The organism is Pseudoduganella aquatica, assembly GCF_009857595.1.
GTDB classification, from domain to species: domain Bacteria; phylum Pseudomonadota; class Gammaproteobacteria; order Burkholderiales; family Burkholderiaceae_D; genus Rugamonas; species Rugamonas aquatica_A.
In genome coordinates, this window is sequence record NZ_WWCU01000008.1 from 112,609 (window position 1) to 169,475 (window position 56,867).

The following is a 56,867-nucleotide window of genomic DNA, read 5'->3' on the forward strand; positions in this document are numbered from 1 at the left end:
AGCCGCCATTGTGTCACCCGGATTATTCTAATTTTGCAAAACTAATTTGCATTATCACCTCTTTCGCGATGATTGTTGCAGGTATAAGCTGCCCGCATTCGTTTTTTATTGCGCTCATCATGAATATCTTGCATATCGACTCAGCTTGCCTGGGCGACAACTCCGCTTCCAGGCAGCTGAGCGCCGCCGCCGTGGAAGCGCTACGCGCCGGCAACGAGCAGGCCTGCGTTATCTACCGCGACCTGTCGGCTTCGCCACTGTCGCATGTTAACGGTCCGCTGATGCAAGTAATGCGGTCCGAATGGAACACCGCCCTGCCGATGAACGCGGAGCTGAGCGCCGAGGCACTGCTGTCCGAGTCCCTGCTGTCCGAATTCCTGGCGGCCGACGTGCTGGTGCTGGGCGCGCCGATGTTCAACCTGTCGGTGCCGTCCACGCTGAAAGCCTGGCTGGACCGCGTGCTGCAGCAGGGCCGCACCTATGACGTGGGCGCGGACGGCCGCACCGTGGGCCTGGCGGCGGGCAAGCGCGTGGTGCTGGTGTCGACGCGCGGCGGCCAGCCGCACGAAATGCTGGCCGACCACCAGGAGTCCTACCTCAAGGCGGTGTTCTCCATCATGGGCATTGCGCAGGTGGACGTGGTGCGCGCCGAAGGCATCGCGCTGGGCGCCGAGCTGCGCGCGCAGGCCATCCAGGGCGCACTGCGGCAGGCTGCCGAACTGCGCCCGGCCTGATAGCGCTACAGCGCTGGGCAGTACGGCGCGGTTCGCTATAATTCAGCCATGTCAGCCAACACGATCGCGATCAACCAGCAGATGGACTTCACCGGTCACGCCAGCGTGTGGGTGTTCGGCTACGGTTCGCTGATCTACAAGGCGGACTTCCCCTACCTGCAGCGGCGCCCGGCCCATATCGAAGGCTGGTCGCGCCGTTTCTGGCAGGGTTCGCACGACCATCGCGGCACGCCGGCCGCGCCGGGGCGGGTGGTCACCATCATCCCCGAGGCCGGCGCGGTCTGCCACGGCATGGCCTACCTGATTACACCGGAAGTGTTCGGCCACCTGGACTACCGGGAGAAAAACGGCTACCTGCGGGTGGCCGTGGAGATGGCGTTCGACGACGTGGAAGGCGACGCGGCCGAAGGCGTGGTCTATGTGGCGCGGGAAGACAACGAAGCCTTCCTGGGCGAAGCGAGCGAAGAAGAAATCGCCCGCCACATCGCGCGCTCCGCCGGCCCCAGCGGCCCCAACAGCGACTACCTCACCCACCTGGCCCTGGCCCTGCGCGAGTTGGGCAAGCACGACGCCCACGTCTTCGCCATCGAACAATACCTGGTGGAGCTGATCGCCTCGCGCACCTGAGTGGCGTGCTCACAGCAGCGGCAACAGCCCTGTCGCCTCAGAACAGATCCATCTGCCCCGCCGCGGCGGCGGCTTTGGCTTTGGCGCCGGCCGGGGGCACTACCTGGGGACGCTTGAACTGGCTGGCGTCGAGCTGGCGGAAGCGGCTGCCGCGCTTTTCCATGCCGAAGCGGCGGATCGCTTTTTCGGCGCGCTGGCGTATCAAATCGGCCCACACGCCCTCGCCTTTCATGCGCTTGCCGAAGTCGCTTTCGTAGTCCTTGCCGCCGCGCATGTCGCGCACGCGGTTCATCACGCGCTGGGCGCGGTCGGGGAAATGCGCCTCCAGCCATTGCTGGAACAGCGGGTTCACCTCCCACGGCAGCCTGAGCACGATGTAGTTGGCGTGCATGGCCCCCGCCTTGAACGCCGCCTCCATCACCCGTTCCAGGTCCGGCTCGGTCACGAAGGGGATGACCGGCGCAATGCTCACGCCGACCGGAATGCCCGCGTCGGCCAGCATGCGGATGGTGCGCAGGCGCCGCGCCGGGGCGGCCGCGCGCGGCTCCAGCGTGCGCGCGATGGCCGGGTCCAGCGTGGTGATGGTGATGGCGGCCGAAGCCTGCCCTTTGGCCGCCATGGCGGACAGCAGGTCGATGTCGCGCTCGATCAGCGCGGACTTGGTGATCAGCCCCACCGGATGCCCGCACTCGTGCAGCACCTCCAGCACGCGCCGCGTGATGCGCAGGCCGCGCTCGCAGGGCTGGTAGGCGTCCGTATTGACGCCCAGCGCGATCGGCTCGGGCACATAGGACGGCCGCGCCAGCTCCTGCCGCAGCAGTTCGGGCGCGTTCACCTTGGCGAAGATCTTGCTCTCGAAATCCATGCCCGGCGACAGGCCCAGGTAGCTGTGCGTGGGCCGCGCAAAGCAGTAAATGCAGCCGTGCTCGCAGCCCCGGTAGGGATTGAGCGACACGTCGAAGGGCACGTCCGGCGAACTGTTGCGGGTGAGGATGGATTTGGCGATCTCGTCCGTGACGTGCGTCTTCCACACGCGCGGCTCGCCGTCCTCCTCCTGCTCCCAGCCATCATCGAACTGCTCGCGGCCGTGCATTTCGTAGCGGCCCTGCAGATTGCTGACCGCGCCGCGCCCTTTCTGCGCCCGCAGCGGCGCCGGCGGCAGCATGGCTTGCCCTTCAAGCTGTTCGTCGTCCATGGTGCCCTCGATGGTGGTTGAATACTGTGTTTATATACAGTATTCTATGCCTGATGGCGCGTCGGCGCAATGGTGGATATTGGTGATAATTGGAGAGAATGTGTCGCAAGGCGGCAGCGCATAATTAACGAGGTCACCCGATAAAACCGACAGGGAATTCCCATGCTGAAAAACCTGAAGATCGCCACCCGCCTCGGCTTAGGCTTTGGCAGCGTTGTTGTGCTGCTATTGATTTTGTCCGTCATCAGTGTCCAGCGCCTGGGCACGGTCAACGAAAGCAGCCGCGTCATGTACGAGGAGCACTATGCCAAGGTCGTCCTGATCAACGAGGTATTGAAAGACAGCATGGACAACGCGCGCCAGATGCGCAATATGCTGCTCTCCAGCAGCGACGCCGAGGTCGACAAGTACCGCCGCCTGGTGGACACCAATCGCGGCGAGATGAACGAAGGCCTGGCCAAAGTGCAAAAGCTGCTCAGCACGGAAGCGGGCAAGCAGATGTACAAGACCATCCTCGACAAGCGCGAGCTGGTGGCGGCCAAGTACGAGCCCTTCTACGCGCTGGTGAAGTCGGACCGCAAGGGCGCGATCGACTACCTGAAAACCGAGTTCGCCCCCACCAACGACCAGTTCTGGCAGGCGCTCGAGGCCTTGGCCAAATCGCAAGGCGAGCTGATGGACAAGGCCGCCGACGATGCCACCGCCACCTATGAATCCACCCGCACGCTGGTAATCGCACTGGCAGCCGGGGCCATACTGCTGGCGGTGGGGATCGCGGCCTGGATCACCCTCAGCATCGTGCGGCCGATCCGGCAGGCGGTGCAGGTGGCCGAGCGGCTGGAGGCCGGCGACCTGTCGATCGACATCAAGGACGAGTCCAGGGACGAAACCGGCCAGCTGCTGCGCGCCATGCGCAACCTGGTGGCCAAGCTGAACCAGGTGATCTCCGGCCAGAAACGCGCGGTGGAAGCGGCCAACCGGGGCAATTTCGAGGTCCGCATCGACTTGACCGGCCTGCAGGGCTTCCAGCAGGAGCTGGGCGCGGGCCTGAACCAGCTGATGGAGACCACCGGCGCCAGCATCGCCGACGTGGTGCGCGTGATGGGGGCGCTGTCGGAAGGCGACCTGAGCAAGACCATCACCAAGCCCTACGAGGGCGAATTCGACGAGCTGAAGCGCTTTGCCAACAACACGGTGAACAAGCTGAGCCAGGTGATCGAGGGCCAGCAGCGCGTGGTGGGCGCGGCCAACCAGGGCAACTTCGAAGCGCGCGTGGAGCTGACCGGGCTGCAGGGCTTCCAGAAGGAGCTGGGCGAAGGCCTGAACCGGCTGATGGCCACCACCGGCGCCAGCATTGCGGACGTGGTGCGCGTGATGGGCGCGCTGGCGGATGGCGACCTGAGCAAGACCATAGACAAACAGTACGAGGGGAGTTTCGCCGAACTGAAGGAATACGCCAACAACACCATGGCCAAGCTGCTGCAGGTGGTCACCGAGGTCAACTCGGGCGCTCAGTCGCTGGCCAGCGCGTCCGAGCAGGTCAGCGCGACGGCGCAGGCGCTGTCGCAGGCGTCCAGCGAACAGGCGGCCAGCGTGGAGGAAACCAGCGCGTCCATCGAGCAGATGACCTCCTCCATCGCCCAGAACACCGACAACGCCAAGGCCACCGACGGCATGGCGGCCAAGGCCTCGCAGGAGGCCACCGAGGGCGGCGAGGCGGTCGACGCCACCGTGGCGGCGATGAAGCAGATCGCGCGCAAGATCGGCATCATCGACGACATCGCCTACCAGACCAATCTGCTGGCGCTGAACGCGGCCATCGAGGCGGCGCGGGCCGGCGAGCACGGCAAGGGCTTCGCCGTGGTGGCGGCCGAGGTGCGCAAGCTGGCCGAGCGCAGCCAGGTGGCGGCGCAGGAGATCGGCGAGGTGGCCACCAATAGCGTGGAGCTGGCCGAACGGGCCGGCATCCTGCTGGAGCAGATGGTGCCGAACATCAAGAAAACGTCGGGGCTGGTGCAGGAGATTGCCGCCGCGTCCGAGGAGCAGTCGGCCGGCGTGGCGCAGATCAATTCTGCCGTGAACCAGCTCAGCCAGACCACGCAGCAGAACGCCAGCAGTTCGGAGGAGCTGGCCGCCACCGCCGAGGAGATGAGCGGCCAGGCCGAACAGCTGCAGCAGACCATGGGCTTCTTCAAGGTGAACGCCGCGCCGCAGCGCCGGCAGGCCCCCGCCCCGGCCGCGCGCAGGCCGGCCCCCGTCAAAATGTTGCGCAGCAAGGAAGTCTATCCATCCCTGGCCCAGCAGGGCGAGGACATGGACGAGGCGGAGTTCGTGCGCTTCTGAGCGGCCCCGGCACCCAGCCCGCCCTGCATCCCCGCAGGGCGGGGATTTCGCCGCCAGCCCGCTAGCTGGTATCATGCGCATTGTCCCAGGCGCACGTGCGCCCGGCGCCCCGCGCCGCGCACGCTCTCCGATGTCACCAACACCGCCAGCCCATGGCCGCGCTCCCTGCTGCGGCGGGCTGATTTTTGACCCGAATTGACCACAACATGACCAATACCAACACCAACCTGCCCTCGCTGGGAAGCCGCATCGCGCTCGCCTTCGGCACTTTCTTCCGCACCCTGTCGGACCCGCAGTTCGCCGCCCGCCTGCAGCGCATCAACCAGCGCGTGGCCGGCGCCACGGCCGCAGCACCGGCTGCCGCACCGACCGCAGCACCAACGGCTGCACCGACTGCTGCACCAACGGCAGCCCCTACCGCAGCTCCCACCGCGCCGCCGGCCCCGGTGATCCTACGCGAAGCCACGCCGGACGCCGCGCTGCAGCTGCTTAGCCTGCTGCAGCGCGAAGCGCGCCTGATCGACTTCACCCAGGAAAACCTGAGCGCCTACGCAGACGCCGACATCGGCGCCGCCGCGCGCGTGGTGCACGAAGGCTGCGCCAAGGTGCTGCGCGAACACTTCACCATCGAGCCTGTGCGCGCGGAAGCCGAAGGCTCGCGCGTCACGCTGGAGGAAGGCTTCGACGCCGCCGCCGTGCGCTTGACCGGCAACGTGGTCGGCAAAGCCCCGTTCAAGGGCAGCCTGAGCCATCGCGGCTGGCGCGCCACCAGCGTGCGCCTGCCGAAACTGGCCGAAGCGCATGACGCCAAGGTACTGGCCCCGGCGGAGGTGGAACTGTGAACGGCGATATGAACAACAACGCGAACAGCCCGCGCTACGCCATCGGCATCGACCTGGGCACCACGCACAGCGCGCTGTCCTATGTGGACCTGCAGGCCAGCGAAGGCGAGAAAACCGCGCAGTCCGTGCTGGGCGTGCCGCAGCTGACCGCGCCGGGCACGGTGGAAGAACTGCCGCTGCTGCCGTCCTTCCTCTACCTGCCGCATCCGGACGAAATGGCGCCGGGCCAGCTGGCGCTGCCCTGGCAGGCCGACGGACAGGGCGCATCGCCATCCGCCGTGGCCGGCGAAATGGCGCGCAGCCGTGGCGCCACCACGCCGATCCGCCTGGTCTCGAGCGCCAAGAGCTGGCTGTGCCACCCCGGCGTGGACCGCCGTGCCGCCATCCTGCCGAACGACGCGCCGGAAGAAGTGACGCGCGTGTCGCCGCTGGAGGCGTCCACCCGCTACCTGTCGCACCTGCGCCAGGCCTGGGACGCGGCGCATCCGGACGCGCCATTCACCGAGCAGGCAGTCACCGTCACCATACCGGCCTCCTTCGACCCGGCCGCGCGCGAGCTGACCGCCGACGCGGCCAAGGCCGCCGGCTATCAGGCACTGACGCTGCTGGAAGAGCCGCAGGCGGCGCTGTACAGCTGGATCCAGGGCAGCGAAGGCCGCTGGCGCAAGGAAGTCAAGCCGGGCGACATCATCCTGGTGGTGGACGTGGGCGGCGGCACCAGCGACTTCTCGCTGATCGCCGTGCTGGAACGCGACGGCGTGCTGGAACCGCACCGCGTGGCGGTGGGCGACCATATCCTGCTGGGCGGCGACAATATGGACCTGGCGCTGGCCCACCTGGTGGCGCGCAAGCTGGCCGCCAACGGCACGCAGCTGGACGCGTGGCAGCTGCGCGCCCTCACCTACGGCTGCCGCGCCGCCAAGGAAGCCCTGCTGGCCGACGCCAGCGTGGAGAGCTGGCCCATCGTGGTGCCGAGCCGCGGCTCGAGACTGATCGGCGGTTCCATCCGCACCGAGCTGACCCGCACCGAAGTGACGACCTTCATCCTGGACGGCTTCTTCCCGCAAGTGGAAGCGTCCGCCCGTCCCGCCGTGCGCACCCGCGCCGGCCTGACGCAGCTTGGCCTGCCGTACGCGCAGGACGCGGGCGTCACGCGCCACCTGGCCTCCTTCCTGGCGCGCCAGCTGGGCGCCACCAGCGAGCTGCAAGGCTACGAAGGCAAGCAGAATCCGGACGCGACCTTCCTGCATCCCACCGCCGTGCTGTTCAACGGCGGCGTGTTCAAGTCCGAGCTGCTGGCCAAGCGCGTGATGGACACCATCAACGACTGGCTCTACCTGGAAGGCGCGGAACCTGCGCGCATGCTGGGCGGCGCGGACCTGGACCTGGCCGTGGCGCGCGGCGCGGCCTACTACAGCTACGTGCGCCGTGGCAGCGGCGTGCGCATCCGTGGTGGCACTGCGCGTTCCTACTACGTGGCGGTGGAGTCGTCCATGCCTGCCATCCCGGGCATGGACCCGCCTATCCAGGCGCTGTGCGTGGCGCCGTTCGGCATGGAGGAAGGCAGCGAGATGGAACTGCCAGGCCAGGAATTCGGCCTGGTGGTCGGCGAACCGGTGGACTTCCGCTTCTTCGGCTCGTCCACCCGCCGCCAGGACCAGATCGGCGAGCTGCTGGACTTCTGGGGTCCGGAAGAACTGGTGGAGCTGAACGCGATCCAGATGACGCTGTCGCCGGAAGGGCGCCAGCCGGGCGACGTGGTGCAGGTGCGCCTGCACGCGCAGGCTACCGAATCGGGCACGCTGGAGCTGCTGGCCGTCTCCAACGATAATGGCCAGCGCTGGAAGGTGGAGTTCGACGTCCGCGCAGCCACTGCGGAGTAACGCCAGCGCATGAAGCAATACCTCGTCAGCATCGACCTCGGCACCACAAACACGGTGCTGGCCTATTCCGAGCCCGGCTCGGAGGCAGTGCAGCTGTTCGCCATTGAGCAGCTGGTGGCGCCGGGTGAAGTGGGCACGGCGGCGCTGCTGCCGTCGCTGCGCTACCATCCGGCCGAGGGCGAGCTGGCGGCGGGCGAATTGCAGCTGCCGTGGCGCCTGCCCGACGTGGCGGGCGTGGCCGAAGTGGCGGGCGGGCAGCTGGCGCGCAAGCTGGGCGCGCAAGTGCCGGGCCGCCTCGTGGCCAGCGCCAAGAGCTGGCTGTCGCATCCCGGCGTGGACCGCATGGCAGCCATCCTGCCGTGGGGCGCCGAGGATGATGTGGCCAAGGTGTCCCCAGTGGCCGCCAGTGCCAGCTACCTGGCGCACGTGCGGGCGGCGTGGAACCAGCGTTTTCCCAAACACGCTTTCGAACAGCAGCAGATCGTGCTCACCATCCCCGCGTCCTTCGACGAGGGTGCTCGCGCGCTCACGCTGGAGGCGGCGCGCATGGCGGGCCTGCCCAAGCTGCGGCTGCTGGAAGAGCCGCAGGCCGCCTTCTACGACTGGCTGTACCGGCACCGCGCCACGCTGGAGCAGGAACTGGCGCACACGCGCCTGGTGCTGGTGTGCGACGTGGGCGGCGGCACCACGGACTTCAGTTTGATCAAGGTGGAGCTGCCGGCCGGTGGCGGCGATCCCGTACTGACCCGCATCGGTGTGGGCAACCACCTGATACTGGGCGGAGACAATATGGACCTGGCGCTGGCGCGGCTGGTGGAAGCGCGGCTGGCCGGAGACGGCGAGCAGGCGGCGCAAGCCACCCGGCTGTCGGCGGCGCGCATGGCGCAGCTTACGGAGCGCTGCCGCGCGGCCAAGGAACAACTGCTGGCGGCGGACGCGCCGGAGCGCGTGTCCGTCACGCTGCTGGGCACGGGCTCCAAGCTGATAGGCGGCACGCGCTCGGCCGACCTTGCGCGCGAGGACGTGGAACGCATGGTGGTAGACGGTTTCTTCCCCATGGGCGAGCCGCACGAGGAGGCCCGGCGCACGCGCGGCGGCATCGTCGAATTCGGCCTGCCCTACGCGACCGACGCCGCCATCACGCGCCACCTGGCCAGCTTCCTGCGCCAGCACGCGGCGGCCGCGCGCGAAGCACTGGGCATGGCTGTTGATGATGGCAGCGGCGATGCCAGCCTGCCGGTTCCGGACACGCTGCTGCTGAACGGCGGCGTGTTCCGCGCTGACGCGCTGGCCAGGCGCCTGGAAGCCACCTTGTCCGCCTGGCGCGGCCAGCCGATCCAGGTGCTGCACAACGAGAACCCGGATGTGGCGGTGGCGCGCGGCGGTGTGGCCTACGCCATCGGCAAGCAGGGCCGCGCGCCGACCATCGGCGGCGGCTCACCGCGCTCCTACTTCCTGCTGCTGGACGGTGAAGCGGGCGATAACAAGCAGGACAGCCGCCGCGCCGTCTGCATCCTGCCGCGCGGCGCCGAAACCGGCGTCGAACTGCGCCTGGCGGACCGCAGCTTCGCGCTGCGCCTGGGCCGCCCGGTACGCTTCCACATTGTGTCCCTGACCGCTGACGCAGGCACGCCGCCGCGCGCAGGCGACCTGGCCGATCTAGATGCATCCTCCTTCGTGCGCCTGCCGCCCATTGCCACCGTGCTGCGCGACAGCGGCGACGCGGCCGCCCTCAAGGAGATCCCGGTGCAGCTGGCTGCTTCGCTGAGCGAAGTGGGCACGCTGGAAGTGCATTGCGTGGCGAACGAAGGCGGCAAGCCGCAGCGCTGGCTGCTGGAGTTCCAGCTGCGCGGCCACGGCGCGGCCGGCGGCGCAGAAGGCGCGGAAGAAATCGCGCTGCCGCCCCGCTACAAGGACGCGCTGGAAAAAATCGACCGCATCTTCGGCAGCCGCGCGCAGCAGGTGGACAGCAAGGAAGTGCGCCAGCTGGGCCGCCAGCTGGACCACCTGCTGGGCGCGCGCGAAAGCTGGCCCACGCCGTTGCTGCGCCACCTGTTCGACGCGCTGCTGCAGCGCGCCAAGGGCCGCCGCCGCTCGGCCGAACACGAACGCGCCTGGCTCAACCTGGCCGGCTACTGCCTGCGCCCGGGCTTCGGCCATGCGCTGGACGCGTGGCGCATCGAACAGCTGTGGGCCATGTTTGAGACCGGCCTGCAGTACCACAAGGACAGCCAGGCCTGCTCGGAATGGTGGACCTTGTGGCGCCGCGTGTCGGGCGGCCTGGACGCGACGCAGCAACTGCGCCTGCTGGACGATTTCGCCTTCAACCTGCAAGCGGACGAGCAGGAACGCGGCCGCCGCCCCGTCACGCTGGTGAACGGCAGCGAGGAAGACATGCTGCGCCTGGGTGCGTCGCTGGAGCGCATTCCATCCGCCTACAAGGGCGAGATCGGCGAATGGCTGCTGGGCCAGGTGCAGGAATTGGCCACCGCGTCCGCCGCCAAGGCGGACAAGGCGGAAGCCGCGCTGGGCCGCTTCCTGTGGGCGCTGGGCCGTGTGGGTTCGCGCCAGCCCTTCCACGGCAGCGCGCACGACGTGGCGCCAGTGGCGGCGGTGGAACAGTGGCTGGCGGTGCTGCTCACGCTGGACTGGAAGAAGGTGGAGCCGGCCGGCTTCGCCGCAGCGCATCTGGCGCGCATGACCGGCGACCGCACGCGCGACATCAGCGAGGAATTGCGCGCGCAGATATTGCAGCGCATGGAAGCATCCCGCGCGCCCGCCACGTGGAGCGCCATGGTGCGCGAGGTGGTGCAGCTGGACCAGGCGATGGAGAAGCGCATGCTGGGCGAGGCGCTGCCGCCGGGATTGAAGCTGCTAAGCTGAATAACTTGGCTAAGCCGCACCCGCCGGCGCATAGCCCTGCCGCTGCGTCACAAAGCCATCGAATGCCGTGATCAGCGGCGCATACTTATCCTCATTCCCTTCCAGCTGCGCCAGCGCATACGCCGTGGCCTCCAGCGTGGACAGCTGGTCCGGCGCATGCGCCTTGCGTATCAGGTAGTGCGACGCCGGCGTATCGCGCAGCGGCAAGCGGGGCAAGCGCTGCAAGGCGGGATTCAGATACAGCATCTTGCGGCTCTTGCGCCAGGTGGCGTCCAGCACCACCAGCAGCAGGCCGGAGGGCTCGTCCGCCCAGGCCGCATCGAACGGCGGCGCGGGCGCGATGCCCATCGACGCGTCGCCCGGCGTATCGGGATACAACAGCACCGGCCGCAGCGCAGACGGCCCGGCCAGCAATGCCTCCAACCGCGCCGGATCGAACGCTTCGCCCACTTCCAGGCGGCTGTTCGGCAAGCACATATGCAGCAGCAGCCCGCTGTTCTTGGCGTTCGCCACTTCCATGGGATGCTGCAGTATCAGTACTTGCGCCGCGCTGGATACAGGCATGGCCCAGCGGCAGATGCACGCCGCCTGCGCCCGCAGGCAGGCCGCGCACATGGGGCGTTTATTGGAGGGAGTCTTGGCGGAAGGCTGGTCGGGAGGCATGGCGCGATTGTAGCCGTAGCGGCAGGCCGCGCGCCAGCCCGTGCACCCTAAGTCAGCCTCGCCACTTCGCGCCCGGACACCGCGCGCCGCGCAGTACGGCCGGGCAGCGCCGCACCGCCCCGCTCATGCATTTGCATATCCGTCAGCTTGAACACGCTGACCGACTGTGCCAGCTGCGCCGCCTGGTCCTGCATGGCTGCTGCTGCGGCGGCGGCCTGCTCCACCAGCGCCGCGTTCTGCTGCGTCACCTGGTCCATCTGCGTAATGGCGAAGTTCACTTGCTCGATGCCCGTGCGCTGTTCCTCGCTGGCGTTCGCGATCTCGCTCATGATGCCGGACACCTTGGCAATGCTGGCCACGATGTCGTCCATGGTGCGTCCCGCCTTGTCCACCAGGCCGGTGCCGGCTTCCACCTGGTGCACCGAGGTGTTGATCAGCTCCTTGATCTCCTTGGCGGCCGAGGCCGAGCGCTGCGCCAGGTTGCGCACTTCGGACGCCACCACGGCAAAGCCCCGGCCCTGCTCCCCTGCGCGCGCCGCTTCCACCGCCGCGTTCAGCGCCAGGATATTGGTCTGGAAGGCGATGCCGTCGATCACGCTGATGATATCGACAATGCGGCGCGAGGAATCGTTGATCGATCCCATCGTGGCCACCACTTCCGACACCACCGCGCCGCCGTGGCTGGCGATTTCGGAAGCGTCCACCGCCAGCTGGCAGGCCTGGCGCGCGTTCTCGGCGTTGATCTTCACCGTCGCCGTCAGCTGCTCCATCGACGAGGCGGTTTCCTCCAGCGCACTGGCCTGCTCCTCGGTGCGCGAGGACAAGTCCATATTGCCCGCCGCGATTTCGCTGGAGGCGTTGGACATGGTGTCCGTCCCGCCGCGCACCTGGCCGACGATGTTGACCAGGTTGCTGTTCATATTCTTCAGCGCGTGCATCAGCTGCCCGGTCTCGTCCTTGCTCGCCACGACGATGTCGCTGGTGAGGTCGCCGGCGGAGACCGACTCGGCCACCTTGACGGCCTCGCTGAGCGGGCTGGTGATGGTGTGCGTGATGTACCAGGCGAAGCCCACGCCCAGCGCCACGGCGGCCACACCCAGCAGGATGAGCATATTGCGGCCGCTCGCGTTGCCGCTCTGGATCTGGTCCGCCTTGGCGTCGAGCTGCGCGCGCTGCGTGTCGACCAGCTTTTGCAGCGCCGCCAGGTAGACCACGCGGTTGCGTTCCATGTCCTGCTCGAAGAGGCGCTTGCCCAGTTCCAGGTCGCCGTCGGCCTTGGCCTTGAACACGGCTTTGCGGGCGTCCACGTAGGCTTTGCGGGAGGCGAGGATGGCGGCGTGCTGCTCTTTGCCGACAGGGTCCTGCAGGATGGTGCCGAGGGCGTCCTGCAGCTCGGTGGCGCGGCTGGAGGCCTGCGCCATCTGCTGTTCAAAGCCTTTCTGGTCGGCCGGATCCTGCACCTTCCAGGCGGCCGTGGTGCGGGCGGCGTTCACTTCCACCACCTTCTGCCACTCGGTTGCCATGCGCTCGACGCGCAGATGGTCCTGCAGCAGCGATTCGGTCATGGCGCTGGCTTGCTGCATGCGGGCGATGCCTACCAGCGTTAGCGCCGTCAACAATAACAGCACCACGGTAAAAGCCAGACCCAGCCTGACGCCGATCCTCAAATTCTTCATACCAGTCTCCTCGTGCCGAATTTATCGTGCTTTTGGGGCAGTCTGAGCGCATTTCCATTGGATTGCAACAATTACCATAAGGAAATTTTTTGAGACTGGGATTCGATCAGCATGATGATCAAAGCGCGGGCGGCGCCGCAACACCTAGCAATTCATCCATTTGGGCGATGGCGCCGGGCTCCTTCAGCACGTCGCGCAGCCACAAGTGCAGCGGCAGTTCGCCCCAGCCGGCGGCCTTGTCGGCCAGGTAGGCGACCGGGCTGTGCGGCTCGGTGCGGCGGAAAAATTCCGCCACCAGCCGAAGCTGGGCCAGCGCCTGCGCGCGGTTCAGCGGCGGGCCGGAAGGCATACGCCCCGGGCCTTCCGCGCCGCCGGGCGTGTTCCCGGCGCCTTGCCCGGCGCCGGAATCGGCGCCGCCCTCCTCGCCGGACGGCGTGGCCAGCGGCTCGATAAAATCGATGGCGTTCAGCAGCGCCTCGCGGGCGGCGCCGAAGCCCGGCCCGTCCACGCCCAGCCGCTCATCCACAGCGCGCTCCAGCTCCTGCAGAGACGCCAGGCAGTAGCGCGCATCCGCCAGCAAAGCGTTGTTGAATTGAGACGAATTGCGGCGCCGCTCGGCATCCAGCTCGGCCAATCCCGGCCCTTCAGGCGCCGCCACGGCGGGCGTGGGCCAGCCGCCGCTGCCTGCCGCAGCGCTGGCGCTGCTGGCCATGGCCACGCGCTGGCGCGCCGCATCGAAGCTGGCCATGGATACGCCGCCGCTCTCCGTTACCGGCATCTCCTTCACCAGCTGCGGCGTGCGCGCCAGCAGCCAGTACAGATTGCCCACGCGCTGCTCGGCGTCGCCGTCGTCGATGGCCGGGTGCAGGCAATCCCAATAGCGGGCGCACAGGCCGGCCAGCAGCGCGTAGCCGTCGCCCAGGCCACGGAATCCGCGCGTCTTGGCCTGCGCTTCCGCCAGCCAGACCGCCAGCCGCAAGTCCTTGCTGCGGCCTTCTATCAGCGCTGCGCAGCGCGCGGAGACGAAAGGCCAGTCGGCCTCCTTCAGCGTGGTCACCCAGGCGCCCTGGTCCAGCGTGGGGTCGTCCGCCAGCCGCGCCTTGACGATTTCATCCACCTCGCTGCCGAAGGAAATATCCTCTCCGCAGGCTTGCTGTACGCTGATGGGCTGGAGCAGTTGCGCAATATTGAACATGTGCCGCCTCCTCTATTTAACGGTGTATTTGAACTGTCCCTGGCGGCTGGCGCCGGCCTTGATGCTGGCGATCGCCACGCCATCCGCCATGCGCGCCAGCACCGCCTCCGCTATCGCCGGCAGCAGGCTGCCGTTCAGGATGTGGTCCACATTGCGCGCGCCGGAATCGACTTCGGTGCAGCGCGCCAGCACGGCGTCCACCACGGCACTGTCATAGCTGAATTCAGCGTGGTGGCTGGCGCGGATGCGCTGCCCGATGCGGTCCAGCTTGAGCGCGATGATGCGCGCCAGTACCTCGTCGGCTATCGGATAAAACGGCACCAGCTGCATGCGGCCCAGGAAGGCGGGCTTGAAATGCTTCATCAGCTGCGGCCTGGCCAGCTCCTCCAGCTCCGCAGGCGCGGGCCGTCCGGACACGGGCTTGTTCAGGCAGGCCTGCATGATGGCGGACGAGGCCACATTGGATGTGGCGATAATGATGGTGTTGCGGAAGTCGATCTCGCGTCCCTCCGCGTCGTCCAGCACGCCCTTGTCGAACACTTGGAAGAACAGCTCGGCCACGTCCGGGTGGGCCTTTTCTATTTCGTCGAGCAGCACCACGCTGTAGGGCGCGCGCCGCACCGCCTCGGTCAGCACGCCGCCCTCGCCGTAGCCCACGTAGCCGGGCGGCGAGCCTTTCAGGCCCGAGACGCTGTGCGCCTCCTGGTATTCGCTCATATTGATGGTGATGAGTTTGCGCTCGCCGCCGTAGAGCAGTTCCGCCAGCGCCAGCGCCATCTCGGTTTTTCCCACGCCGGAAGGACCGGTGAACAGGAACACGCCCTGCGGCTTGTTGGGGTCGTCCAGGCCGGCGCGCGCGGTGCGCACCCGCTGCGCCACGGCGGCCACGGCGTGCGGCTGGCCGAGGACGCGCGCCTGCAGCGCGGCTTCCAGCTTCTGCACGGCGCGGATCTCGTCGCGCACCATCTTCCCGAGCGGGATGCCGGTCCAGCCGGACACGATGGCGGCGACCGTGTGCGCGTCCACACGCTGCGGCGCCATCGGCTCGCTGCCCTGCAGCGCCGCCAGTTCCTCCTCCAGCGCCGCCATGGAAACCCCGCCGCCCACCGGCGGATAGCTGTCGCGCTGCACCGCCATGGCGGCATGCAGCGCCTTTTCGCGCTCCCAGCGTTCCAGGTGCTTCTGGTGCTCCTGCATCAGCGTTTCGCGCGCTACGCGCAGCTCGCGCAGGCGCGCGGCGGTGCGTCCGTCCTGGGGGCCACTCCCCTGTTCGCGCTCCAGCGCGGCGATTTCAAAGCCGATGCGCTCCACGTGCTTCTGCGCCTGCTCCACTTGCTGCGGCGCGGCGCTGCGGGCCAGGGCCACGCGGGCGCAGGCGGTATCGAGCACACTGACCGCCTTGTCCGGCAACTGGCGCCCGCTGATGTAGCGGTGCGACAGGCTGACCGCCGCCACCACCGCCTCGTCGCTGATGCGGATGCCGAAGTGCTTCTCCATCAACGGCGCCATCGCGCGCAGCATGGCGCAGGCGATTTCCTCGCTGGGCTCCTCCACCTTCACCACCTGGAAGCGGCGCGCCAGCGCGGCGTCCTTCTCGAAGTACTTCTTGTATTCGCTCCAGGTGGTGGCGGCAATGGTGCGCAGCTCGCCGCGCGCCAGCGCCGGCTTGAGCAGGTTGGCCGCGTCGTTCTGTCCGGCCTGGCCGCCAGCGCCTATCATGGTGTGGGCCTCGTCGATGAACAGCACGATGGCGTGCGCGCTCTTGCGCACTTCGTCGATCACGGCCTTGAGGCGGTTTTCGAACTCGCCCTTCACGCTGGCGCCGGCCTGCAGCAGGCCCATGTCCAGCGCGCGTATCTCCACGCCCCGCAGGACTTCCGGCACGTCGCCCGCCACGATACGCTGCGCCAGGCCTTCCACCACGGCGGTCTTGCCCACGCCGGCCTCGCCGGTCAGGATCGGATTGTTCTGGCGCCGCCGCATCAGGATGTCCATCGCCTGGCGGATCTCGGCATCGCGGCCTATCACCGGATCGAGCTTGCCGTCGCGCGCCTGCTGCGTGAGGCTGGTGGTGTACTGGTCCAGCGCTGGGGTCTTCGCGTCCAGCTGCCGGAGCGGATCGGCGGCCAGCAGCGCGGCTTCCTTGTCTGTTTCCGGCGCGGCGCTGCGTTCCTCCTGCGAGCCGCGCGTGTACTTTTCCATATTGTGCTTGAGCTCATCGACCGGGAAGCGCGCGAACAGCCTCGATCCGCGCGCGGCCAGCTGGGCCAGGCCAGGCTCGGTCAGGAGGGCCAGCAGCAGATGGCCGCTGCGTATCAGGTCCGGCTGCGGCAGCGACAGCGAGGAGATCAGCCACGCATGCTCCAGCAGCACGGGCAAATGCGCGGAGAATACCGGCGTGCGCGCGCTGCCGCTCTTGAAGCGTGCAATCTCCTTGCGTAGGTCGGCGTCCAGCGCCTCCAGGCTGATGCCGCATTTGCGCGCGATCAGCACGAAGTCGCTCTGTTCCTGCTCCAGCAAGGCCAGGAACAGATGCTCGACGTCGACCTCGTACTGGCCCAGGCCAACGCAGATGCTGGCGGCGCGGGTGGCGGCCAGGCGGGTGGTGTCGTTCAGTTTTGCGATCAGGGTTTTCAGATTGATGCTCATGCCTGTGCTCCGCTGTGGTGGATGGCGTAGTGCAGCGTGGACGGCTGCAGCACGGCGTCGAAATTGACGGGTTCAAACACGGGAAAGACCGCCAGCACGCCGCTGATGACGAAGTTGACGCGGTTGATGCTGCCGGGCTGCTGTTCGATGCGGGCCTGCACCTGCCGCAGGCGCGGCTCGTGGCGTTCGATGGCCGCCTTCAGGCTGGCACAGATGCGGCTCCGGTCGTCGCTGCTGCTCAGGCACATGCCCGCGAAGTCGACCAGGCCGTAATTGAGGATGGAGGCGGCGCATTCCGGGTAGTCGGCCAGCAGCGCTTCGGGCAGTGCGGCGCGGGTGTTCAGCAGGTCTTCCAGGTCGCGCGCGACTGCGTCCTTCAGCTGCGCGGCCGTGAAACCGGCGGCCGCGTTGCCGCGCGCGCCCAGCAGGCGGTCCATCAGGCCGGGGGCGAAACCGCTCATGGCTGCTCCTTTCAAAAAAAAATACCGCAGTGGCTGGCACTGCGGCATGCGGCGCACCAGCCGGTCAGGCGATGCGGTTGGCGGACAGGTCCCATCCGCCGGAGGTGTTGCCGCCGGCGCCGCCGCTGATCTTCTGCTGCGTGTATTTCCAGCGCACCTTGGAGAACTTGAAGCCGACTTCTTCGGTCAGGATGTCGCCCTCCTCCACCGCCGGCGCCACCGCGCCGATCAGCACGTTTTCGATTTCGATCTCGAAGTACTTCACGCGCTCGCCCTGCGCGTCCGCGCGCATGAACTCGAACTTGGCCTTGGGGATGGTGCGTCCGGCCGCGCAGGTTTGCAGCAGGATGGGCGAGGCCAGGTCGGCCAGCTTGGAGATCACGATGTCGCGGTGTTCGCAGCGTTCCGCCGTGTGGCCGCCGCCGGTGGAGGCGGTGGCGGACTTGGGCTGCTCCACGCCGAAGTTGACCGATTTGCACTCGATCCAGTCCTTGTGGCGGTCATCCGCCGATTCGCCCTTGATGCCATCAATGTACAGATAGACGTCGATTGCCATTGCATGCTCCTAGGTTGTGGTTGATGGTGCTTAGCATTTGGTCGGTTGAGGCAACTCCGCGACCAGTCGGAGGGAAACGGACAGCTCGTCGAGCTGGAAATGCGGCCGCAGGAAGGACACCGCGCGGTACACGCCGGGCCGCCCCGGCACTTCGTGCACCTGCACCGAGGCCTCGCGCAGCGGGAAGCGGGCCTTCTGGTCCTGGCTGGCGTTATCGTCCAGCAGCACGTACTTCATCAGCCAGCGGTTGAGGAAGTCCTCCACGCCGGAGGCGGCGGCGAAGCTGCCCACCTTGTCGCGCATCATGGCCTTCATGTAGTGGGCGATGCGCGACACGGCGAAGATGTATTGCAGCTGGGACGACAGCACGGCGTTGGCGTTGGCCGCCTCCGAACTGTACTTGCGCGCCTTCTGCGCCGACTGCGCGCCGAAGAAGGCTGCGTAGGCGGTGTTCTTGCAGTGCACCAGCGAGATGAAACCGAGGTCGCTCAGTTCCTTCTCGCGGCGGTCGGTGATCGCCACTTCGGTGGGGCACTTGAGCGCCACTTCACCCTCGTCGGTCTTGAAGGTATGGGTGGGCAGGTCGTCCACCAGGCCGCCGCCCTCCACGCCGCGGATGGCGGCGCACCAGCCAAACTCGCCGAAGGCCTTGGTGAGCTTGGCGCCGAAGGCGTAGGCCGCGTTGCACCACAGGTATTTGTGGTGGTCGGTGCCATCCACTTCCTCGACGAAATTGAAGCCCTCCACGCTGTTGCCGTCCACCGGGTTGAACGGCAGGCGGCCCAGGAAACGCGGCAGCGTCAGTCCCACGTAGCGCGCGTCTTCGGATTCGCGGAAGGCTTTCCACTTGGCGTATTCCACCGTGTCGAACACCTTGGCCAGGTCGCGCGGCTTGCCCAGCTCGCCATAGCTCTCCAGCCCGAACAGCTCGGGCGAGCCGGCGCTGATAAAGGGGGCGTGCGACGCCGCCGCCACGTGCGACATCTGCTCGATGAAGTACATGTCCTCGGGCTGGCGTGAAATCTCGAAGTCGCCCAACAGCGCGGCGTAGGGCGCGCCGCCGAAGGTGCCGAACTCCTCCTCGTAGACCTTCTTGAACATGGTGCTCTGGTCGAACTCCAGCGCGCTCTGGAAGTCCTTCACCAGTTCGCGCTTGGTGGCGTTGAGCATGCGGATCTTCAGGTTCTGGCCGGTGGCGGAGTTCTTCACCAGGTAGTGCAAGCCGGTCCAGCTGCGCTCCAGCTTCTGGAATTCCGGCGCATGCATGATGGCGCTGAGCTGCCTGGAAATCAGGCTGTCCAGTTCCGCCACGCGCGCGTCCAGCGTGCCGCTCAGGTTGTGCGACACCGGCATGCTGCCTTCCAGCACCTGGCTCACCAGCTCGCCGATGATGTCCTTGGCGCGCTCGTGCTCCACGCTGGACTTTGCCACCTTGCTTTGCTCGACGATCTCGTCGAGCAGGGAAACCTCGGCCACGGCGCTTCCGTGCGCGGCTTGCGGCTGCGCCGCCTGCATTTGTGCCGACATATCAGTCCCCCTTCTTTTCAGCGTGCGGCGCCAGGCGGTTAAGCTGGTCCGTGTTGTGCAGCACATTGGTCAGGATGTCTTCCAGCCTGTCGTTGCCGGCCAGCTTGTTGCGCAGGTCGGCCAGCTTGCTGCGCGCATCGAGCAGGCGGCTGAGCGGCTCCACCTGGCGCACAACGGACTCGGGACGGAAGTCGGCCATGGTGCGGAACTGCAGTTCAACCGGGAACTCGCCGCCACCGGCCAGCTCGTTGGCAACCTGGAAGCGCGCCGACGGCGCCACGCCGGCCAGCACTTCGTCGAAATTGTCGCTGTCGATGTTGACGAACTTGCGGTCCTTCAAGCGCTTCTGCGCCGCGTGCGGATTGCCGCCGAAGTCGCCCACCACACCAACCACGAAGGGCAGCTCCTTGTTCTCCATGGCGTCGCCGATCTCGACGTCATAACTCATTTGCACGCGCGGAGCGCGCACCTTGCCCAGCCGTTTCTGTACGCTTTCGCCACTGGCCATCTTGGTTCTCCTTCAGGTTAACGAATGGCGCCGAATGGATCGGCGGAGGATGCCGCGCCCGGCTTCACCGGCGCCATGCGCTTGGCGGGCGCTAGCGGCGCTTTGCGCGCCACTGCCGGCGGCGGCACCAGCACGTCCTCGCCCAGGCTGGTGCGCAGCACGCGCGCCAGGTCCTGCGCTTCGGTGCGCAGCGAGCCGCTCAGATTGTTCTGCTGGCTCAGGTCCGCCAGCGCCCTGGTGGACAGGCGCAAGCCGCTCACGGCGATGATGCTGTTGCCCACCTGGTCGGACGGATCGCGCTGCAAGGCTTCCTGCGCATGCAATATGGCCTCGCCGTAGCTGGCGCGGTCGAACTTCATCTGCGCCATCGCCAGCCACGGCGCCTTGTCGGCGGGGTAGCTCCCGGCCGCGCTGCGCAGCAGGGTCACCGCCTTGTCCTGCTGGCCGCCGGCGGCCAAGCGGTTCGCTTCGGCCAGCGCGCTGTCCAGCGTGACAACACTGGATTTTTCAGGCCGCAGCAGCGGCGCATCGGTAGCGCAGGCCGACAGCAGCAGCGCGCAGGCCAGGCCGGGGATGGATGTTCCAAGTTTCATCATGGTCTCCTTCGGTACGGGTGGAGGCCATTATTGAGGCTGGAAATGCAACAGCGATTGCGTTTGCGCAAAGCTTGCGCTTGCCCGCGCAGCAAGGCGGTCCACGGCTTGCGCCGCCTCAAACCCGCGTGCGCCGCGCTTGGATTTAATGATTGAACCGCCTCCCGCGAAAGGACGTCCTGATGAAAGCCGCAGCCTTGCCCGCGCCATTTACGATGGCGCCTCTTTTTGCCGTTGCATTCACGCTCACCGGCTGCGCAGCAGGCTCGATCGCGGGCGCCGCCATGGAACTGGCCGGGATACGCAAACCGCCCGAACTGCCGGAACTCCAGAAGCCGCCAAGACAGATCGCCATTCATCTGCACGCCGGGGGCAATCTGAACGCGGGCGCCGGCGGCCAGCCGCTGGCGCTGGCGGCGCGCATCTACAAGCTGCGCCAAAGCGCGGCCTTCGAGCGCGCCAGCTACAGCGGCTTTCTCAACGCGCAGACCGAGCGCGAGCTGCTGGGCGCAGACTTGGTGGAAGTGAAGGAAGTACAGCTGATACCCGGCCAGCGCTATGACGTGATAGAAAGCGTGAGCCGTGAAGCGGCCCACATCGGCGTTGTAGCGCTGTTCCGCAAACCGGCGCCGCAGCACTGGCGCGCCGCGTTCTCCGCCAGCGAAGCGGAAAAATCCGGCATCACCATAGGCCTGCACGCGTGCGCGCTCACCGTGCAGGGCCAGTCCCTGGTTGGCACCCGCTGCCAGCCCTGACATCACCTTGGGAGCATCCATGAGCACAGCAGCAAAAGTACTCTGGGGCGAGGGCCTGTTCCTGCGCCCCCAGCATTTCCAGCAGCAGGACCGCTATCACGAAGCGCGCTTGCGGCAAACCGCGCAAGCGCTGCAGCCCTATTTGTGGGGCGTGCTGGCGGTGGAGTGGGACACGGCGGCACTGCAGGCCGGCATACTGCGCCTGCACGCGCTGTCCGCCATGTTCCGCGACGGCGAATTGAGCGATGCACCCGCCAGCGATCCGCTGCCGCCTGCGGTGGACCTGGGCGCGCTGCCTCCCAATGTGCAAGAAGTGACCTACTATGCCGCCCTGCCCTCGCTGGCGCCGGACAATAGCAACTGCGCTCCGGCAGGCACTCAGCACCACGGCGCGCGCTACGCGCAGGCCGAGCGCACCACGGCGGACATCTACACCGAGGCCGCGCCGGCAGAGCTGAGCTATCTGCGCAAGGCCGTGCGCCTGGTGTCCGACCGGGAACCGCGCGGCGGCTACGAGTGCTTTCCGCTGATACGGCTGCGCCGCATCGTGTCGGGCGGATTCGAGGCCGATCCCGCTTTCATTCCTCCCAGCCTCTCCGTGGCCGGCGCGCCGCGCCTGAAGATCCAGCTGGAGCAGTTGATGGACGCGCTGCAGGCCAAGGTCAACGCGCTGCAAGGACATATGCGGGAACCCAGCCGCAACGTGATCGAATTCCGTTCCGGCGACGTTTCCGCCTTCTGGCTGCTGCATACCGTGAGCACGGCCAGCGCCACGCTGATGCACTACCTGCGCCACCCGGCGCTGCACCCCGAGCGCCTGTTCGAAGCCATGCTGGGCCTGGCCGGCGCGCTGATGACCTATTCCAAAGCCTACACGTTGACCAGCCTTCCCGCCTACCAGCACGAACAGCCCGGCGCCTGCTTCGCGCAACTGGACGCCATCGTGCGCGATCTTCTCGATACGGTCATCTCCGCGCGCTACTTCTCGATTGCACTGAGCGAGGAGAAGCCCTGCTACCACAAGGGCAAGCTGGACTCGGGCAAGATCGACCAGAAGACCACGCTCTATCTGGCTATCGGCGCGGCCATGCCCGCCATGGAGCTGGTGGAGGTGGCGCCGCTGCGCATCAAGGCCGGCGCGCCGGACGACGTGGACCAGTGCGTGCTGTCCGCCATGCCCGGCGTGAAGCTGTCGCACGCGCCGCAGGTGCCGGCCGCCATCCCGGTGCGGCCAGACACCTGCTACTTCGTGCTGGAGAACAAAGGCGTGCTGTATGAGCAGATGCTGAAGGCGCAGTCGATCTCGATCTATGTGCCGGCCGGCATCCGCGACCTGCGCCTCGAACTGATCGCGGTGACGGCATGAGCGCCCAGATCGAACGCCGCGCCGCGCCTACCCTGTTCGGCGGCCGCGCGGCGCCGGGCGCCACAGCCGGCCCGCGCATCGAGTCCTTGCTGGACCTCATGCACGAGGGCTTCTACGTCTTGTTCATGCTGAAGAACGGTTCCGCGCCGCCGGGCGAGCATGAATTTGCGGACAAGGTGGCGCAGTTCCTGTCCGGCTTCGAGAACGAGGCGCGGCGCCTGCGCGCCAGCGCCGAGGACATCGAGGCGGCCAAGTACGCCTACTGCGCCGCGCTGGACGAAATTATCCTGGCGTCCGGCTTCCCCATCCGCGCCCCCTGGGAGCGGCGGCCCTTGCAGCTCACCGTGTTCGGCGACCAGCTGGCGGGCGAGCACTTCTTCGACCGGCTGGAGGCGCTGCGCAGCCAGGGCGGCGCGCGCCTGCAGGCGCTGCAGGTCTTCCATCTGTGCCTGCTGCTGGGCTTCAAGGGCAAGTTCGCGCTCGACAGCAGCGACAAGCTGGCCTGCCTGACCGCGCGCCTGGGCGACGAGATCGCCCACATCAAGGGTAAAAGCCGCGGCTTCGCACCCCGCGCCGAGCGGCCGGACCAGGTGGCGCACAAGCTGCGCAGCGATGTGCCGCTGTGGACCTTGTCCGCCTTGTTCGCGCTGGCGGCGCTGGGCGTCTACATCGGCATGAAATCGTCGCTGGACCAGGCCACGCAGCAAAGCATGGCGGGCTACGGCAACCTGGTGAAGCTGGCGCCACGCCCCGCAAACCTGACCGTCACGCTGCCCTGACACGCTGACGCCGGGGCGCAGGCCCGGCGTTGGCCTGCATCCCAGGCCGTTACTGCGCGATGCGGAATTCAATGCGGCGGTTGCGCGCGCGGCCTTCGCTGGCGGAGTTGTCCGCCACCGGGCGATCCGGTCCCTGGCCGGACACTGTGATCATCTCCGGGCTGATGCCCTTCTGCGCCAGGTAGCCGCGCACCGCTTCCGCGCGGGCCAGGCTAAGAGCCACGTTGCTGTCCCGCAGGCCGACATTGTCGGTGTGGCCTATCACCTCCACCTTCTTCCCCCTCACCTTTTGCAGCGCGCCGGCCATCTCGTCCAGGATGTCCTTGCCGGACGGGCGTATCGCCGCCTGTCCGCTTTCGAATTCGATAATGCGCCTGGCCAGCGTGGCGTCCAGCAGCTCCTGCTCGGCCGCGCTCACGCGCAAGCCGTTGTTGATGGTGTAGCTGGGATTCAGGCTGGTCGCCGCGTCGCTGGCAATCTGCTGCCGCTGCGCCTCGTTGGCGACCTCGCCGCGCAAGGTGACATTATTACCCTCCACTTTCAGCTCGCCCTTGCTGATCAGCTTGAGATTGGGGCCGATCAGCTTCTGCACATAGCCGCTCCAGTTTGGCGGCAGCGCCACGTTGCCGATGCCGATCTGGTCCACCACGCGCTCGGCGCCGTACAGCTCGCGCAAGCGCTGCAGCATGGCGGCCTTGCTGGCCTCATCCGGCACGGTGCCCGTCACAACAACCTGCCCGGGCCGGGGCGTGGCGGGCAAAGGATACTGGGCATAAGCATGGACGGCGGCGCTGCACAGCAATGCGGCTGCAAGGTAACGCATGGTTCGCTCCTCAGGCAAAGGTTTCGTGAAACAGCGCGCAGGCCGATTTGAGCGACAAGCGCTCCTGCTCCAGGCACGCCGACAGGCGCAGCACCTTGCGATCGCTGGCGATCATGTCGTCCACCCAGCCGGTGCTGTCGAAAGTGATCTGCTGCGCCTGGGCGAACTGCGGGTCGATCGCGCCGCGCAGCGTGGCGGGCGACGCGCCGCTGAAGCCCAGCACCAGCATGGGCCGCCCGGCCTGCTCGCACACCAGCAGCGCCAGTTCCACGTCCGCCTGGCGCAGAAAGGGCTCGGCCAGCGACAGCCACAGTGCGGCTGCTGCGGGACGGTGCAGGGAATTGCGCGGCAGCGGCAGCGCCAGACTGCGGTCCAGCCGCGTGCTGCCTGTCCAGCCGAATGGCTGCAGCAGCAGGCCCACGGCCAGCATCATGCGCCGCGCCGAATAGCTTGCGCCATCCTGGGCCAGCATTGCCTCCAGCCCGCCCAGCGAGGTATGCTCGATGAAGTCGTCCAGCGCGGCGGCATGGCCCGCGTCGTGCGGCCCGACCTCCAGCACGGAGCTGGACAGGGCGTATAAATGCGGCGCCGGATGCAGCGCCATTGCCGCCGCCGCCGCGCCATCCGCCAGCGCGGCCCAGAACGGGGCCAGGGCGATGGGGCTGTGGCGCAGGAAGTCGCCCGGTTCATCCACCTCCAGGGCGCTCATGGCCAGGAAGGGAAAACGCCGCTGCGACTGGTCGCTGCTGGCCACCAGGTGGCCTGCAATGGCGCGCTTGCTGCGTGTGCCCACGAAGGCGAAATGCAGCGGCTGCACGGCGTCGTAGTGCTGCTTCCAGCGTGGCTCCGTGGTCAGTTCCGTCATGGTGTCGGCCAGCCAGCCGTCCAGCAGCTCGGCCAGCGCATGGTTGTCCCCGGCCTTGATAAAGTCGCTGCGCGCGGGGATTTTCCCGAAGTAGCCCACGCGGACCATCTGCGGCGCGCGGTTCATTGCTGCGCTCCTTGCTGCGCCGTCTGCGGCAGCGCAGCCAAGGTGGATGGCGCCGCGCCGACTATCGCCTCCGGCAGCTTCATGCCCCGGAAGCCCTGGTCCTGCGGCCCGGCGTCGCCGCCGCTGGCCTCCGGGCTGCTGGTGATTTTCAGTTCGAGCGCCACGCTGATGGCACCATTGGTCCAGCGCAGTTCATGCACGCCCTCCTCCTTGCGCTTGCGCGTGGCCGCGTCGATCATGCGCTTCAGCCCGAACTGCCCCGGTTCGTTGAACAGCTCCACACTGCGGCCATCGAACGCCACCGCCGTGATGCGCGCGCCCGGCACGCCCTGCGGGCTGGGATGGACCATGCTGGTCCACTGCGCAGGCGTGTTCCGGTAGCGCAGCAGCTGGCCGTCTATCTCCACCGTGTATTCCAGCGTACCCGGCGCGGGCAGCGGCTGGATCTGGAACACGGTCTGTGCGGCGGCCGAGGGAGCGGCGATGCCGCCGGCGCCCAGCGGCGCGATCCAGCCGGGGAAGCGCGCCACGGCCTGCGGCGACAGCGCAATGCCCATGTCGGCCCAGGTGCGCGGCGCCAGCACATCGCCGCGCCGCACCACCAACGGCCCCATGGACGTGGTGACAAACTTCGCCACCAGGCCGTCGGGGCCAAAGAACTGGCCTATCTCGGCGCTGCTGGCTTCGATTTTCGCACCCGGCGAGAACGGGTACTTGGCCGCCAGCGTGCGCTGGAACGGTTCGTACACCTGCGCCAGCCAGGTCTTGTTGATCTCCGCCTCGGCCGGGGCGACGATGACGGCGAAGGTCTGCATCAGCGGACGCACCAGGATGGGCCGTATCGCGCGCTTCTGGGTGTCGCTCATCCCGGTCAGCATCTGCTCATCGACAAAGCGCAGCGCGTCGGCCAGCTCGGAGCCCGTCCCCTCCAGCGTCTGCTGCATGAACTGGCGCGCGCCGGGGCCGGGGTCGCCCTGGTTCTTCAGCGTGTTGAGCCGCGTGCGCAAGCGCGACAAGGTATCCATATAACCGCGCAGCAGCGTGGCGTCCTTGTCCCTGGACCCAACCAGTTTGCCCACCGCCGCAAACTCGCGCCCCACCGCGCCCATGGGACGCTCCATCCGGGCAGGATCCAGCTGCAGATTCACATTGACCGGTACCGGCGCGCGGCGCAGCACGGTTTGCATCATCCACTCCTTGAAGCCCTGCTGGACCTTCTGCGCTTCCGCGTTGGCCTGCGTGGGATTGTCCCAGGAAGTCTGCTCGCTGATGGTTCCGAGCAGCTTGATGATGGGCGAAGACTGCGGATCGCCCAGGCGGTTCATGGCCGCCACCGCGCCGTTGAAGCCGCCCAGGTCCGCCACCGCCACGCCTTGCACGAACTTCTGCCACTCCCTGGCGTAATCAGCCTTGTACATCTCCACCAGGTTTTTCTGGATCTGCTCGGGGCTGCCCTCCAGCGTCAGGTCATCCTTGGTGGAGGTTTTCAGCACCCAGTCCGTGCTTTGCAGTTCGCGGCTGGCCGCGTCGCGGAATGCGCCCTGGACGTACTTCTCCCAGGCCTCGCGCGTGAACGCGCCGGGAATCGCGTAGCTGCCCGCGATAAGCGCCTGGTCCTGCTCGCCGACGATGCGCACCACCGTCATCGCAGGAAAGCGCGTGCCGGCGCGCGCCTTGATGTCCGCATACACGCGGTCTCGCGCGGGCATGCCGCGCACCACCCGCCGCAGATTCTCGCGCGCCTGGTCCACCAGCGCCAGCTTCTGCTCTATGCGCGGCCAGGACGGGTCGCTGGATTGCGCCAGGTAGTAAGTCAGCAGGCGCTCGGCGCTGCGTATCATCTGCTCGCGCGGCATGGCGCCGCGATTGGCTTCCAGCCAGCCGCGCCAGTAGCGCGTAAGCTGGTCGTTCAGGTGGCCCGCTTCGGCGTGCGGCGTGTCGGCCAGCATCAGATAGGTCTTGAGGGCGTTGTACGCGTCTTCAACGCTGCGCGGATTCGCTTCGGCATATTGGCGCGGGGCCGCAGCGGCGGGCGACGCGATGGCAGCCGTGGCCGCCGCCGGCGTGGCCAGCTGGTCCGCATTGGCGTTCATCTCGAACAGCAGCGCCTCCAGGCTGGCCGCCACCGGCTTGACCATCACCTCCTTGATGCCCGCGTAGTACTCCTCGCGCAGCTTGCGCTCCAGCAGGCCGCCCTGGTACAGCCCCATGCCCAGCAACCATGGCCGCTCGCGGCCGAATTTTTCAAGCTGTTCGATACGGTCCTGCAGGATCTCAAGCGCTTCAAGACGAGATTGCAGGTCCAGCCGCTTGTCCTGCAGCTTCACCACTTTGTCCAGGTCCGCCTGCACATTGGCCGCCAGCTGGCGGTTGCCCATATAGGACCAGGTCCATCCGCCCAGCGCACCGCCCAGCAGCAGCACCGCACCGAAGAAGGCAGCGTACCTCAGACGCGCGCTGGCGCGGCTGGCATACTGCGACACCAGCGCCTTGTCCGCAAACACCACGTCGCGGAAAAGCTTGAGCAGGAAGTAGCCGCCGGCCGAGCCATATGGCATGGGTGCGGCCTCCTGCTGCTCCGGCTTGAGCGCCAGTTCAAAACGTTCAGCGATGCGCTGCGATTGCGCGCTGACCGGCTGCCCTTCCTGCAAGGCGCTGGTGAAGTAGAAGCCCCGGAACACCGGCTTGTACTGAAACGGGTTTTCCTCGAACAGCGTGGCCAGGAAGGCCCGCAGCGGCGCGCGCAAGGAGACGAACTCCATCGGAAAAGTGAACACGCCCGGCGCCATGCGCGTGCGGCGCGGCTGCGCCATATTCGCCATGCTCATCTCGACCAGGCCAGCGTGCAGTTCGTCGAAGCCCTGGTCGAAGAAGGCCAGCAGTTCCTCGCTGCCGGCCTTGCGCCGGTAAGGCATGGTGGCGCCCCACACGCGCTCGCGTTCACTGCGTTCGCACTGGCAGAAAAAGTCGCTGAAGCCCGCGATCAGATCCGCCTTGGTGAACAGCACATACACCGGCGCATAGACTTCCAGCCGCTCGATCAGGTCCTGCACCCGCTTGCGCAGGCTGCGCGCGAGCTTCAGCGCGCCATCCGGATCGCTGCGCAGCTCGGCGATGCTGACCGCCACGATAATGCCGTTCACCGGTGCGCGCCTGCGGTACTTCTTCAGCAAGTCCAGGAAGCCGCGCCACTCCGCCAGATGCTCGTCCTCCACAGCATAGCGCCCGGCCGTGTCGAGTACGATGCCGTCCGTGGTGAAGAACCAGTCGCAATTGCGCGTGCCGCCCACGCCGTGCACGACGCGCGCGTCCGCAAACGGGAACTGCAAGCCGGAGTTGACTATGGCGCTGCTTTTGCCTGCGGACGGATTCCCGATGATCATATACCAGGGCAGCTCGTACAGCACCCGCGAGCCCGGCATGCGTCCCAGCTTGGAGCCCTTGATGGTGGCGATGGCCTTCAGCATGCCGCTGCGGATCGCATCCACTTCGTGGCGGCTGGCGACGTCTTCGGCCGGCCCGGTTTCGGCGGGGACCATCGCATCCGCCAGGCCGGCGGTGGCGCGCGCGGCGTAGCGCCGCCGCAGCCAGCGCGCCAGCAGCCAGGCAAGCAAGGCGGCCGCCAGTGCGGCTACGGCCCATATCAATGCAAGCTCCAGCAGCTCGGCGCCAAGGTAAAACAGCGCCGCCATGGCCACAAAGCCGGCGATGGTGAGGTTGCGGGAGTCGGTCAAAAACAGCCAGGTTCGTCGCATCATGATAGCTCCGGGGCGCCAGTCGGCAGACCCGAGCTATGGTGCCACCTGCCTTGCCATGCATTCTTGAGGCAGAACAAGCCTCAGCGTTTGCGCTGCATGGTTCCAGGCAAACGCAGCTCGGCGTGGCCGAAGTCCATCATGGTCCAGCGTCCGCCCCAGCTCAGCCCTGCCGCTTCCGCGGCTTCGCCGTACAGGCGGTAGCCGCGCATGGCCCAGGGGTCTTTTTCGGAGATCACCAGTTTGCCGTCGCGCAGGAAGGCGCAGTCGGCGGCGAGACCGAACTGATGATAGCTCTGGAAGGCGCGCGCGTTGGTGACGCTGGCGCCGGCGCTGGCCAGCAAGTCCTGGCGCTCCGGACTGCGGTAGCCTTCGAGCAGCGCCATGTCGTAGCCGTGCTGCTCCTTCATGATGCGGAACACCATCAGCAGGCGCTGCTCGAAGTCCGGATGGAACAGCTGCCAGCTGCGGTTCGCCCCCGCCAGCAGGGGCCGCGCGCGCACGACTTCCACCGTGGTGAAAGCCAGCGGCGGCAGCGACGGAGGCGGCACCAGCTGCTCGCCTTGCAGCAGCTCCGCCACCTGGCTGTTCACCGCGCGCCCGTCATAGTCGAAGGCGGGCAGCGCCACGCGGCGCACCGCCACCAACGCCAGCATGGGCGGCAGCACCAGCATCAGCGCGCCGCCGGCCAGCAGCCATGCATAGCGCTGGCGCAGCAGGATGCGGCAGCGCGGCATCAGAGCCGCAGTCAAGGCCTCGCGCCGGACCGGAAACAGCAGCAGCCATCCGCTGGCGCACACCAATACAAACAACACCATCAAGGAAACGACAAGCATAGTGCGCTCCGTCAAAGCGTGGCCGGGCGGCTGGCCGCACACTGATGGCGGCAGTACCGGAATCGCTCCATCGTATGCCGTTGACAGGCATGCCATTCCGAAGAAAATCAAACCTTGGGAGGATAGATTGGACAAATCCACACCGACGCAGCGGCCGGACCTGTTCTGCGCCGCGCAATCCGGCGGCGGCAGCCGGCGCATACTGGCCAGCCTGGAAAACAGCGGCAAGGCGCAGTCGCCGGCTGCGCGCCTGGCGCGGATACGGCCCAGCTATCTGGTGATGCCGCTCATGCTGCTTGCCATCCTGTCGGCTGGCGTCGCAAGCATCAGCTACTACGGCATGGCGCCTGTGCAGCACAGCCGGGCATGGGCGCCCGCAGTGCCGCTCTCGAATCACGCGCCGCAACCGGCGCCTATGGATACGCCGGAGGAAGTGCAGCGGCTCGCCGCCGCCATCGTCAACGAGCCGCTGCCGGCGATTGTGCCGGCCCGGCACAGGCCGGCCGCTCCCCAGGCGCTGCGTGCGGAGCGCAGTCCGCATGCGCGGCCCGGCATCCAGGGAAGCAAGACGCAGGGCACGCAGCATGAAGGCCCGCGAAGCCTAGCCACCGCCGCGCCGCCGGACAGCGACGTGACCCTGCTCGCTGCGCTGGTCGCCCACAGCGGCGCCCAGCAGTCCACCATGCACTACAGCCGCGACGTGGTGGAGCGCCGCGACGGCGACAGCACCGACGCACTGCTGCGCCTCTGCCAGCGCCTCGGCGGCGCCGAAGCAGGCCTGTGCCGCGCGCGTATCTGCAACGGCCAGTGGCTGCACGAAGCGGCCTGCCGCCTGCCGGTCAGCGACTGAGGCGCCCAGCTAGGCGCGTTCCGATATCTCGATCAGGTTCTGGTCCGGGTCGCGCAGGTAGACCGAGCGGATAGGCCAGTTGGCGCCGGTGCGGGCCACCGGCCCTTCTTCGACCGGCACGCCGAGCTGCTTCAGCCGCGCGATCACCTCGTCCAGCGGAATGGACGCGATAAAGCACAGATCCAGCGAGCCCGGAGTCGGCTGCGCCGCCTTGGGCAGAAATTCCTTGCCGTATTCGTGCAGATTGATCTTCTGTTCGCCGTACTTGAACGCCACACGGCCGGCCCCGAATGCCTCCAGCGTCATGCCCAGCACCCGCGTATAGAAATCGATGCAGCGCTCACGGTCGCGCGTAGTCAGCACCAGATGATCCAGGTGGTCTATCATTTTCTCTCAAGCTCCTTGATGAATTGCGCCATCACCTCCAGCACCGCTTCCGGCTGCTCCTGGTGCGGCGTGTGGCCGCAGTCGGGCAGCATCGCCATGCGCGCGCACGGCGCCTGCGCTTCAATGGCGTGCAGCTGGGCCGCTGTGCCGTACTGGTCGCCGCTGCCCTGCAAGGCCAACACCGGGCAGGCTATCGACGGCAACAGGTATTCAATATTCCAGCGGCTGAAGGCAGGCGCCAGCCAGGTGTCGGCCCACGCACCGAAAATCTGCGCCGTCTTGGCGCCGTGGTAGCGTTCCAGGCCACGCAGCTTGCCCTCGCCGTAGGCCAGCTTCGCCTCGCGTATGCCCGCCAGCGTCACGTCCTCCACAAACACATGCGCCGCCTCGGTCACCACGCCCAGCAAGCCCGGCACCTGTTCCGCCGCGTGGAGCAACGCGATGCTGCCGCCGTCCGAATGGCCGACCACCACATACGGCCGCCCCGCCAGCAGCGCCAGCACCTGCGGCAGCTCATCCAGCGCATAGCGGTGCAGATAATGGATGCTGCGGCCAACACGCAGCGGATCGGACTGGCCATAGCCGCGCCGGTCATAGACCAGCCCCGCGCAGCCAAGCCGCGCACACAGGCGCGCAGGAAAATCCTTCCACATGGCCGTGCAGCCCAGGCCCTCGTGCAGGAAGACCAGCACCGGCTTGCGCGCGCCTTCATCCGCGCCATTCGCCCCTATCCACTCGTAATACAGCCGGCCGCCCTCGGCCAGTTCCAGCATCGCCATTGCCATCTCCTCCGTTACGCCAGGCTACAGATTACACTGCCTCCCGCCAGCCGCGCCACGCAGCAGCACCAGCGCGTACAGCAGCAGGCAAGCGCCGGCCAGCGCCATGGCGCGCGGCACGCCCGCCAATTCAGCCGCAGCGCCCCACAGCAGGCTGCCGCCGGTCTGCCCGAGCGCCATCGCCATCAGGTAGACCGACAGCGTGCGCGCCCGCAGCGCGCTTGGGAAGGACAATTGCGCCGCGCTGTTGAGCGACGTGACCATGGTGGACCATGCCACGCCGCCCAGCGCAGACAAAGCCATCAGCACCGCCCAGGCCCGCACCAGCGGCAGGATCAGCAGCATGGCGCCGAAGATGGCCACTGCACCGGCCAGCAAATGCCGCCGCTCGAAGCGCGCGCGCAATTCCGGCAGCACGAAGGCTGCCAGAACCGCCCCGCCGCCCACGCAGGCCATCAGGCTGCCGAACGCGCCGCCTTCCCTCAGCAGCACGTCGCGCACGAACAGCGGCAGCAGCGCCGTATAAGCAATGGCCGCGCCGAAGATGCAGACCGTATGCCGCAGCAGCCTGCGGAACGAGGCCGATCCCCAAGCCGCCTGCAGCCCGGTGCGCAAGCCCTGCAAGGTGATGCCGCCTGCCGCTGCGGGCCGCTGCGCCTGGCCGTCTTCCTTGCCGCCGCTGCGCATCCAGTCCAGGTACACCAGCAGCAAGCCGGTAAAGGACAAGGCGTTGAACAGGAACAGCGGCGCCGCCCCCACCATGACGAACAGGGCGCCGCCCAGCGCGGGACCGGCAGCAGCCGCGAAATTGAAGCTCAGGTTATTCAGCGAGGCCGCAGCCTCCACTTCATCCGGCTGCACCAGCCCGGACATGGCGGCCTGCCATGCCGGCCACATAAAGGCTGAGCCGGAACCCATCATGAACACCAGCGCCAGCACGGCGGCAGGCGATGCGGCGCCGCTGGCGGCCAGCGCCGCCATGCCGGCCGCTGCCAGCGCCATGAAGGCGTTCACGGCGAACAGCAATTTTGCGCGCGGCACCGCGTCCGCCACCACGCCTGCCAGCAGGCCGAACATCAGCATGGGGGCATAGCTGGCGGCGGGCACCAGCGCCGTGGCCTGGGTGCTGTGCGATATGCTCGCCACCAGCCAGGCGGCGGCGAAGGTCTGGGTCCAGGTGCCAAGGTTGGACAGCAGGTTGGACAGCCAAAGCAGGCGGTAGCGCCGGTGCCGCAGCGGCTGCAGCATGGGGACTTTGCGGCGCGCCGGTGGCGCGGAAGGCGTTGCGGGTGGTGTGGTGTTGTGCATACAATGAGTCTATGCGGCGCGGGAAAACTGCGTCAATCTTGACTCCGGCAATCAACATAAATAAAAGCGGTGCATGAATAAAGAACTCACGTCCAGGGAAGCGGCGGCCCTGCTGGGCGTATCGGCCGCCACGCTGTACGCCTATGTCAGCCGCGGCTTGCTCACATCCATTCCCGATGGCGCGGCGCGCAGCAAGCGCTATGCGCGCGAGGAAGTGCTGCGCCTGGCCGCGCGCAAGGCCGACGGCAAGCGCGCTGGCCACGCAGTCGCCGCCGCCATGCACTGGGGCGTGCCGGTGCTGGAGTCGCGCATCTCGCTGATCGCCGACGGCAAACTGTTTTATCGCGGCCGCGACAGCAGCGAACTGGCCGCCCATGCGACGCTGGAACAAACCGCCGCCATCTTGTGGGACGAACCGGCTGCGCCCACTGCGGCGTCCAGCGCCGTTCCCACGTTGCCGCCGGCAGTGGCGGCGCTGGGACACGCCATGCCGCCACTGGAGCGCGCCATGGCCTTCCTGCCCGTGCTGGCCGCAAAGCCCGCCACTCCGGCGGAACTGATGCGCATGCTCGCAGCCCTGCTGCTCGACACGGAGATGAGCAGCGCGCCGCTGCATGAACAGGTAGCGCGCGCGTGGGGCGTTGACGGCGCGGGAAAGGAGTTGCTGCGCGCCGCGCTGGTGCTGCTGGCGGACCACGAACTCAATACCTCCGCCTTCACGGTGCGCTGCGTGGCCTCCACCGGCGCCGCCTTGCCTGCGGTGCTGTGCGCCGGCCTGGCCGCGCTTTCGGGGCGCGAACACGGTGGCCACTACCTGATGGCGAAAGAAGTGCTGGAAGCGCAACTCGGCGGCGAGACGGAATTGCCGCTGCCCCCCATGCAGCCCGGCTTCGGCCATCCGCTCTATCCCGGCGGCGACCCGCGCGCGGTGCTGCTGCTGGAAATGATGCGCCCTTTGCCGCAAGCGGCCGGCGTGCTTGCGCTGGCGGCCAGGGCGGCAGCCATCAAAGGCGCGGAGCCGAATTCAGACTATGCGCTGGCGGCGCTGGAACTGGTGCTGGATTTGCCGGCCCACAGCGGCATCATCCTGTTCGCGCTGGCCCGCTCCGCAGGCTGGCTGGCGCACGCCGCCGAACAGGCTGCGGACGGCGCCATGATACGGCCGCGCGCCCGCTACGTTGGCCACTACAGCGCGGGCTAAGCTCAAGCTTGGAAGCGCATCAGCCGCGCTTGCGTTCCTTGGCCTGGTTCTGCTGCGCGAACTCCAGCTCCTCGTACAGCGCCAGGAATTCCTGCGACAGTTTGTGGCGGCCGTCCAGATGTATCATCGGCAGGCAGCGCTCGTGCGATTCGCGCACCTTGATGGAGCTCGACAGCTTGCTCTGCAAAACAGGCAGCCCTTCGGCCAGCAGCTCGTCCACCATGCGCTGCGGCAGATTGGCGCGCGGCTGGAACTGGTTGACGATGATGCCTTCTATTTCCAGCGCGGGATTGTGGTCCGCCTTGATCTCGCCCACATTGTTCATCAGCGTGTACAAGGCCTGGCGCGAAAAATCGTCGCAGTCGAAGGGGATCAAGCAGGTGTCCGCAGCGATCAGCGCCGACTGCGTGAAGAAGTTGTAGGCCGGCGGCGTGTCGATGATGATCTCTTCAAATTCCTTGGCCAGCTCGTTGAGCGCGTCGCGCAGCTTGTAGATCTTGTGGCGCGACTCCAGCTTCGACTGCAGCTCCCCCACTTCCGGATGCGAGGGCATCAGCGACAGGTTTTCAAACCGGGTTTCATGCACGTAGCCGCGCGCCGACAGCGAGAACACCATGAAGTTCAGGGTCTGCTCGAAATAGCCCGCCACGGTAGGCTCGATTTCCTTGGCCGCGTCGCCCAGCAGGTAGCGGCTCGAGTTGCACTGCGGGTCGATATCGATCAGCAGCGTCTTCTTGCCCTTGTGCGCGGCGATGGCGGCAAGATTCACGGCAATGGTCGACTTCCCGACGCCGCCCTTCTGGTTGAAAATCACACGTTTCATTGCTGCTCCGTAGTTTGCGATAAGGGTATGCGAGGGGTTCCGATTGATTTTAGCAGATTGCCAACTCGAATCTGTAGCCTACGCCATACACGGACTGCAAACACTCAGCAGCAGCGGGCCGCGCGGCCAGCTTGCGGCGGATATTCTTGATGTGCGAGTCCACAGTGCGGTCGCTGATGTCGCGCAGATCCTCGTGTGCCACGTCCAGCAGCTGCTGGCGCGAATACACCCGCTCCGGATGTTCGATCAGCTCCGCCAGCAAACGGAATTCCACCGGCGTGAGAGGCAGCGGCGCGCCGGCCAGCAGCACGCGCATGCTGGTGCGGTCCACCGCGAACAGCGGCGCCGCCTGCACCAGCGCCCCGGAAGCGCGCCGCAGCTGCGCGCGCACGCGCGCCACCACCTCGCGCGGGCTGAAGGGCTTGCACACATAGTCGTCCGCGCCCGCCTCCAGGCCCAGCAGGCGGTCTATCTCGTCCACGCGCGCCGTGAGCATGATGATGGGCGCCTGCAGGAAGGCCCGCGCCGCCTTGCACAGCTCCAGGCCGTCCATTCCCGGCAGCATCAGGTCCAGCAGCACCAGGTCCACCGGCGTGGCGCGCAGCCAGGCCAGCGCCTGCGCGCCGTCGGCGATGCAGGTGGCGCGGTAGCCGCCAGCTTGCAGATAGTCCGCCAGCAGCGCGGCGATCTTCGCGTCGTCCTCCACCACGAGTATGTGGGCGTTTTCCATGGTCACCTCAATGTTTCGCCAGCGGCAGCCGCAGGCGGATGCGCACGCCGCCCAGTGCGGACGGCTGCGCCACGATCTCGCCGCCGTGCGCGGCCACCAGCGCTTTGCAAATCGACAGTCCCAGCCCGCTGCCGCCGCGCTCCCGCGTGCGCGCGCGGTCCACGCGGTACAGGCGCTCGAACAGGCGCGCGTAGGCGCCGGGCGGCACGCCGGGGGCGCTGTCGTCAATGGACAGCTCGGCATGGCCGCCACGCACGGCCAGCACTACGGCGATGCGCCCGCCGGCCTCGGTGTAGCGCAAGCTGTTCTCCAGCAGATTGATGACCACCTGGTCCAGCCGGCCTGCGTCCACCATCACCGGCGCGGGCTCATAGCCCAGCGCCCAGGCCAGTTCCAGCCCGGCCGCCGCCGCGCGCGCCCGGTAGCGCTCCAACAGGGGCGGCAGCGCGTCCCGCCAATCCAGCTCGTGCAGTTCGCAATGGAGGTCGCCCGCATCCGCTAGCGCCAGCTGGTGCAGGTCGTCCACCAGCTTGGTCAGGCGCAGCACTTCACCGTGCAGCGATTCGAGCGCGCCGGGATCGGCCTTGCGGATGCCGTCCAGCAGCGCTTCGATTTCCCCGCGTATCACCGTCAGCGGCGTGCGCAGTTCGTGCGACACGTCGGCCATCACCTGACGCCGCTGCTGCTCGTTGCGCTCCAGTTCCTGCGCCATGGCGTTCACGTGCAGCGCCAGTTCGCCCAGTTCGTCGCGGCTCAGCACCGGCGCGCGCGCCGAGAACTCGCCTAGCGCCAGGCGCGCCGTTACGCCATGCACAGCAGCCACGGGCCGCAGCAGATGGCGCGCCAGCGCCGCCGCCAGCGCAACCGCCACCAGCAGCAGAACGCCGGACAGCAGCAGGATGTCGCGCACCTGCGCGCGCAGGAAGCTGGCCGCGCTGGTGTTGGCGCTACTGGCCTGGCGCAGCTGCAGCAGATGCACGCTGCCCACCTGCCGGCCGTCGACCATAATGGCCCGTTCAATGCCGGGCGGCGTATCGCGCGGACCGACCAGCGGCCTGCCCTGCTCGTCCAGCACCGACAGCCGCTGTGCAAACGCCATCGGGTCGCGCAGCGGTCCCTGGCGCGGCGGCGGGTCTTCCGGCCTTGGCGGACCGTAGCCGCCAGGACGCACCGGCGGCGGACGGCGCTGCGGCGGCGCGTCCGGCTCCATCTGGAACTGCGGCGCCATCTGGTCCAGCACATCCCGCATGGCGCGCGGACGTCCGCGCAGCCAGTCAAAGCCGCCTTCCTGCTTGTAGCGCTCGGCCAGCAGGCCGCTCACCTGGTCCAGGTCCTGCGCCTGCATCTCGTTGAGATAGGCGATGAAGCCGCGCTGCAGATTAACGCTGGCCAGCCACGCCATGGTGCCTATGCACAGGATGACGATGGCGCTGACGGCGAGCGCGATCTTGCGGGCGATGGTCAGCCGCATGTGCGCTCCGGCTGCGGAATGTGGAGTGGGTTCATCCCGCCATCATACCTGCCGAATGTGCAGCAATTGTGCATGCCGTTGTTCATGTGGGCCTCACAGCCACATCCATTTTTCCTCCACATTGCCGAGCCAATATGGTCTCCACCAGAACAACGAGGAGAAAACCATGCGTGCAACCATACGCCTTGCGGCAACCGGCCTTGCCGCCGCCATCGCCGCCTCGCTGGCCGGATGCGGCGGCGGAACCACGGACAGCGGCGCCGCATCGACAAGGCCCGCAGCGGGCGGGCCAAGCCCGGCATCCGCAACGGCGGCGGCAGCGGACACCGGCGCCGAGACTAACGTAGTCACCACAACTGTCTCCCGCGCGGCGCTGGGCGCTCCGGCGCCCGCCGCCCCGCTGCCTCAGCCCAACCTGGACGGCGCCTCGCTCACCGTCAGCCGCGCGGGCTACATTGACATGGCGAATCCCTTCTTTACGCCCATGGGCAACGGCCGCAGCTGCGCCAGCTGCCACAGCGAGAACGCCGGATGGAGCGTAACCCCAAGTGGCCTGGCGCAGCGCTTCGAGCAAAGCCAGGGTGCGGACCCGGTGTTCCGCCTGGTGGACGGCGCCAACTCGCCCACCGCCGCTGTGGCCACGCTGGACCAGAAGCGCATCGCCTACAGCATGCTGCTGACCAAGGGCCTGATCCGCGTCGGCATGGCGATGCCGGCCAATGCCGAGTTCACGCTGCTGCGCACCGACGATCCCTACGGCTTCGCCAGCGCCCGCGAACTGTCGCTGTTCCGCCGTCCGCTGCCTTCGGCCAACCTGGCCTTCATCAGCAGCGTGATGTGGGACGGCCGCGAAAGCCCAAGCGCCGCCACAGGCGTCAACTGCCTGCTCAATGCGCGTCCCGCGCAATGCTACGCCAGCATAGACAGCGGCCTACTGTCCCAGGCCACCAGCGCCGTGCGCGGCCACGCCGAAGCAGCCCGGGAACTCAGCGCCGCCGACCAGCGCGCGATTGTCGATTTCGAGAGCGGCCTGTACGCCGCGCAGTCCACCAGCAATGCGGCAGGCAGCCTGCTGGCCAACGGCGCCGGCGGCGGCCCGCAAGCGCTGGCCGGCACGGCCTTCTATTTCGGGATTAACGACCTGGAGGCGGGCGACTACCGTACGCAAGCGCCCTTCGACCGCAACGTGATGACAATGTTCGGCGTATGGCGCAACCTGGCCGCGCCGCCCGCCCCGCCGCCACCGCCGCCACTGCCTGGCCAGCGCAATCCACCGCCCGCACCCGCGCAGCCGGCACCGGCCAGCGCTGCGGACCTGGCCCGCGCATCGATCGCGCGCGGCGAAGCCCTGTTCAACAACCGGCCTTTCAATATCACGCAGGTGGCGGGCTTCCCGCAGCGTCCGGGCCAGGTCCAGCCGCAGCGCGGCAGCTGCGCCAGCTGCCACAGCGCGCCCAATACGGGCAGCCATTCGGTGCCGCTGCTGCTCGCCATCGGCGTGGCCGACGGCCGCTTCCGCACGCCGGACATGCCGCTCTACACGCTGCGCAACAACGCCACCGGCGAGACCGTGGACATCACGGACCCCGGCCAGGCCATGCTCACCGGCCGCTGGCGCGACATCGGCAAGATGAAAGTGCCCGTGCTGCGCAACCTCAGTGCCCGCGCGCCCTACTTCCACAACGGTTCGCAGCCGGACCTGCAAGGCGTGGTGCGCTTCTACGACCGCCGTTTCCAGATCGGCCTCACGCCGCAGGAGATGGCGGACCTGGGCGCCTTCCTGAAAGCGCTGTAAGCCGGACAGGAGGGCCCTGCCGGCCCCCTTATTGCGCAGCCACCTTGAAGAAGGAGACGGCGGCCTGCAGCTCCTCCGCGCGCACACTCATCTCCTCGGCTGTGGAGGCCAGCTGCTCCGAACCCGCCGCGTTGTGCTGCGTGGTTTCGCTCAGTTGGCCCACCGCCAGATTGATCTGCGCCAGGCCGCTGTTCTGCTCCTCGGACGCGGCCGTGATCTCCTGGACCAGGTCCGAGGTGCGCTTAATATTGGGCACCATCTGGTCCAGCAGCTTGCCCGCGCGTTCGGCCAGCTCCACGCTGCTGGACGCCACTTCGCCTATCTCCTGCGCCGCCACCTGGCTGCGTTCTGCCAGCTTGCGCACTTCGGACGCCACCACCGCGAAGCCCTTGCCATGGTCGCCTGCGCGCGCGGCCTCGATGGCGGCGTTCAAGGCCAGTAAATTGGTCTGGTAAGCGATATCGTCGATGATGACGATCTTCTGCGCAATCTGGCGCATGGCCGACACGGTCGACTTCACCGCCTGCCCGCCCTCGATGGCCTCCTGCGCCGCCTGCGCGGCGATGCCGTCGGTCACCCTGGCGTTCCCGGTGTTCTGCGACACCGACGCCGTCATCTGCTCCACCGAAGCGCTGGTCTGCTCCACGCTGGCGGCCTGCTGGCTCGATGCCTGCGAAAGCGACTGCGCCGTGCCGCTGATCTCCTCCGAAGCGCGCGTCAGCGCCAGCGCGCTGCCGGACACTTCGCGCAGCACACTGGAAAGCTTGGCCACCATGCCGTTCATGGCGTACAGCACGCTGCTCTTGTCGCCGCGCCGCAAGGCCATCGCCACACCCAGGTTGCCCTGGGCGATCTCGCGCACGATGTCCGCCGTGTATGCCGGCTCGCCGCCCAGCTGGCGCATCAGGCTGCGGTACAGCAGGTACATCGCCAGCGCGGACACCAGCACCGAGAACGCCAGCAAGGCCATGGTCACCTGCAGCGCGCGCGCAGCAGCCGCTTCAGCCGCGTGCACGGCGTCGCCGGTGCGCTGGTCCAGCAGGGCCAGGAACTCGTTCACCGGCTTCATGATCTTCGCCTTGTTCTGGTGGTAGGCCGCGTCGTGCGTCAGGCGGCGCGCCAGTTCGGGATTGGGCTCGCCCTTCTTCGTGAAGCGGCCCGCGCCATCATCGTACAAGCCCTTGACCGCGTTCATGGCCACGGTCTCCGCCTTCACCAGATCATCCGACTGGGCGCTCGCCTCGCGCAGCTTGCCCAGCTCCTTTTCCGAGAAGCCCGCCTTCTTCATCAGCTCCAGCAAGGGAACGGCCGCCGTGTCCCCGCCCGGCTTGGGCTGGCCCGCCGCCACAAAGTCCCAATAGATGCGCTCATAATCCTTCGGGCGCGGCCTGGCGCCGTTGCGGATCTCGAGGATCTCACCGTACTGCCGCTCAAACGCCGCGTCGCCCGTCACCACATAGGTACGCGCCAGCCGCGTCAGGTCGTCCGAGCTTTGGCGCAGTTCATCGGCCAGCAGGTAGGACTGGTAGCGCGCCGCCGTGGCGGCGCTGACGCCGGACTGGGCGCGCGTCACCTGCGTCAGTCCCCACATCGTCAGGCCGGCCAGGCCCGCCATCACGGCAAGGAACAGGCTGATGGTTTGTTTTAGTGACAATGTGTGGAGTTTCATGCCGTCCCCTTATAAGAAATGCGCGTAAACAAGCACTCTACTTAGAAGGAAATCGCTTGCAACTTGTACTTTGGTACACCCCCACGTTGGGGATTGCCGGCGTCAGGGCCGTCCCGCATCAGGCTTGCTGTAATCGCACACGCCCTGCGGGAAGATGCGGCGCAGCCAGTCCTGCTGGACGGGGCTGAACTGCACGCCGGACGGATACGTGCCGTCCGCCAGCGCCGCGTCCAGCGGCTTCAGGGCGCACTTGAACACGTCGCCCTTGATGGAGCCGCCCGCCACCATGCGCGGGCTGCTGAACACCGGATAGGCCTTGGTGCAGGCGCCCGGCGGATTGCCGTTCAGGATGCCGTCCCACACCGCCGGCCCGGCGGCAATCAGCGTGCTGCCGCTGTCATAGCACTTGTCGGTGAACTCCGGCGGCGCAACACCGCCGGCGAGATGGCGCTCCAGCACCGGCAAGGCCTCCATCACGCGCGTAATCAAATCCTCGTCCAGCCGCGTGAACCAGATCACCTGTTTCTTCGCCTCGGCCGCATTCGCGTCCAGCAGGCGCTGGCGCACGGAGAACGACTGCCGCGCATTGTGCATGTCCAGCTTGGGCTCCAGATAGGGCCGCAGGTCGATCACCGGAATGCCCAGCCGCTGCCCGGTGAACACATGGCCGGACGTGTAGGCCTTGTGCATGGCAGCCAGGTCGCCCGCGCGCCGCGGCGACGGCGCGCCCGCCGGATCGCGGCAGGTGGCGCTGCGCCGCATATTGCGGCTGTCGAAGGGGTCGTCCTTGTCCCAGTTGACGAAATCGGCCTGCTCCTTCCAGCCGCCCACGCAGGCATTGATGCGCAAGAATTCATCCGCCGTGATGGCGCCGCGCGCCAGCGCCGCCAGCCCATACTGCACGCCCACATTGTCCACCGGGATGGGCGCATAGCCGCGCGCGTCCACGCCGTAGATGTCGGCCAGGTCGTTCCAGTGTGTCCATTTCACGCCGCTGAAAACATTGGCGGGATAGCCATACTGCCTGGCGCCCGCGTCGAACCTGGCGTCCCGGTAGACCGGATTGAGCACGGTGGGCATGGCCATGCGCCACCCGGCGATGCACTCGGTTGTGAAGTCGCTGGCGTTCATGCCCTCGATCAGCGCGTGGTTGCGCCACTTGGCCCATGGCGAGGATGGATTGCGCTCCGCCTCCTCCCTGAAGTACTGCTCCAGCAAGGGGCAGTCGGAAACCGGTATGGTCTGCGTCACCATGTCCGGATAGGACTGGATGGCGATGCCGGCATCGATCAGGCCGGGCTGGTTCTGCGCAAACATATACTGCTGCACCGCGCCGCCCGAGCCGCCTATGCCGATGGTGAACAGCGGCTTGCCGTAAGCCTCCACAAAGCGCGCCTTGGTCAGCAAGGCCGTCTGCGCCGCCAGCGCCATATTGTAGTGAACCCCGGTCTCGTTGCCGGTGGAGCTGGCCACTGCGTAACCCTGCGCCAGCAGCTGCGGCATCAGCAAGCGCTCGGAGCTGTTCAGGCGCTCGTTCACCCACATGGGAATGCCCTGCTGGTGGCCTATGCCCACGCCGCCGCGCATCCAGTACACCAGCTTGCGGTTCCAGGCGCCCTGCTCCAGCGTGGCGATGGTGTACAGGAAGCGGTTGATGCTGCCCACCTCCACCCGCACCACGAACGGCGTCTGCACGCCGTTGACGCCAATGGTGCGTACATCGGAAGGCGGGTCCGCCGCGTCGTAGGCCTTGAAGCGGCTGCCGTTGTAGTAGAAGCGCAGCACGCGGGTCTGGATGGCGCACTGCTGGCTGTACCCCAGCAGCTCGCGGTCCGAATTGAACACCGGGTGCCCTATGCCCTGCTGGTTGTCCACCAGCGGCTGGCCCAGGCCCGCCTCCTCTGTGCGGCAAAGGAAAGGCTGCTGCAAAGGCTGCGCCCACGCCTGCCCGCACCAGGCCAGCCCCGCCAGCGCCGCGATGCGGACAGCCCAATGTCCCCAGTTTGCCATGGCATGCCTCCTTGTGACCGCACTCCCCCTACTTCGCCAGCGACGGCGCCAGCTCCATCCATTCGCGCGTGGCGCGGATGCGGCGTATCGCTTCCCATGTGGCCTGCACCACGGCCGGATTGGACTGCGCGTACTCATTGCTGAAGACCAGGTAGGCGTCGCTCACCAGGAAGCTGGGCGCGAGAATACGCAAAGACTTGAATTCATCCTGGGCGAGAAAGCCCCTGGCGTCCGATTCCCGTATCACCACCGCCTGGTAACGCTCCGCCTTCAGCATATGCATCAGCTGCAGGGCCATCTTGGCGCTATCGGCGTTGCGGATCGCCAGGGCGTCCAGCGCCTGCCGCACCACGTTCACGCCGGCCGGATACGATACCGGACTGTTCGCGCCCAGCAGCGCCTTGCCATCCCAGCTCACGCCGCTGTCCGCCGTGGTCACCACCACCCAGGTGTCCACGCCGAGCGACAAAGCGCGGTCCGGCACGCCATTCTTGAGCGGGAAGCGGACAAAATCGCGATACGCCTGGAAGGCCTGCACGCCAAGCACGCCGTCCACCTGGCCCGCCTTCACCGATTCGATGCAGCGCCGCCACGGCAGCACCACGAATTGCGGCTCGGCGCCGGCGGCGCGCACGGCGCTGCGCACCAGATACTGGGCCTGGCCTTCGTGGTCGGGAAAGGTCAGCGGCGCGGCCGGACGGTCGCTCACGCACAGCGTCACGGCGGCATCGGCCCCCGCAGCCGCCAGGGCCGCGCACAAGAACGCACACTTCAATGCGGATGCGGGAAGGTACTTCATCGGATCAGCATATCATAACGACAAGCCCATGCTTTAGGATGGTGACCAACTATACAAGGGCAGATACGCTGGCCGGTTGCTGCAATCACAGACCGACCAGGAGAGTAAGAAATGCCATCCCAGCGCCGTGGATCGACGTTGCCCAGTATGCTGGCCAAGCTGGGCGCCATGACCTCTATACGCGAGCTGCAGCTCGTCGAGCAAAGCCTGCTGCGCACGCTGGCCCCGCTGCTGGGTGTGGCGGAAACGTCACTCTACCGCACCAATGAGCACCACCAGGTCACGCACAAGTTGCACCACTACCGCTCCGACAAGCGCGGCCCGGACGGCGCCGCCAGCACCACCGAGCGCATCGACGACATCCGCAACGACGCCAGCGTGCCCCCGCATATCAGCGCGCTGCTGGACTATATGCGACTGCTCAAGCAGCCCAGCCGGCGCACCCACGGCCAGGGCTACCTGTTCGGCTACCCGCTGATCCACGGCGGCGGCCAGCAGTGCGGCTATTTCGTCTTCGAGCGCGAGCAGGACCTCACGCCCGTGGAGGAAGCCGTCATCGCCGGCGTGCTGAAGCTGTACACCAACCACTACACCCTGCTCGACACCAGCCAGCGCGACCGCCTGACCGGCCTGCGCAACCGCTACTCGCTGGAACTCAACCTGGACCGGCTGTGGGAGGAACTGGCCGCCCAGCAGGCGCCCGGCGCCGACGCGCCCCAGCAGGCCTACTGGCTCGGCATCCTCGACATCGACCATTTCAAGCGCGTGAACGACCAGTACGGCCACATCATCGGCGACGAGATCCTGCTGCTGGTGGCGCGCCTGCTGGGCCGCACGCTGCGCCGCGCCGACCTGCTGTACCGCTACGGCGGCGAGGAATTCATCGCCGTGGTGGTGGCGCCCGACCTGGCCGGCGCCACCGCGCTGTTCGAGCGCCTGCGCCTGGCGATTGAACAGTTCACCTTTCCGCAGGTGGGCCGGGTCACCATCAGCGGCGGCTTTTGCAGCGCCACGCCCACGCTGCTGCCAGGCACCGTCCTGGACAGGGCGGACCGCGCCCTGTACCAGGCCAAGGCCGCCGGCCGCAACCGCGTGTTGCATTACGACGCCCTGATCAGCCAGGGCATCCTGGATGAAGTGGAATGTGGCACCATCGAACTGTTCTAACCCGGACCCGGCCGCCCCATGTTTGACCGTCTCGCCCAAAAGCTGGCGCCGCCCTCCACCGCCAGCGCCCTGCTGCCCCGCACCGGCATCATGGCCCGGCTGGAACAAGCACGCTGCTACCGCCTGGTGCTGCTGCGCGCCCCGGCCGGCTACGGCAAAACCTCGGTGCTGCGCCTGCTGCACGCCGACTGGCGCAGCCGTGGCGCCGCCGTCGGCTGGCTGACCTTCGACAGCGCCGACAACGACCCCGCGCGCATGCTGCTCAGCCTGCGCGCCGCCCTGCACGGCGAACATCCGCAGCCGGACGCGCCGGTGCGCTCGCTCAAACAGGCGCGCGTCACGCATTTGTTCCTGGACGAAGTGGACAGGCTCGACGCCGCCGCCATCCGGCTGCTGCTCTCCATTGCCACCGAAATCCTGTCGCCCGGCCTGCACATCTTCCTGGCCGGGCGCAGCCTGCACCAGGTCAGCGTGGCCAACCTCAAAGTGCGCAAGGTGCTGTGCGAATTCAACCTGGAGCAGCTGCGCTTCGCGCCCGACGAAACTGCCAGCTACCTGCGGCAAAGCGCGCTCTACCTGGACGAACGCGAACTGGCTTGGCTGCGCGAACAGACCGAGGGCTGGCCGGCGGCGGTGGAACTGCTGGTGCTGGCCTGGCGCCGCATCCAGGGCGGCAGCGCCGCCGGCCTGCCCTGCCTGCACGGCAGCGAACTGAGCGACTACCTGGCGGCCGAAGTGCTGCAGGCCCAGCCGGACCATATCCAGGCCTTCCTGAAAGCCACCGCGCCGCTGGCCTCCTTCAGCGCCGAGCTGGCCGACGCCGTGCGCGGCGCCGGCGACAGCGCCCAGCTGATCGCCGAGCTCCGCCTGGCCGGCCTGCCCATCCATCCGCTGGGTGATTTATGGTATCGATATCACCCCTTGTTTGCCCAGCACATCGTGCGCCACCACGCGGGCCGGCAGCAGGCGCCGGGCAGCAGCGCGGCGCGCGCGGCGGCCTGGCTGCTCAAGCAAGGACGCGGCCTGGAAGCCTTCGACTACTACATCATGGCCGGCGACCACGAAGGCGCGGCCGACGCGCTGGAAACGCTGGCCGAAGCGCTGCGCACCAGCGGCCAGTTCCCCAGCCTGCTGCTGTGCTGCGACCAGCTGCCGGAAGCGCTGCTGCGCCGCCGCCCCCGCATCACGCGCAACCTGGTGGTGGCCCTGAGCTACTCCACCCGCCTGGCGGACGCCGCGCGCTGGCTGGGCTACTTCCGCGAACAAAGCATGCTGCCGGAAGCCGACCCGGCCTATGGCGACGCGCTGCGCGCCTACGAGCCGGTGCTGGCTTTCCAGTTTGGCGACGTGGACAGCGCCATCCGCCTGGCCGAGCGCCACTGGCCGGACCAGCAGTACGCCAATCCGCACGAACGCGGGGTGCTGGCCACGGTGCTGGCCTATTCCTACCTGGTGCGCGGCATGCTGCCGCAGGCCGCCGGCATGCTCATCACCGCGCGCCGCATCTGCGCCGAGTCGGGCAGCATCAGCAACACGGCGGTGGTCATCTTCGTGCAGGCCTACCTGGACGCGGTGGAAGGCCGGCTGGACATCTGCCTGCAGCAGCTGGCCAGCATAGACGCCATCCTGCACCAGCACAGCGACACCATCGCCCCCACTTTCCACTACTCCTACAGCGCCGCCCTGCTGCTGATGGTGTTGTATGAACGCAACCTGATGGACGCCCTGGCCGACCGCATGAAAGTGGCGCGCGGCCTGGCCGGCATTTCGCTGCATTGGGACACCTTCAGCGCCGCCCTGCTGATCCAGACCCGCATGTGGGCGCTGCAGCACGGCACGGCCAGCGCCAAGCGCTGGCTGGAGGGTGAAATCATGAAAATCGGCGGCAAGCGGCCGCCGCAAGTGACCGCCGCGCTGGAAGGCGAACTGTCGCGCCTGGCGGTGCTGGGCAACAGCCGCACCGCCATTGCCGCCTACGCGGCCCAGCTGGCCCTGCCGTCCGCCGCGCAGCCCGCCTGGATCTTCCCCAGCCAGGAGATAGACGGCGCCGGCATAGCGCAAGCCCGGCTCGACACCAGCGCCGGCCGTCCGGATGCAGCCATAGCGCAGCTGCGCCCGCTGCTCAGCCACGCCACCGCCACGGGCCGGCTCTGGCGCGCCGCCAAGCTGCGCGTATTGCTGGCGCTGGCGCTGGAGCAGACCGGCCAGGAAGACGAGGCCCTGGCGCAGCTGGCCCTGGCGGCCGAGCAGGCAGCCAAGTCCGGCCTGGTGCGCACCTTCCTGGACGAAGGCGCCGGCGTCACGCAGCTGCTGCGCAAGCTGCAAGCGCGGCCACGCAGCCTCAGCCCGGCCGCCGCCGACCACCTGCGCCTGCTGCTGGACTACGCCGCCGGCGCGGACGGCGCCCATCAGCCGGCGGACGGCCTCACCCGCACCGAGCTGTCGCTGCTGGCCCTGGTGGCCGAGGGCCACAGCAACCGCGACGTGGCGGCCAACCTCGGCCTGTCGGTGAACACCGTGAAATGGCACTTGGCGCAAATCTACAGCAAGCTCGACGTGCACAACCGGGGCCAGGCCGTGCACCGCGCGCGCCAGGCCGGCCTGCTGGCGGCCGCCGCGCCGGCCCGGCCGTCCGGCCCATCCTAAAGCATGGTGACTGCCGCCCGGCCCGCTTCTATGCTGGCTGCATGAAGAAGATTCGCCTCTGTGCCCTTGCCCTGCTTGCCGTGTCGTCCGCCCCGCCGCCCTGCAATGCCGCCCCCGCCCTCACACTGCAAATCGTCCAGCGCGCGCCGTATCTGATGGTAGGGCCGGGCAAACAGATGAGCGGCATTTCGGTCGCGCCCACCGTGGCGGCCTTCCGGCACGCCGGCATCGACGTGGCGTGGGAGGAAGTGCCGGCGCTGCGGCAGTTGCAGCGCCTGCGCGCCAACCAGGAGAAAGTGTGCTCGGTGGGCTGGTACAAGACCCCCGAGCGTGAACGCTACGCCAAGTTCAGCGACCCGGTATCGCAGGACTCGCCCTGGGCCGCCTTCGCCTTTCGCGGCTACACGCCGCCGCCCAGCGCCAGCGTACGCGCCATCTTCTCCGATCCCGGCACCAAGATCCTGCTCAAGCAAGGCTTCGTCTACGGCGACTACCTGGACCAGGCCATCTCCACCATGACCGCGCAGCGCATGGACACCAACGGCGACATGCACCAGCTGTTCAAGATGATCGCCGCCGGCCGCGCCGACATCAGCTTCGCGCCGCTGGAAGAAATCCGCTATCACCTCGACCAGGGCTCCATCAGCCGCGCCAGTATCCGCATCATCGAATTCCCCGAAATGCCGGCCGGCTACCCGCGCCGCCTGATGTGCAGCAAGCGGGTGGACGACGACCTGCTGCGCAGATTCAATGCCGCGCTAGGGGAAAACGAGCGTGCTATGCTGCGCAAACGGTCAACTTCCATAAAAAAATGACATGAATTCAAAGGTAGACGCCTACCTGCAGCGGGCCACCGCCTGGCAGGATGAGCTGCAAAAATTGCGCGCGATCATAGTCGGCTGCAAGCTGGACGAAGAACTCAAATGGGGCGTGCCCTGCTACACGCACAATGGCAGCAATATCGTGCTGATCCACACCTTCAAGGACTACTGCGCCATCCTGTTCTTCAAGGGCGCCCTGCTCAAGGACGAGGAAGGCATCCTGGTCCAGCAGACCAAGAACGTGCAGGCCGCGCGCCAGATCCGCTTCACCAGCCCCGCCCAGGTGGACCAGCTGCGCGGCACCATCAAGGCCTACATCAAAGCCGCCATCGCCGTGGAGCAAGCAGGCCTGGAAGTGGCGTTCAAGAAAACGGCGGACTTCGACATGGCCGAGGAATTCCAGGCCAGGCTGGACGACTCGCCCGCCCTGCAGGAAGCCTTCGAAGCGCTCACGCCGGGCCGCCAGCGCGCCTACCTGCTGTATTTCTCCGAAGCCAAGCAAGCCAGCACCCGCAGCGCCCGGGTGGACAAATGCGTGCCGCGCATCCTCGCCGGCAAAGGCCTGAAAGATTAGGGCTGTGAAACTTTTTCGCTGTGCTATGTTGAATAGATCAGCAAAGGAGGACGCACCATGGGCTACCGGGACGATTTCTACAAGAAAGAAAACATTCTTGGCTACACAGGCGACCTGACGGACATCAAGTTCACCGTCTACTTCGCGGACGCGGGCGGGCTCAATCCCAAGACTGTGGAAGTGGACGGCAGGCAGCAGGTGCTGGTGCAGTTCGGCCGCATCACGCAGGACCATCCGCACAAGGACAACATCGGGCGCGGCGAAGTGCACGAATGCTATTCTTATTCGATCTTCAACGAGAACGGCCAGGCCAAGGAATGCGTGTACGGCCGCAGCGAGCTGAAGAAAATCGGCATGCGGCAAAAAGGCGGCGAGGACGAGCACCTGTCCTTCCACACCAGCCGCAACAGCTTCGAGCCCGTCAACGGCGGCAACCTCGAGATCCTGGCCTCGGCAATCACGCGCTTCCAGAATGCCAAGGACAAGGTCGGCGCCTGAAAATCCTGCCCTTCTTACGCATACGCCCGCAGTTTGACCCATCCGTACAAATGGCGTACATTGAAAGAAAGGTAGCTACTGCGATGAGGTACAACCATGCCCGATACCGTTAAAGCGCGCAACGCGCGACTGGAAGCACGCGTGCCAAGCGAGCAAAAGGATTTCTTCCAGCACGCCGCTACGCTGGCTGGCCAAACCCTGAGCGAGTTCGTCATTGAAAGTACGCAGAAGGCTGCAGCCAAGGTCGTGCAGGAACATGAACTTATTCGCCTGTCACGAGAAGAGCAAATTGCCTTCGTATCAGCGTTACTCAGCCCGTCCGAGCCCGGTGCTCGCCTGCGACAAGCGGCTGAAAGCTATCGCCGGAAATCGGGGCTGTGATTGCCCATCATACTGGCCCCTGAATACGTCGTTCCGCTTCAAAAGGAGCACGATCGCAGTGCTTTTGACTGCAAGAATGATGGCCTTAACCGCTACCTCAAACAACAAGCACGGCAGGATGCTGAGAAGTATGTGGCCGCGCCTTTTGTTCTAGTAGAACCCGACGCCCCCGTGGTCCGTGGCTACTATACGCTCTCGTCGTCACTCATCCCTTTGGACGAATTGCCGGCTGAGCTGGCCAGGAAGCTCCCGCGATACAACAGCCTTCCCGTCACGCTGCTTGGCCGGCTCGCCCGCGACAAGACCATTCCAGACAAGGGTCTCGGCGAATTCCTCCTGCTAGACGCTTTGCATCGCGGCCTTCAGCATGCACAACAAATTGCTTCAATGGCTGTTGTAGTGGATGCCAAGGACGATGAGGCCGAACACTTTTATAAGCACTTCAACTTCCTGTCTTTCCAACGGACACCGCTTCGCCTATTTCTGCCGATGACACAGATTGAAAAGCTCTTTCCCTAACAACAGCCGCAGCGACGGCGTCCCAGTTCTGCCTGCTCCACGCTGCGCAGCAGGGCAGCCTTAAACTCGGCGACGCTTCCAGCCGCGAAAGCATCCGCATCAGAACTAGTCGCATCCAAATGAAAGCAACGTGACTTGCTTGCCATGCTGGCGCCAGCGAGCGCGGCATTCGCGGGTTTCCGATGCGTCCAAACGCACATTGGGATAACGGCCTTTGACAAAGGTCGCGATCGCTGTGCCCTCGGGTATGGTCTTACCCGCGTTGAGCAGGTCTTCTATCCACTCACCTTCCTGCATTTTTTCGCCCCCTAAGATATAAAGCTTCATCCTAGTTCTACATCCAAGCCGTGACGTTGAGCGGAATCAATGCATATTCCTGAAGTTAAGAAGCAAAAAGCCCAACCGGTAAAGGCTGGGCTTTTTGTTTTACTGAATTCTGGCTCCCCGACCTGGACTCGAACCAGGGACCTGCGGATTAACAGTCCGTCGCTCTACCGACTGAGCTATCAGGGAAAAGAGGCCACATTATAGTGACCTCGTTCCAGGCTGTCCAGCGCCCCGGCGAAAAATATTCCTCCCGGGCCGGGCCGCCTGCGGGCTGCTTAGAAGCTGCCCTTGAACTGCACGCCCCACTGGCGCGGCTCGTTGATGAAGCCGGTCAGGTTGTTGAAGTCGATGGCGCCGGTGATGCGCTGGGTGTCGGTGATGTTGCGGCCGAATGCTGCCACTTCATACTTGCCGCCCGCCCAGTTGTAGCCCACGCGTACGCCGCCTTCGGTCAGCGCCTTGCCGGTGAACTCTTTGGCTTCGTACAGGAAGAAGTTCACCTTGCTGCGGTAGGACCAGTCGGTCAGCACGAACAGGTTGCCTTCAGCCAGCGGCCAGTTGTAGCGCGCGCTGGCGTTGAAGATCCACTTCGGCGCCTGCGGCAGCGCATTGCCGTCGATGACCACGCGGCCAGCGGCGTTGATCGGGTCCGTCACCGTGCATTTTCCGCACTTGTTCACCGACAGCGACGCGTCGTTGATTTCGGTGAAGTTGTACGAACCGCTCAGCGCAACCTTGAACTGGTTGGTGATGAAACCTTCGATCTCGCCTTCCAGGCCGTGGCCCTTGGTCTTGGCTGCGTTGATCAGCTTGTTGACGTTGGAATTGCCGCCAACCACGGTCAGCTGCTGGTTCTTCACGTCGTACTGGTACACGCTCAGCGAAGCGCGCGCGCGGCGGTTCAGCAGGTCGGCCTTCACGCCGGCTTCCACCGAAGTGATGGTCTCGGCGTCGGCCACGGTGATCGGCACAGAGGTCGAAGCTGCGGCGATACTCGGGGCGCGGAAGCCGGTGGCAACGCGGCCGTACACGCTCACGTCCTTGTTCAGCGCGTAGGTGCCGCTCAGGTCCCAGTTGATCTTGTCCTTGCTGGCGTCCACCGAGGATGGGCCAACCAGCGTGGTGTTGATCGCCTCAAGGGTGTTGAAGTCCTTCTTGTCCTTGGTGTAACGCAGGCCGCCGCGCACGGTGAACTGCTCGTTTACGGCGTAATTCACGGAACCGAAAGCCGCCCAGGCGGTGTTCTTCTGCTGGCTGGTCACGCGGGTGGTGCGTACGCCATTGGTGCCGAAGTTGTCGGTGGTGCCGGTGGCGTCTTCATTGAAGTAGTACACGCCTGCCTGCCAGTTCAGCGGACCGGCGTTCTTCGACTCCACACGGAACTCTTGCGAGTATTGCTTCAGGTCGGGAATGCTGCCTGCGGTCTCCACCTGGAAGGGCACGGCCGGCGCATTGCCCGGGTTGCCGCCGTCGATGTCGCCACGGCTCAGGTACTGGTTGATGGCTTCATAGCCGGTGATCGAGTACAGCTTGACCGCGCCCAGGTCCCAGCTCAGGCGCACGTTGCCGCCGGTGGTTTTCAGGTTCTGGAAGTTCAGGCCGTTGGTGGCGATCTTGTCGGCGTCAAAGCCGTCAATCAGGTCGTTCGTGCCCGGCTTGATGATGTTGGCGCGGAACAGGCGCGAGCTGCCGGTGGTCACGCGCTGGTGCACATTGAACAGCGCGTTGAAGTCGGCGTTCGGCTTGTACAGCACTTGCACGCGCTCGGCGTGTTCGTTGTAGCCTTCCAGCGAGTCGTTTTCCTTGGTGTAGGTGTTCGACACGTAGTCGTCGCGGTGCTGGCGCAGCGCGGATACGCGCAGGGCCCACTCGTTCGACAGCGGAATGTTGAACGCGCCTTCCACGTTGGTGGTGCCGTGGCTGGCGTAGGACAGGTTGTAATAGCCCTCGGTGCCTTTCAGGCTAGGCTTGGCCGATTCGAACTTGACCACGCCGGCCGGGGTATTGCGGCCGAACAGCGTGCCCTGCGGGCCGCGCAGCACTTCCACGTTGGCCAGGTCGAACATCGGATAACCCTTGAGGATGGGGTTCTCTTGAACGACGTCGTCATAGATCAGCGATACGGGCTGCGATGCGAAGGTGCTGAAGTCGGCATTGCCGTAGCCACGGATGTAGAAGCGCGGGAACACGCGGCCGGTCGACGATTCCACGTTCAGGCTAGGCACTTTGCCGGCCAGTACGCGGATATCCTGGCCGCCGGACAGGATCACGTCCAGCTTTTCATCCTTCAGCGAGGAGACCGATACCGGCACGTCGCGGATGTTTTCGGTACGACGCTGCGCGGTCACGGTGACCGTTTCCAGCTGGCCGGCCTGGGCTTGCTGCGCGTCGGCCGATTGGGCCATGGCCACGCCGCCTGGCACCAGTGCGCTCAGCGCCAGTACGGCGCCGCCGGTGCGGGAAAATCGCTTCTGCATCTTGGACATCTTCATCATCACATTCCTGTCTGGGTAGTGCTTGGTTGAGAAAGTTGTCTCCACCCCTCCCTCGTAGGGAGTGTTTTATGTTGCGCAAAATGCAAAAGGCCGCGCTAGTGGCGCGGCCCCAACACCTTGCATCAAAAGTGCGCGAATTATATATGCCCTATATCAACAGGAACAACATATTTTTCTCGATATGTGTTAAGCAATTTATTACTTCAGTGCAAAATCCACGCCGCAGAATGCCGGCGAGGTCTTGGCGGTGACGATGAAGATGCGTTCGGCCGACACCGCGCCGGTGGTGCTCAGCCACTCCTTGGCCGCTTGCGCGCGGCGCGCGCCCAGGGCCAGCACGTCCGCCTCGGTGACGGTGGAATTGGCCAGCATCAGCTTTTCCATTTCGTCCGGCGGCAGCGTTTTTTGCAGGCCGAGCGCGTTTTTCGGCTTGGCGAAGGTTTCGTCTTTGTACACGCGCGCCAGCAGGGCCGGGTATTCGTCCTTGCCAACCACGACGGTGCCCTCCGGCACGGCGTTGCGGGCTTGCAGGTCACGCGTTTTCAACTGGCGCACCTTGCGTTCGATGGCGACGCGCTTGAGCGCCTCCAGGTCCGCTGCGGGGTCGGCGCGGCCGGTGATGTCGAGCTTCAGGCCGGGGCGCTCGGTCAGCGCCTTGGCCAGCGCCTGCAGCCGCGTTTCGCTGGCGGGCAGCAGGTTGGCGTGGCCGGCCTCGAAGTCCAGCTTGGACAGTTCTTCGCCGCCGCCGAACAGGGAGCCGATCAGCGCGAACGGCGCCGTCACGGTCTTGACGATGGCGTTGCCGATGATCTTGAGGATGATGCCGCCCAGCGAAAACTCCGGGTCGTCCAGCGAACCGCCGATGGGCACGTTGATGTCGATGACGCCGTTGCGGTCGCTCAGCAGGGCTACAGCCAGGCGCACCGGCAGCTTGGTCGCTTCGGGGTTGGTGCTTTCATTGCCGAAGGTGAGCTGGTCCAGCACCAGGCGGTTCTCCGCCTTGAGCGCGCGGTTCTCCAGCTGGTATGCCACCTCGAAGGTCAGCTTGCCCTTCTCAATGCCGTAGCCGACGTATTTGTCGGCATAGGTGGACAGGGAGGCCAGTTCCATGCCGCGCACTTCGGCTTTCAGGTCCAGCGACAGGTCGCGCTTCAGCGGATTGACGCGGCCAGCGATCAGCAGCGGCGCGCTGTTGACTTCTCCGCGCAGGGATACGCTGGCGTTGCTGTTCGGGTCCGACGACAGCCCGGCGACGGTGCCGCCTATGCCTTTCAGGTTGGCCGTGTAATTGGGCTTGATGAAGTTGTCGGTGAAGCGCACGCGCCCGCCGGACAAAGTGAGCTGGCCGATGCGGATGGGGGGCATCGGGGCGGCATCGCCCGCAGGCGCGGGCACGGACGCACTAGGGGTGGAGGAGGCGGCGGCTTTATCGGCCTTGGCCGCTTTGGCTTGCGCAATCGCCGCCGTCGCGCGCGAGCCGGCTTCGGTCAGGCTGCGGTCCTCATTGGCGGCGTTGCGCTTGATGTCCTGCACATTGAGGCGGCCGGTGGGGTCGATAATCACGCGGGCGAAGAAGTCGCTCAAGGCCACCTTGTCCACGCTCAGGGCGAACGGCTGCAGCTTCACGTCCATGCCGTCGAACGACAGCGCTTTCCAGCTCAGGAAATCGTTGGAACTGGTCTTGTCCACCGTGGCCAGATTGTTCACGCTGGCGTTGCCCTTGAAGCCGCCCAGCAACGCGCCGTCCTTGCCGGTCTCCAGCAGCAGCTTGCCCTTGGTGCTTACTGCCGCTTGCGTGAAGCGCAAATTGACGTAGTCCGTGGCGTAAGGCTGCACCGGCAGCAGGCCGATATTTTTCAGGTCCAGCGCCAGGTCGGCATTGAAGGGAGCCAGTCCCAGCGTGCCGGAAATGCCCAGCTGGCCTGTTTTGTTCACCGCCGCTTTCAGGTCGAATTTGCTGTGGCTGGCCGGCGCGGTGGATATGTCCTGCACAGCGAGGCTAGCGGGAGACAGCGCAAAAATAACCGGGTCCGCGTGGCTGCGGTCCTCAACGCGCAGCGACCAGTCCTTGATATCGACATTGGCCACCGTCACGAGATAAGGCGCATCCTCCGCGGCCTTTGCGGCGGGGGCCACAGCAGCGCTGGCGGCGGCGCGCTTGCCCTGCGTGTAGGCGACGTTTGCGCTGGACGACGCCACGTCGCCTATCGCTACCGTCTTCTTGCCCGTGTCCGCCACGATGTCGCGCACGGTCAGGGCGAATTTTTCAACGCCAGCCTTGGCGGCGGATTGCGGCGTATCGTCCGCATAGCGCAGCGACGCGTTGCTGAACACCAGCTCCTTCAGCGAGACTTGCGTGCCGGTGCCCTGTGGCGCAGGCTTGGCGGCGGGCGCAGCGGCCGATGCCACGGCCGGCGCCTTGGACGATGCGGCGGCGGGCACTTCGGCGGGCGCAGCGGCTGGCTGCATCAGCCGGTCAAAGTTCAGGCGCCCCTTGGCGTCGCGCGCCACATCCACATCCAGGCCGTCGAAGGCCAGGCGCGCCAGCTCGTAGCGGCCGGCGAAAATATCCAGGCTGGCCAGCTTCGCATCCAGCGCGGCCAGCTTGAGCAAAGGCTTGCCGTCCGCCTGCGTCATCGCGAGGTTCTTCAGGCTCGCCTCGCCGCGCACCACGAGCGCGGCGGCCTTGCCCTTGGGCTGCACAAAGCTCGCCGTCAGGCGCGTGCTCAGCGACGCGCTGGGCAGCTTGAAATTCGGCGTGCCCGGCAAGTAGTCCAGATAGCGCGGCAACTCCACGCCATCCAGGTTCAAATCCACCGCGAATTCCTTCGCCTCGCTGAATGGACGCGCCTTGCCCTTCACCAGCAGCGGCGCACCGTTGATCTTCGCGCTCAGCAAAGGCTCGACAAACACCTGCACGTCTGACGGCATGGACGACACAAACGGCACGCCCAGCTTCAGCCCCTCCACCGTATGCGTGGCGCGCGCAGGCATATCCTCGAAGGCGATGCGCCCGCCTTCAAGCTCGATATTGTGCACCGCAAAGCGCGCCGGTTCGGGCGACGGCGGCTGGCTGGCCGCCAGTTCCAGAATGTCGTCTATGCTGTAATGGTTGGCGTCCTTGCGCACAAGGTGGACGTAAGGCTGCGTCAAACGCAGCTGTTCCACCACCGGCGCCAGGCGCCACAGCGATTCGCCCGCCAGGTCCAGCGACAGCGCATCAAAACTGGCAAAGACAGCCCCGCCCTGCGGCTCCAGCAGCTTGAAGCCGCGTATCTGCATCGCCAGCGTAAAGGGATTAAATGTCACCTCGTCGATGCTGAGTTGACGGTGTAATTTCTCGGCCGTGAACTGCACTGCCTGGCTTTTAACGATTGCGGGCAAAGCCAGGAAACCAATCCCGGCATACAGCGCCACGGCGCCGGCCACCGCAGCGGGTACGACGCGGAGTAATGTTGTTTTCTTCATGGAGTCATATTAGCCAAACTGGCCAACTATGGATAGTTTGCAATTGTGGACTGTAGCGCAATCATGCAGTATCTTGGCAGCCATGCCGAACCCGATAGTCCGTGTTTTTATCCGCGCCGCGCTTGCCGCTACGCTGCTGGCTAGCGGCCACGCCGCCGCTATGGACGTCGTCATCTTCGACCAGCCAGTCAACAAGGCCGACCGGCGGCGGGAGTACGCCAACGCGCTGCTGAGCGCCGTCATGGAGCGCACCACGCCCGAATTCGGCCCCTACCAGATCAAGCACGCGGCGGTGCACATGGAGCGCCCGCGCCTGTTCGAGGCGCTCAAGGAAGGCAAGCTGGCCAACCTCACTGCCTACCCCGCCACGGCGGACTGGATGCGCGAATTGAAGCCGGTGCCCATCCCCATCGACATGGGCTTGCAGTCGTGGCGCATCTTCCTGATCGACCAGAAAAGCCAGCCCGCGCTGCGCAACGCACAAACGCTGGACGCGCTGGGGCAACTCA

At 66.7% G+C, this 56,867-nt stretch carries 47 protein-coding genes and 1 tRNA gene (2 of these 48 only partly in view); 20 read left to right on the plus strand and 28 right to left on the minus strand.

The genetic code is table 11. The annotated features are described in order from the left end of the window. Nucleotides 1-9, minus strand: partial view of a LysR substrate-binding domain-containing protein gene (locus GTP77_RS09920; RefSeq protein ID WP_161072004.1) — the beginning only. The gene continues 906 nt to the left of window position 1, outside the view; only the first 9 of its 915 coding nucleotides appear in the window; the start codon lies at nucleotides 7-9; its stop codon lies beyond the left edge, outside the window. A 110-nt stretch (nucleotides 10-119) separates the two neighbouring features. Between GTP77_RS09920 and GTP77_RS09925 the strand changes: the two genes are divergently transcribed. Together GTP77_RS09925 and GTP77_RS09930 are read left to right on the plus strand one after the other, a co-directional pair. Further along, nucleotides 120-734, plus strand: coding sequence for an FMN-dependent NADH-azoreductase (locus GTP77_RS09925; protein ID WP_161072005.1), 615 nt, complete (start codon nucleotides 120-122; stop codon nucleotides 732-734). A 48-nt stretch (nucleotides 735-782) separates the two neighbouring features. Continuing rightward, a complete protein-coding gene (locus GTP77_RS09930) occupies nucleotides 783-1,361 on the plus strand; it encodes a gamma-glutamylcyclotransferase (protein ID WP_161072006.1) in 579 nt (192 codons plus the stop codon). A 37-nt stretch (nucleotides 1,362-1,398) separates the two neighbouring features. On the opposite strand, the gene GTP77_RS09935 is transcribed toward GTP77_RS09930, so the two are convergent. Further along, nucleotides 1,399-2,556, minus strand: coding sequence for a PA0069 family radical SAM protein (locus tag GTP77_RS09935; RefSeq protein WP_228895682.1), 1,158 nt, complete (start codon nucleotides 2,554-2,556; stop codon nucleotides 1,399-1,401). A gap of 162 nt (nucleotides 2,557-2,718) precedes the next feature. On the opposite strand from GTP77_RS09935, the gene GTP77_RS09940 reads away from it, so the two are divergent. The 4 genes from GTP77_RS09940 to GTP77_RS09955 all read left to right on the plus strand — a co-directional run bounded on the left by GTP77_RS09940 (nucleotide 2,719) and on the right by GTP77_RS09955 (nucleotide 10,507). Next, on the plus strand, nucleotides 2,719-4,899 hold the full coding sequence (locus tag GTP77_RS09940; RefSeq protein ID WP_161072007.1) for a methyl-accepting chemotaxis protein: 2,181 nt from the start codon (nucleotides 2,719-2,721) through the stop codon (nucleotides 4,897-4,899). 206 nt (nucleotides 4,900-5,105) lie between these two features. Next, a complete protein-coding gene (locus tag GTP77_RS09945; protein WP_161072008.1) occupies nucleotides 5,106-5,741 on the plus strand; it encodes a DUF2760 domain-containing protein in 636 nt (211 codons plus the stop codon). 8 nt (nucleotides 5,742-5,749) lie between these two features. Beyond that, a complete protein-coding gene (locus tag GTP77_RS09950; protein WP_161072009.1) occupies nucleotides 5,750-7,624 on the plus strand; it encodes an Hsp70 family protein in 1,875 nt (624 codons plus the stop codon). A 9-nt stretch (nucleotides 7,625-7,633) separates the two neighbouring features. Beyond that, nucleotides 7,634-10,507, plus strand: a complete 2,874-nt coding sequence (locus GTP77_RS09955) for an Hsp70 family protein (protein ID WP_161072010.1) — start codon at nucleotides 7,634-7,636, stop codon at nucleotides 10,505-10,507. 9 nt (nucleotides 10,508-10,516) lie between these two features. Here the strand turns inward: GTP77_RS09955 and GTP77_RS09960 are convergent, their stop codons facing one another. The 9 genes from GTP77_RS09960 to GTP77_RS10000 all read right to left on the minus strand — a co-directional run bounded on the left by GTP77_RS09960 (nucleotide 10,517) and on the right by GTP77_RS10000 (nucleotide 20,338). Further along, entirely contained in the window at nucleotides 10,517-11,071 is a 555-nt protein-coding gene (locus tag GTP77_RS09960; protein ID WP_229202145.1) for a tRNA-uridine aminocarboxypropyltransferase, read from the minus strand. 146 nt (nucleotides 11,072-11,217) lie between these two features. Next, the gene (locus tag GTP77_RS09965; protein WP_161072012.1) at nucleotides 11,218-12,846 is read right to left on the minus strand and encodes a methyl-accepting chemotaxis protein; all 1,629 of its coding nucleotides are present in this window, start codon (nucleotides 12,844-12,846) and stop codon (nucleotides 11,218-11,220) included. 118 nt (nucleotides 12,847-12,964) lie between these two features. Next, nucleotides 12,965-14,041, minus strand: a complete 1,077-nt coding sequence (tssA, locus tag GTP77_RS09970; protein ID WP_161072013.1) for a type VI secretion system protein TssA — start codon at nucleotides 14,039-14,041, stop codon at nucleotides 12,965-12,967. Nucleotides 14,042-14,053: 12 nt separating this feature from the next. Next, nucleotides 14,054-16,690 carry a type VI secretion system ATPase TssH gene (gene tssH / locus GTP77_RS09975; protein WP_161072014.1) on the minus strand — a complete coding sequence of 879 codons (2,637 nt, stop codon included), beginning with the start codon at nucleotides 16,688-16,690 and terminating at the stop codon, nucleotides 14,054-14,056. Beyond that, a complete protein-coding gene (gene tssE / locus GTP77_RS09980; protein WP_161072015.1) occupies nucleotides 16,687-17,151 on the minus strand; it encodes a type VI secretion system baseplate subunit TssE in 465 nt (154 codons plus the stop codon). Before tssE ends, tssH begins: the two co-directional genes overlap by 4 nt. Before the next feature lie 64 nt (nucleotides 17,152-17,215). Further along, nucleotides 17,216-17,707 carry an Hcp family type VI secretion system effector gene (locus GTP77_RS09985; RefSeq protein ID WP_056405272.1) on the minus strand — a complete coding sequence of 164 codons (492 nt, stop codon included), beginning with the start codon at nucleotides 17,705-17,707 and terminating at the stop codon, nucleotides 17,216-17,218. A 30-nt stretch (nucleotides 17,708-17,737) separates the two neighbouring features. Next, the gene (tssC, locus tag GTP77_RS09990; RefSeq protein WP_161072016.1) at nucleotides 17,738-19,234 is read right to left on the minus strand and encodes a type VI secretion system contractile sheath large subunit; all 1,497 of its coding nucleotides are present in this window, start codon (nucleotides 19,232-19,234) and stop codon (nucleotides 17,738-17,740) included. A 1-nt stretch (nucleotide 19,235) separates the two neighbouring features. Further along, nucleotides 19,236-19,742 carry a type VI secretion system contractile sheath small subunit gene (tssB, locus tag GTP77_RS09995; protein WP_161072017.1) on the minus strand — a complete coding sequence of 169 codons (507 nt, stop codon included), beginning with the start codon at nucleotides 19,740-19,742 and terminating at the stop codon, nucleotides 19,236-19,238. A 17-nt stretch (nucleotides 19,743-19,759) separates the two neighbouring features. Next, nucleotides 19,760-20,338, minus strand: a complete 579-nt coding sequence (locus tag GTP77_RS10000) for a hypothetical protein (RefSeq protein WP_161072018.1) — start codon at nucleotides 20,336-20,338, stop codon at nucleotides 19,760-19,762. Between the two features lie 179 nt (nucleotides 20,339-20,517). Here GTP77_RS10000 and tssJ point away from each other — a divergent pair, with 179 nt between their 5' ends. The 3 genes from tssJ to icmH are packed head-to-tail and all read left to right on the plus strand — an operon-like array spanning nucleotide 20,518 to nucleotide 23,235. Further along, nucleotides 20,518-21,090, plus strand: a complete 573-nt coding sequence (gene tssJ, locus GTP77_RS10005) for a type VI secretion system lipoprotein TssJ (protein ID WP_228895663.1) — start codon at nucleotides 20,518-20,520, stop codon at nucleotides 21,088-21,090. A gap of 19 nt (nucleotides 21,091-21,109) precedes the next feature. Continuing rightward, nucleotides 21,110-22,456, plus strand: coding sequence for a type VI secretion system baseplate subunit TssK (gene tssK / locus GTP77_RS10010; RefSeq protein ID WP_161072019.1), 1,347 nt, complete (start codon nucleotides 21,110-21,112; stop codon nucleotides 22,454-22,456). After that, nucleotides 22,453-23,235, plus strand: coding sequence for a type IVB secretion system protein IcmH/DotU (gene icmH, locus GTP77_RS10015; RefSeq protein WP_161072020.1), 783 nt, complete (start codon nucleotides 22,453-22,455; stop codon nucleotides 23,233-23,235). Before tssK ends, icmH begins: the two co-directional genes overlap by 4 nt. Nucleotides 23,236-23,284: 49 nt before the next feature. On the opposite strand, the gene GTP77_RS10020 is transcribed toward icmH, so the two are convergent. The 4 genes from GTP77_RS10020 to GTP77_RS10035 all read right to left on the minus strand — a co-directional run bounded on the left by GTP77_RS10020 (nucleotide 23,285) and on the right by GTP77_RS10035 (nucleotide 29,640). Next, the gene (locus GTP77_RS10020; protein WP_161072021.1) at nucleotides 23,285-24,058 is read right to left on the minus strand and encodes an OmpA family protein; all 774 of its coding nucleotides are present in this window, start codon (nucleotides 24,056-24,058) and stop codon (nucleotides 23,285-23,287) included. A gap of 10 nt (nucleotides 24,059-24,068) precedes the next feature. Beyond that, entirely contained in the window at nucleotides 24,069-25,049 is a 981-nt protein-coding gene (tagF, locus tag GTP77_RS10025; protein WP_161072022.1) for a type VI secretion system-associated protein TagF, read from the minus strand. Next, entirely contained in the window at nucleotides 25,046-28,804 is a 3,759-nt protein-coding gene (tssM, locus tag GTP77_RS10030; RefSeq protein WP_161072069.1) for a type VI secretion system membrane subunit TssM, read from the minus strand. Before tssM ends, tagF begins: the two co-directional genes overlap by 4 nt. 83 nt (nucleotides 28,805-28,887) lie before the next feature. Beyond that, on the minus strand, nucleotides 28,888-29,640 hold the full coding sequence (locus GTP77_RS10035; RefSeq protein WP_161072023.1) for a M15 family metallopeptidase: 753 nt from the start codon (nucleotides 29,638-29,640) through the stop codon (nucleotides 28,888-28,890). 127 nt (nucleotides 29,641-29,767) lie between these two features. Between GTP77_RS10035 and GTP77_RS10040 the strand changes: the two genes are divergently transcribed. After that, nucleotides 29,768-30,490, plus strand: a complete 723-nt coding sequence (locus tag GTP77_RS10040; RefSeq protein ID WP_161072024.1) for a hypothetical protein — start codon at nucleotides 29,768-29,770, stop codon at nucleotides 30,488-30,490. 9 nt (nucleotides 30,491-30,499) lie between these two features. Here GTP77_RS10040 and GTP77_RS10045 read toward each other — a convergent pair whose 3' ends face one another. From GTP77_RS10045 to GTP77_RS10055, 3 genes are read right to left on the minus strand one after another with little or no spacing between them, the layout of a single operon-like run. Then, nucleotides 30,500-30,877 carry a VOC family protein gene (locus GTP77_RS10045; protein ID WP_161072025.1) on the minus strand — a complete coding sequence of 126 codons (378 nt, stop codon included), beginning with the start codon at nucleotides 30,875-30,877 and terminating at the stop codon, nucleotides 30,500-30,502. Further along, a complete protein-coding gene (locus GTP77_RS10050; protein WP_161072026.1) occupies nucleotides 30,874-31,656 on the minus strand; it encodes an alpha/beta fold hydrolase in 783 nt (260 codons plus the stop codon). The genes GTP77_RS10045 and GTP77_RS10050 overlap by 4 nt, the downstream gene beginning before the upstream one ends. A gap of 24 nt (nucleotides 31,657-31,680) precedes the next feature. Next, nucleotides 31,681-32,964, minus strand: coding sequence for an MFS transporter (locus GTP77_RS10055; RefSeq protein WP_161072027.1), 1,284 nt, complete (start codon nucleotides 32,962-32,964; stop codon nucleotides 31,681-31,683). A gap of 73 nt (nucleotides 32,965-33,037) precedes the next feature. Here GTP77_RS10055 and GTP77_RS10060 point away from each other — a divergent pair, with 73 nt between their 5' ends. Then, nucleotides 33,038-34,165 carry a citrate synthase family protein gene (locus GTP77_RS10060; RefSeq protein WP_161072028.1) on the plus strand — a complete coding sequence of 376 codons (1,128 nt, stop codon included), beginning with the start codon at nucleotides 33,038-33,040 and terminating at the stop codon, nucleotides 34,163-34,165. Nucleotides 34,166-34,184: 19 nt separating this feature from the next. Here the strand turns inward: GTP77_RS10060 and GTP77_RS10065 are convergent, their stop codons facing one another. The 3 genes from GTP77_RS10065 to GTP77_RS10075 are packed head-to-tail and all read right to left on the minus strand — an operon-like array spanning nucleotide 34,185 to nucleotide 37,189. After that, entirely contained in the window at nucleotides 34,185-34,988 is an 804-nt protein-coding gene (locus tag GTP77_RS10065) for a ParA family protein (protein ID WP_161072029.1), read from the minus strand. A 49-nt stretch (nucleotides 34,989-35,037) separates the two neighbouring features. Next, nucleotides 35,038-35,718, minus strand: coding sequence for a response regulator (locus GTP77_RS10070; protein ID WP_161072030.1), 681 nt, complete (start codon nucleotides 35,716-35,718; stop codon nucleotides 35,038-35,040). Between the two features lie 7 nt (nucleotides 35,719-35,725). Continuing rightward, nucleotides 35,726-37,189 (minus strand): ATP-binding protein, encoded by a 1,464-nt coding sequence (locus GTP77_RS10075; RefSeq protein WP_161072031.1) that lies wholly within the window; start codon nucleotides 37,187-37,189, stop codon nucleotides 35,726-35,728. Nucleotides 37,190-37,355: 166 nt separating this feature from the next. Between GTP77_RS10075 and GTP77_RS10080 the strand changes: the two genes are divergently transcribed. After that, nucleotides 37,356-38,984, plus strand: coding sequence for a cytochrome C (locus GTP77_RS10080; protein ID WP_161072032.1), 1,629 nt, complete (start codon nucleotides 37,356-37,358; stop codon nucleotides 38,982-38,984). Nucleotides 38,985-39,012: 28 nt separating this feature from the next. Here the strand turns inward: GTP77_RS10080 and GTP77_RS10085 are convergent, their stop codons facing one another. From GTP77_RS10085 to GTP77_RS10095, 3 genes are all read right to left on the minus strand, one after another. Further along, entirely contained in the window at nucleotides 39,013-40,653 is a 1,641-nt protein-coding gene (locus tag GTP77_RS10085) for a methyl-accepting chemotaxis protein (protein WP_161072033.1), read from the minus strand. Nucleotides 40,654-40,755: 102 nt separating this feature from the next. Next, nucleotides 40,756-42,663: a DUF6351 family protein gene (locus GTP77_RS10090; RefSeq protein ID WP_161072034.1), complete on the minus strand. Its 1,908-nt coding sequence runs from the start codon at nucleotides 42,661-42,663 to the stop codon at nucleotides 40,756-40,758. Between the two features lie 28 nt (nucleotides 42,664-42,691). Next, nucleotides 42,692-43,423 (minus strand): substrate-binding periplasmic protein, encoded by a 732-nt coding sequence (locus GTP77_RS10095; RefSeq protein WP_161072035.1) that lies wholly within the window; start codon nucleotides 43,421-43,423, stop codon nucleotides 42,692-42,694. 150 nt (nucleotides 43,424-43,573) lie between these two features. Between GTP77_RS10095 and GTP77_RS10100 the strand changes: the two genes are divergently transcribed. From GTP77_RS10100 to GTP77_RS10130, 7 genes are all read left to right on the plus strand, one after another. Next, nucleotides 43,574-44,629 (plus strand): GGDEF domain-containing protein, encoded by a 1,056-nt coding sequence (locus GTP77_RS10100; protein WP_161072036.1) that lies wholly within the window; start codon nucleotides 43,574-43,576, stop codon nucleotides 44,627-44,629. Nucleotides 44,630-44,647: 18 nt separating this feature from the next. Beyond that, nucleotides 44,648-47,275: a winged helix-turn-helix domain-containing protein gene (locus GTP77_RS10105; RefSeq protein ID WP_161072037.1), complete on the plus strand. Its 2,628-nt coding sequence runs from the start codon at nucleotides 44,648-44,650 to the stop codon at nucleotides 47,273-47,275. 41 nt (nucleotides 47,276-47,316) lie between these two features. Then, nucleotides 47,317-48,090 (plus strand): substrate-binding periplasmic protein, encoded by a 774-nt coding sequence (locus GTP77_RS10110; protein ID WP_161072038.1) that lies wholly within the window; start codon nucleotides 47,317-47,319, stop codon nucleotides 48,088-48,090. Nucleotide 48,091: 1 nt separating this feature from the next. Continuing rightward, a complete protein-coding gene (locus tag GTP77_RS10115; protein ID WP_161072039.1) occupies nucleotides 48,092-48,670 on the plus strand; it encodes a YdeI/OmpD-associated family protein in 579 nt (192 codons plus the stop codon). A 57-nt stretch (nucleotides 48,671-48,727) separates the two neighbouring features. Then, the gene (locus tag GTP77_RS10120) at nucleotides 48,728-49,168 is read left to right on the plus strand and encodes a hypothetical protein (RefSeq protein ID WP_161072040.1); all 441 of its coding nucleotides are present in this window, start codon (nucleotides 48,728-48,730) and stop codon (nucleotides 49,166-49,168) included. 96 nt (nucleotides 49,169-49,264) lie between these two features. Further along, nucleotides 49,265-49,549 (plus strand): type II toxin-antitoxin system TacA family antitoxin, encoded by a 285-nt coding sequence (locus tag GTP77_RS10125; protein WP_161072041.1) that lies wholly within the window; start codon nucleotides 49,265-49,267, stop codon nucleotides 49,547-49,549. Further along, nucleotides 49,550-50,068, plus strand: coding sequence for a GNAT family N-acetyltransferase (locus GTP77_RS10130; protein WP_223149328.1), 519 nt, complete (start codon nucleotides 49,550-49,552; stop codon nucleotides 50,066-50,068). Between the two features lie 105 nt (nucleotides 50,069-50,173). On the opposite strand, the gene GTP77_RS10135 is transcribed toward GTP77_RS10130, so the two are convergent. The 4 genes from GTP77_RS10135 to GTP77_RS10150 form a co-directional block, all read right to left on the minus strand. After that, nucleotides 50,174-50,395 (minus strand): hypothetical protein, encoded by a 222-nt coding sequence (locus tag GTP77_RS10135; protein WP_161072042.1) that lies wholly within the window; start codon nucleotides 50,393-50,395, stop codon nucleotides 50,174-50,176. A 110-nt stretch (nucleotides 50,396-50,505) separates the two neighbouring features. After that, nucleotides 50,506-50,581, minus strand: a tRNA-Asn gene (locus GTP77_RS10140). 89 nt (nucleotides 50,582-50,670) lie between these two features. Continuing rightward, nucleotides 50,671-52,890 (minus strand): TonB-dependent receptor, encoded by a 2,220-nt coding sequence (locus tag GTP77_RS10145; RefSeq protein WP_161072043.1) that lies wholly within the window; start codon nucleotides 52,888-52,890, stop codon nucleotides 50,671-50,673. A 198-nt stretch (nucleotides 52,891-53,088) separates the two neighbouring features. Further along, nucleotides 53,089-56,358: a DUF748 domain-containing protein gene (locus tag GTP77_RS10150; RefSeq protein ID WP_161072044.1), complete on the minus strand. Its 3,270-nt coding sequence runs from the start codon at nucleotides 56,356-56,358 to the stop codon at nucleotides 53,089-53,091. Nucleotides 56,359-56,440: 82 nt separating this feature from the next. Here GTP77_RS10150 and GTP77_RS10155 point away from each other — a divergent pair, with 82 nt between their 5' ends. Next, nucleotides 56,441-56,867, plus strand: partial view of a transporter substrate-binding domain-containing protein gene (locus tag GTP77_RS10155; RefSeq protein ID WP_161072045.1) — the 5' end (the start) only. Its footprint extends 512 nt past the window's final position; 427 of the gene's 939 nt are visible here — the first part of the coding sequence; the start codon lies at nucleotides 56,441-56,443; its stop codon lies off the right edge, out of view.

Bases quoted from the DNA above. Each gene is read 5' to 3' on its own strand.
- GTP77_RS09950 (WP_161072009.1), top strand. From the start codon at position 5,750: ATGAACAACAACGCGAACAGCCCGCGCTACGCCATCGGCATCGACCTG.
- GTP77_RS10125 (WP_161072041.1), top strand. From the start codon at position 49,265: ATGCCCGATACCGTTAAAGCGCGCAACGCGCGACTGGAAGCACGCGTG.
- GTP77_RS10085 (WP_161072033.1), bottom strand. From the start codon at position 40,653: ATGAAACTCCACACATTGTCACTAAAACAAACCATCAGCCTGTTCCTT.
- GTP77_RS09945 (WP_161072008.1), top strand. From the start codon at position 5,106: ATGACCAATACCAACACCAACCTGCCCTCGCTGGGAAGCCGCATCGCG.
- GTP77_RS10080 (WP_161072032.1), top strand. From the start codon at position 37,356: ATGCGTGCAACCATACGCCTTGCGGCAACCGGCCTTGCCGCCGCCATC.
- GTP77_RS10135 (WP_161072042.1), bottom strand. From the start codon at position 50,395: ATGAAGCTTTATATCTTAGGGGGCGAAAAAATGCAGGAAGGTGAGTGG.
- GTP77_RS10035 (WP_161072023.1), bottom strand. From the start codon at position 29,640: ATGCTTGTCGTTTCCTTGATGGTGTTGTTTGTATTGGTGTGCGCCAGC.
- tssA (WP_161072013.1), bottom strand. From the start codon at position 14,041: ATGTTCAATATTGCGCAACTGCTCCAGCCCATCAGCGTACAGCAAGCC.
- GTP77_RS10060 (WP_161072028.1), top strand. From the start codon at position 33,038: ATGAATAAAGAACTCACGTCCAGGGAAGCGGCGGCCCTGCTGGGCGTA.
- GTP77_RS09965 (WP_161072012.1), bottom strand. From the start codon at position 12,846: ATGAAGAATTTGAGGATCGGCGTCAGGCTGGGTCTGGCTTTTACCGTG.
- GTP77_RS10045 (WP_161072025.1), bottom strand. From the start codon at position 30,877: ATGATAGACCACCTGGATCATCTGGTGCTGACTACGCGCGACCGTGAG.
- GTP77_RS09930 (WP_161072006.1), top strand. From the start codon at position 783: ATGTCAGCCAACACGATCGCGATCAACCAGCAGATGGACTTCACCGGT.
- tssM (WP_161072069.1), bottom strand. From the start codon at position 28,804: ATGCGACGAACCTGGCTGTTTTTGACCGACTCCCGCAACCTCACCATC.
- GTP77_RS10055 (WP_161072027.1), bottom strand. From the start codon at position 32,964: ATGCACAACACCACACCACCCGCAACGCCTTCCGCGCCACCGGCGCGC.
- tssJ (WP_228895663.1), top strand. From the start codon at position 20,518: ATGAAAGCCGCAGCCTTGCCCGCGCCATTTACGATGGCGCCTCTTTTT.
- GTP77_RS10150 (WP_161072044.1), bottom strand. From the start codon at position 56,358: ATGAAGAAAACAACATTACTCCGCGTCGTACCCGCTGCGGTGGCCGGC.
- GTP77_RS10090 (WP_161072034.1), bottom strand. From the start codon at position 42,663: ATGGCAAACTGGGGACATTGGGCTGTCCGCATCGCGGCGCTGGCGGGG.
- GTP77_RS09940 (WP_161072007.1), top strand. From the start codon at position 2,719: ATGCTGAAAAACCTGAAGATCGCCACCCGCCTCGGCTTAGGCTTTGGC.
- tssK (WP_161072019.1), top strand. From the start codon at position 21,110: ATGAGCACAGCAGCAAAAGTACTCTGGGGCGAGGGCCTGTTCCTGCGC.
- icmH (WP_161072020.1), top strand. From the start codon at position 22,453: ATGAGCGCCCAGATCGAACGCCGCGCCGCGCCTACCCTGTTCGGCGGC.
- GTP77_RS09960 (WP_229202145.1), bottom strand. From the start codon at position 11,071: ATGCCTGTATCCAGCGCGGCGCAAGTACTGATACTGCAGCATCCCATG.
- GTP77_RS10065 (WP_161072029.1), bottom strand. From the start codon at position 34,988: ATGAAACGTGTGATTTTCAACCAGAAGGGCGGCGTCGGGAAGTCGACC.
- GTP77_RS10100 (WP_161072036.1), top strand. From the start codon at position 43,574: ATGCCATCCCAGCGCCGTGGATCGACGTTGCCCAGTATGCTGGCCAAG.
- GTP77_RS10050 (WP_161072026.1), bottom strand. From the start codon at position 31,656: ATGGCGATGCTGGAACTGGCCGAGGGCGGCCGGCTGTATTACGAGTGG.
- GTP77_RS09955 (WP_161072010.1), top strand. From the start codon at position 7,634: ATGAAGCAATACCTCGTCAGCATCGACCTCGGCACCACAAACACGGTG.
- GTP77_RS09935 (WP_228895682.1), bottom strand. From the start codon at position 2,556: ATGGACGACGAACAGCTTGAAGGGCAAGCCATGCTGCCGCCGGCGCCG.
- tssE (WP_161072015.1), bottom strand. From the start codon at position 17,151: ATGAGCGGTTTCGCCCCCGGCCTGATGGACCGCCTGCTGGGCGCGCGC.
- GTP77_RS10145 (WP_161072043.1), bottom strand. From the start codon at position 52,890: ATGATGAAGATGTCCAAGATGCAGAAGCGATTTTCCCGCACCGGCGGC.
- tssH (WP_161072014.1), bottom strand. From the start codon at position 16,690: ATGAGCATCAATCTGAAAACCCTGATCGCAAAACTGAACGACACCACC.
- GTP77_RS10075 (WP_161072031.1), bottom strand. From the start codon at position 37,189: ATGCGGCTGACCATCGCCCGCAAGATCGCGCTCGCCGTCAGCGCCATC.
- tssC (WP_161072016.1), bottom strand. From the start codon at position 19,234: ATGTCGGCACAAATGCAGGCGGCGCAGCCGCAAGCCGCGCACGGAAGC.
- GTP77_RS10070 (WP_161072030.1), bottom strand. From the start codon at position 35,718: ATGGAAAACGCCCACATACTCGTGGTGGAGGACGACGCGAAGATCGCC.
- GTP77_RS09985 (WP_056405272.1), bottom strand. From the start codon at position 17,707: ATGGCAATCGACGTCTATCTGTACATTGATGGCATCAAGGGCGAATCG.
- GTP77_RS10115 (WP_161072039.1), top strand. From the start codon at position 48,092: ATGAATTCAAAGGTAGACGCCTACCTGCAGCGGGCCACCGCCTGGCAG.
- GTP77_RS09925 (WP_161072005.1), top strand. From the start codon at position 120: ATGAATATCTTGCATATCGACTCAGCTTGCCTGGGCGACAACTCCGCT.
- tagF (WP_161072022.1), bottom strand. From the start codon at position 25,049: ATGAACCGCGCGCCGCAGATGGTCCGCGTGGGCTACTTCGGGAAAATC.
- GTP77_RS10105 (WP_161072037.1), top strand. From the start codon at position 44,648: ATGTTTGACCGTCTCGCCCAAAAGCTGGCGCCGCCCTCCACCGCCAGC.
- GTP77_RS10110 (WP_161072038.1), top strand. From the start codon at position 47,317: ATGAAGAAGATTCGCCTCTGTGCCCTTGCCCTGCTTGCCGTGTCGTCC.
- tssB (WP_161072017.1), bottom strand. From the start codon at position 19,742: ATGGCCAGTGGCGAAAGCGTACAGAAACGGCTGGGCAAGGTGCGCGCT.
- GTP77_RS10020 (WP_161072021.1), bottom strand. From the start codon at position 24,058: ATGCGTTACCTTGCAGCCGCATTGCTGTGCAGCGCCGCCGTCCATGCT.
- GTP77_RS10000 (WP_161072018.1), bottom strand. From the start codon at position 20,338: ATGATGAAACTTGGAACATCCATCCCCGGCCTGGCCTGCGCGCTGCTG.
- GTP77_RS10120 (WP_161072040.1), top strand. From the start codon at position 48,728: ATGGGCTACCGGGACGATTTCTACAAGAAAGAAAACATTCTTGGCTAC.